Below are 57,671 nucleotides of genomic sequence, written 5' to 3'. Positions count from 1 at the left end.
GGTGAGCGCCGCTGGATATTTGAAAGCTCACAGCCGGTGCTGAGCCTGCGTGGCACCAGTGATCCGGTGATTCAGGATGACCGTGTGTATGTCGGCTTTGGTAACGGGTCGGTCAAGGCGCTGCTGGCTCGTAACGGAGTCTTGCGTTGGGAGCAGGCGGTTGCCGAGCCGGAAGGGCGCACCGAACTGGAGCGGATGATCGATGTCGATGCGTCGCCGCTGGTGGTTGATGGTGTGGTCTATGTGGTGAGTTACCAGGGCAACGTAATCGCACTCGAAGCCGATCGCGGGCAGTTGATCTGGCAGCGTAAAGCGTCCAGTTATGAGAGCCTGTCCATGGGGTTTGGCTATCTCTACATGGCCGATGAAAAGGGGTTGCTGTCGGCGCTGGACAAAAACAGCAACGCGATCATCTGGCAACAAAAAGAGTTGGAGCACCGCGAACTGGGCACCCCCGTTGTGGTCAGTAGCTATGTCGCGGTTGCCGACTATCAGGGGTACGTGCATTTTGTTTCCCAGACCGATGGCAGCTTTGTGGCGCGAACCCGCATCGACAGTGATGGCGTTCGTGGTCGTATGGTGGCTTTGGGCGGTACGCTCTACGCCTATGGAAACAGCGGCAAGCTGGTGGCGATTAAAATACAGTAGTGGCCCCAGATTGCTGATAGTGAACGGCTGCCCGCCTGTGCGGGTGGCCGTTTGTGCTCTATAGATTCGTTAACGCCGAGAGGCGCGATGGCGTGTACACTGGGTACAGGCATCAGGACAGGATAGATTTATGGTACCGGTTATTGCCCTCGTTGGGCGCCCTAATGTGGGTAAATCAACGCTTTTCAACAGCCTGACGCGTACACGTGACGCATTGGTCGCTGATTTTTCAGGGCTTACTCGTGATCGCAAGTATGGCGAAGGGCGATTGGGCGAGCGCCCCTTTATTGTTATTGATACCGGCGGTATTAGTGGTGATGAGGCCGGCATCGATACGGTAATGGCGGAGCAGTCGCTGCTGGCAATTGAAGAGGCCGATATCGTGCTGTTTATGGTCGATGGGCGCGACGGTCGCACGGCCGCCGAAGATATGATCGCCCAGCACCTGCGAACCCGCGAGAAAAAGAGCTTCGTGGTGGTCAACAAGATCGACTCCGTTGACCCGGACGGTGCCGCCAGTGACTTCTTTGCGCTGGGGATGGGGCAACCCTACCTGATCGCCGCCGCCCACGGGCGAGGGGTTCGGCAGATGATTGACAGTCTGCTGCAGGATTACCCTTTGCCGGAGGAGGTAGAGGCGGAGGAGGAGCAAGAGGGCGGTATCAAAATTGGTGTGGTCGGGCGCCCCAATGTGGGCAAATCAACTCTTGTTAATCGCCTGCTGGGGGAGGATCGGGTAGTGGTCTTCGACCATGCGGGTACGACTCGCGACAGCATCTATATTCCGTACACCCGCCATGACAAGCCCTACACCCTGATCGACACCGCCGGTGTGCGTAAGCGTGGCCGTATCAATGAGGTGGTGGAGAAGTTCTCGGTCATCAAAACCCTGCAGGCGATCCAGAATGCCAACGTCGTGGTGCTGGTGCTGGATGCCCACGAGGGGTTGGTGGATCAGGACCTTCACCTGTTGGGTTTTATCATCGAAACCGGGCGCGCGCTGGTGATTGCGTTTAATAAATGGGATGGCATGAGCCAGGATGAAAAACGCGAAATCAAGGAGGCCCTTGAGCGCCGCCTGGTATTCGCGGATTTTGCCCGTATCCATTTTATCTCTGCGTTGCACGGAACCGGCGTAGGGCACCTGTATGAGTCTATTGAGGAAGCCTACGAATGCGCCACCCAGCGCTGGACCCCGAGTCATCTCACGCGGGTGATGGAGGATGCGGTTGATGATCACCAGCCGCCGCTAGTACGAGGCCGCCGTATCAAGTTGCGCTACGCCCATTTGGGGGGCACCAACCCACCGGTGATAGTGATCCACGGTAACCAGACCGAGGCGGTCCCCAACTCCTATCGGCGTTATCTGGAAAACACCTTTCGTCGCGTGCTGAAGTTGGTGGGTACGCCGGTGCGCTTTGAGTTCCGTACCGGGGACAACCCCTTTGCCGGCAAGAAAAATAAACTAAATCAGCGCCAGATTGCCAAGAAGAAGCGCTTGATGGAACACATCAAGAAGTCGGATAAGAAACGCAAAAAGAAGTAGGTTGATCCTTACGCGCTGTCGTTGCGGGTTTCGAGCACTTCGCTGATCACGGTGCCGTCACTGAGGCGGTTCTGGATGCGCTCTCCCACCCCGACTTGCGCGCTGTGATGAATCACCCGTTGTCCATCCTCGGACAGGGTGATCGAATACCCACGGGCCAGGGTGGCCAGCGGTGATAAGGCTTCCAGCTGACCGACAGCGCCCCCCAGTGCAGTCTGTTGCTGTTGCAGTTGTTGTTCGATGGCGCGCTGCAAGCGTTTTCTCAGACCCAGGTATTGGTCCCGATGGTGCCCGATACGCGCGCTCGGTTGCTGTTGGCGAAGGCGCAGTTGCAAGTGCTGGTATCGCTGGCGCAGATGTTGGAAGCGCAGCTCCATCGCCCGCCGTAATCGCAGCTCCATCTCGTCGAGCCGTTGGCTCTGCTCCTGCAATTTCTGCCCTGGGTGGCGCAAGCGCTTGGCGGTGAGGGTTAGCTCGCGTTGACAGCTGGCCAGCTTTCGGCGCACCGATTCGGTCAATAGTTGCTGATACCCGGCGCTTAACGATAGTAGCTCGCCGCGGTCAGGGCTGATCAGTTCGGCTGCCGCCGAGGGGGTGGCGGCGCGTTGGTCGGCCACCAGGTCGCTGATGGTGAAATCGACTTCGTGACCCACGGCGCTAACCACCGGCACTGTGCAGTCGAAAATGGCTCGCGCCACGATCTCTTCGTTAAACGGCCAAAGGTCCTCCAATGAGCCCCCTCCGCGTCCCAGGATGATCAGGTCGAAGGGCTGCTGTTGGGCGATCTTCAGGGCTCGGACTATCTGCGCTGCGGCCTCGCTGCCCTGCACGGCGACGGGCAATACGCTAACCGCTATGGCGGGAAACCGTCGGCCCAGCACACTAAGGATATCCCGTATCGCCGCGCCGGAGGCTGAGGTGATGACCGCAATATGGCCGGGCAGCGAGGGTAGCGGTTGTTTGAATTGCGGGTCGAACAGACCTTCGCTCGCCAACTGGCGCTTGAGTTGCTCGAACGCCAGCTGCAAGGCCCCTGCCCCTGCCTGCTCCATGTGGTCGGCAATCAGCTGAAAATCGCCGCGCCCCTCGTAGAGGCTTACTTTTCCGCGAACAGCCAGCTGCATCCCCTCCTGGGGGGTAAACCGCAGCATCTGGTTGCGGTTGCGGAACATGGCACAGCGGATCTGGGCCTGGCTGTCCTTGAGGGTAAAGTACCAGTGGCCCGAACTGGGTCGCGACAGGTTGGATATCTCCCCTTCTACCCAGACCGTACCGAAGCTGACCTCCAGCAAACGGCGGACATTACGGTTTAGATCGCTGACGCTGAGGCGAGTAGGGGGGGTGGGAGTTGTTATCTGCATAGGCAGCATCTTACCGGAGCGGGTGTAGCTTGCCTATGCTGGCGCTGAAGCAACGCCTTTTTGCAGTGGCTATGTAGAAATACCTATGTTGTGGGAGCAAGGGGCAGCGGCTATAATGGGAAAATTTTATTTCGCCCACCCTCCCACCACGGTTTCGGTATTAGTTATGCTGCGAATTGCTCAAGAAGCGCTCACCTTTGATGATGTTTTGTTGTTACCCGGTTACTCGGAAGTTTTGCCCAAGGAGGTTTCGCTTCAGACGAAACTGACGCGGGAGATCACCCTCAATATCCCCGTCCTCTCATCGGCGATGGATACCGTCACCGAATCTCGTCTCGCCATCGCAATGGCACAGGAGGGTGGTATCGGGGTAATCCATAAAAACATGACCATAGAGGAGCAGGCGCGTGAAGTGCGTGCTGTAAAGAAATACGAAAGTGGAGTGGTAAAGGATCCGGTTACGATCGAATCCGGTGCCACTGTGCGTGAGTTGGTCGAGCTGAGCCGGCTGCACAACTTCTCCGGCATGCCGGTGATGGAGCGCGGCGCGCTGGTCGGTATCGTCACCAGCCGTGATGTGCGTTTCGTCGAGGATATGCGTAAAACGGTTGCCAGCATCATGACTCCTAAAGAGAAACTGGTCACGGTCAAAGAGGGTGCGGATCAGGAAACGGTGCGTGCCTTGCTGCACAAGCACCGGATTGAAAAAGTGCTGGTGGTGAATGACAAGTTCCAGTTAACGGGCATGATGACGGTAAAGGACATTAAAAAAGCTCAGGAATACCCCAACGCCTGTAAAGATGACCAGGGTCGTTTACGGGTTGCTGCGGCGGTAGGTACCGGCGCGGACACGGGGGATCGGGTTAAGGCACTGGCGGAAGCCGGCGTTGACGTGATCGTCGTGGATACTGCCCACGGCCATTCTCGCGGTGTTATTGAGCGGGTACGCTGGGTGAAGACGAACTATCCCCAGGTGCAGGTGATCGGTGGCAATATCGCTACCGCAGACGCTGCACTGGCATTGGCCGACGCGGGTGCCGACGCGGTTAAGGTGGGTATTGGTCCGGGTTCTATCTGTACCACTCGAATCGTAACCGGTATCGGGGTGCCACAGATCAGTGCGGTTGCTAACGTTGCCGAGGTGATGCGCGAAAAGGGCATACCCGTTATCGCCGATGGCGGTATCCGCTTTTCTGGAGATATCGCCAAAGCGGTAGCCGCCGGCGCCAGTGTCGTGATGATGGGCAGCATGTTGGCAGGCACCGAAGAGGCGCCTGGCGAGGTGGAACTTTATCAGGGGCGTAGTTACAAATCCTACCGTGGTATGGGCTCTATGGGGGCGATGTCTCAAAGTACAGGGTCCAGTGATCGATATTTCCAGGATGCCAAGGAGGGAGTAGAAAAATTGGTTCCCGAGGGGATTGAGGGCCGGGTTCCCTATAAGGGGCCGATGGCAGCGATCGTGCATCAGATGGTCGGAGGCTTGCGGGCCGCAATGGGCTACACCGGCTGTGCAACCGTTGAGCAGATGCGAACGATTCCCCAGTTTGTTCGGGTGACTTCTGCTGGTATGAGTGAGAGTCATGTTCACGACGTGACCATTACCAAAGAAGCTCCAAATTATCGTGTAGGCTAACTACAGGATCCGTATATAGGCGGGCGGAGCCAGTCTCCGCCTTATTCAGGTTTACCGGCAAGAGACCCACGATGTCACTCGATATTCACGCTCAACGAATTCTTATCCTTGATTTTGGTTCCCAGTATTCTCAGCTAATTGCACGTCGAGTGCGCGAGATAGGGGTCTATTGTGAGCTGCGCGCGTTTGATATGGACGCTGGCGAGATCCGAGACTTTAATCCTCGCGCTATAATTCTTGCCGGTGGCCCAGAGTCGGTAACCGGCAGTGATACACCGCGTTGTCCGGATATCGTGTTTGAGTTGGGGGTTCCGGTACTGGGGATCTGCTACGGCATGCAGACCATGGCCGAGCAGTTGGGCGGTAAGGTCCAGACATCCAGCCTGCGTGAGTTCGGTTACGCCCAGGTCAACGTAGAGGCTGCGTCCAGTTTGCTCAAGGGTATCGAGGATCACGTCAGTGACGAAGGTGTATTGTCATTGGATGTATGGATGAGTCATGGTGATAAGGTGTCGAAAGTTCCCACCGGTTTTGAGGTGATGGCCTCTACTGAGAGCTGTCCGGTTGCGGGTATGGCGGATGAGCAGCGTCACTTTTACGGTGTTCAGTTTCACCCCGAAGTCACCCATACCAAACAGGGTGCTCGCATCCTGACGCGTTTTATCTGCGATATTGCCGGTTGCGAAGCCCTGTGGAACCCCTCCAATATTGTCGATGATGCGATCGAGCGAGTACGCGCCCAGGTCGGCACTAATAAGGTATTGCTGGGTCTGTCGGGAGGTGTCGATTCGTCGGTAGTCGCGGCATTGCTGCATAGGGCTATTGGTGACCAGCTAACCTGTGTATTCGTTGATAACGGCCTCCTGCGCTTGCACGAAGGTGATCAGGTCATGGCTATGTTTGCGGAAAACATGGGTGTAAAGGTGATTCGCGTAGACGCCCAGGATCTGTTTTTGGGTAAGTTGAACGGCATTAACGACCCGGAACAAAAACGCAAGATTATTGGCAATACCTTTATAGAAGTGTTCGATGAAGAGGCTATTAAGCTAAAGGATGTTCACTTTTTAGCACAAGGAACCATCTACCCTGATGTGATTGAGTCTGCTGGTGCAAAAACGGGCAAAGCTCATGTTATTAAGTCCCACCACAACGTGGGAGGTCTCCCGGATGATATGAAGATGGATCTGGTGGAACCGCTGCGGGAGCTGTTTAAGGATGAGGTCCGTAAGATTGGCCTCGAGCTCGGGCTACCCTACGATATGGTCTACCGCCATCCGTTCCCGGGTCCAGGCCTGGGCGTGCGCATTTTGGGTGAGGTCAAAAAGGAGTACGCGGACTTGCTACGTAGCGCCGATGCGATCTTTATTGAAGAGCTGCGCAATGCTGATTGGTACCACAAGGTGAGTCAGGCATTCGTGGTATTTTTGCCGGTTAAATCTGTTGGTGTGGTCGGTGACGGCCGCCGTTACGAATACGTCGTTTCCCTGCGCGCGGTAGAGACTATCGACTTTATGACGGCGCGCTGGGCGCACCTTCCTTACGAGCTGCTTGAGAAAGTCTCCAACCGGATCATCAACGAGATCTCCGGTATCTCCCGTGTTGCCTACGACGTATCCAGCAAGCCACCAGCTACTATTGAATGGGAGTGATTTTACGGGGTGAGCTGGGTGGTTTCCAGTGAAAAGGGGGGGGATACTTCCTATCTTCGCGATAACTTTGAATTAGAGTATAACGTTACCGATAAGTTGTGTGTTGCTGTTGGTGACTCTCGTTCCGCGATTGATGAAAACTTCGTGCTGAACACCATGCTGGTCGGTCAGACCGGTAAAAAATATGGCAACTGAGCGGTACTTAGCGGTGGGTACTTCTGGTGAGATCCAGCATCTGCCGGGTATGCAACACAGCAAAATCATCGCCGCCACCAACAGCGGCGAAGAAACCCTATTGTTTCATGTGGCCGACCCGTTAGAAGCACTGCCTGGGCTTAAAAGCAGCCTTTAATCGTTAATGACGTAGGTAATAGAAAACCTGCTAGTCGGAGGCTTTTTATGCTTGGGTATTTAACGGATCCAGACTTCGACTCGCTGATTACGCAAGGCATATTGTGGGTCGGTGTTGGTTGCTACCGGGTTGATCTGGCCGTAACCTGTCAATGCGGATGAGACGATGCCATGGCTGGCTAGCGCTCTTTTAACCATCATTACCCGCGATTCAGACATCAGTCTTGCTCTGAATTCATTGCGCTGCTGATCGGAAAAACCGATCAAAATCAGTTTACGATGACGGTGCTCAGGCAACGCTATCAGTTCACGTAGTCGAATCAGGTCGTCCAGCGCTTTATTATCCAGCTCATTGGTGCCGGGTCGGAAGCGAAAATTGGTCGTTATTCGTTTTGATTTTTGAGCGATGAAGGTATAGCCAGACGGCAGGTCTGCGCTGACACTCATGGCCAGCTCTTGCAGATTCTGCGAAATGAAACCAACTTCCGCAACGATAGTCTGTCCGGCGTCACTTTTAGAAAATTCCATAAAATCAGCGGCAAACGCATTGTCTGTTTTTACCTGATATAGGAAAAGACGACGCGCCAATGGATAATCCTCTGTCGCAATGGTCGCATGTTCCGGTGACATGGGGGCACTGTTACCGTCGGTAATCTGTACTGCTTTGGCATCATGAATAGAGGCTAATGAGGTAAACCCAATAGCGCCTGGCGTGCCCGTAACAGTGCGGGATAGATGATCATTGGATTCATAACGTTTAGCCGTTGTCACCAGATCATAACCACGTTTCAGGACCAGGGTATTAAAGGTGTCAAAGGTGCCGGATTTATTGTCTCGGGCATGAACATTCACTGGAAGGTCAGGGCCGCCGAGCTGGTTCCAGTTTGAGATGCTTCCGGAAAAAAGCTGTCCTACCTGATGAATGGTCAGCGATTCAATTTGCAGGTCAGGGTTGATGATAACGGCAATACCATCAATGGCGAGAACAAGCTCGTGACGGTGACCTGTGACATCAATGGTTGGAAATAGGTCATTTTCTGATGTTTTCGCCGGTCTCGACGCCGCCGCAATATCGGACCGGCCTGACTCTATTTGTTTAAATCCTGTACCGGAGCCGTGGGCTGCAATAAAGACACTGGCTTTTTGGCCGCTTGAACTGCTTGCGGAAACGATTTTTTCGTTTTCAATAGTCGAATTGGTAACAGTTATCCCACGAAAACCATAATGTTTAAACCAGGCGCTGACCAATGCTGGCGCGAGACTGACCCCAATGGTGTTTGAGCCGTGAATTTCGAATAGAAACCCGCGATCATTGGTTGTCATTGAGTGCTGTTGAAAGACGTTGGCGTGCAGAGGCAAAGAGATACTGAAAAAAAGTAGTATTGAGAAACGCTTCATTATGAATCCATTGTGGAGAAACTTCATTTCGGGATGGTATTATTTTTTTATGACAGTCTTGTTACGCTCGTCATGTTGGTGCTCGGATATGAGGGTTCCAATAACCTGCGATACACCCCTGGGGTTTGCAGAATCAGGGCATATAGGAGCGGTTTTTATGGCAAGTTGCTGTTTCTTTTATATGAGCTTTTTCCTCGCTGCCACAACGCTCGGCAGGGTTGGATTATCTCCAAAATAGTCGACCAGAGATTAAGTCGTGGATTACCCAGAGAGTAGCGGCTCTACCATCATTCCTATTCACCCTCTTTGCCGTTCCAGCAGTGTTGAGAAAAATACCCGCGATGCCTGTCATAACGCTGTCACTATCTGCCCTTATGCTGTCGGAAACCTCAAGGAGAACTGCGATGAAATGGTTGCAAAAACTACGGCGCGTGTGCCGGCGACAACAAACCCAACCTTTGAACAGTGACCGCAATCGTTACGGCTACCCCGTCGCTCCCAGAGCACAGTGAGTCTGTGCCAGTGCTTCCGGTGTCTCGATCGGCGCATCGGCGGAGGGATGTCCGCTGAGAAGATTCAGCTGAATGGGGTTGGGTATCGGCAGTAGTTTGTACTGGAAGCGCAACGCCGACGGCCCTTCCTCCGAGGAGCAGCGGGTAGCGATCTACTGCGTCATCACCACGAAGCTGGTCAAGGAAACTGATCGTACCCGCAGTAGACAGGGCCGGTGCTGTCACCCTAGTCCAACGCTTCGACAGTGCACTGAACCTCAGCCTGCGTAAACATCCCGGATCAACAAGCATGAGCCAGACTTTGAGTATGACAAACCCAGCATTCTGGTATCGGGTGAACATGCCTTTCAGGTGCTCAAATACCCGTTCGGTTTTGGGGAAAGCTGTTATCGAGGTATGAAAAGCGCGGCCTCCAAGCGCGACCAGGGTATGATCAGCTCCATCCCCGCAAGCAAGATCGCTTTGCGAGTGTTACGGTGTTTCTTTTGAAACTCGTTCTCAGCGAAGGCAACTGGATGCGCCGTGGCTACCCGGACCGGTTGTGAAGGATATGGTTGCTGTATTGTCTTATGAGAGGGAGGCATCGCAGGTTATCTATCGATCCGCGTGGTGGGCGAATACAGCGATCATCTTAATTTATGATGAACTATTAGTTTCTATTGATCTGGCGCAATATCACCATGTGACAGGGTCCGCAACACTCGATGTTGGTGATCATGGCATCCACTTACTGTGGATTAGCGCCGGTAGGTGCAGGGTTCTCTGTATACGCTTATTACAGTTTAGAGGGATGTGTTTGAGGCCTGCCTCAATTTACTGGTATTCAGGGAGAAAACTATGAAATTCAATCAGAAACAACTATTAGCCTTACTCGTTGGTGCATCTGTTGCTGCTAGCGCCGGCACAGCTATGGCGAAGGCCAAGGGTACGCTGGAAAGCATGAGGACCAAGGCTCCTATTGTCTTGGACGCGGTCGAGGAAGACGCCTGGAAAGATGCCAAGGCACTCAAGATTAAAGTTTCAGAGCTACCCTACGAGCCCAATAATGGCTACGAGGGGATCAAAGGCACTGAAGTCACCATGAAGTCTCTGCACGACAAGTATTACGTCTATTTCATGATCCAGTGGGATGACCCCACCCGGAGCCTGGAGCGCTTCCCCTGGGTCAAGCAGGAGGATGGCAGCTGGAAACAGTTGATGAATAAGGACAGCACAGGACACGACAATACCTATTACGAGGACAAGCTCGGCGTTTATTGGAATATCAACGCCGATGGATTCGAAAAGAAAGGTTGCGATGTTTCCTGTCACATTACTGAAGATGGCATGAATAACGGCTTCAAGGATAAATCTGCAGGCCGTAAATACACCAAAGAGGGCCAAACCATCGACATGTGGCACTGGAAGGGTGTAAGAACCAATCCGCTGGGGCTGTTCGATGACCAGTATGTTGATAGCGTGGCCGATCCATCCAAGAATAAAAACTGGGGCCGTCATGGTGACTCCAAAGATGGTGGTGGTTATAAAAACAACAAGGCTGAAGATGGCAAGATGCCAAAATATATGAACTCACCCTACAGCGATGAGTACAAGTATATGGTGGTGCCGTGGCAGCGGGCTGACTTTGTCGATACCTTCAAGCCTGGTGATGTGGTTCCCGGAATTAACCTTGATGCGTTTTACGGTGGTAACCGCTCTGATATCCAGGTGAAAGGCGCCTGGAAAGAGGGGAAGTGGACACTGGAAGTTAAACGAGCGCTGGTGACTCGAGGTAAGGGTAGCGATACGCAAGATGTCCAGTTCAAGGACAAAAAAAAGCCCTATTACTTCGGAGTTTCTGTGTTTGATAACTCACAGATCAACCATGTTTACCATGAAGGTTCTTACCGGATGATCTTTAAGTAAAGATTAGTGTAGTGAGTCCAAGGCGAGCCTTTCCTGTTGCAGGTGGGCTCGCCTTTTTTAATTTTACTTCCTGATAAGGAGGAGAGGGTTATGCTCTCCCGCTTGAACTACCTGCATGTTCTCACGTTTTTGTTCGCCTTCGCCCTTTTGAGTGGCTTTCTGCCTTTATCGGGAACGAGCGGTTGGTTGCCCGCCGCCGCTGTGATGGCTGCGGAAGATGATTACTGCCCGCCCGAATTATGCGAAGAGGAGGAGAGTGAGGAGGCGGTGGAAGAAGACTGCCCACCCGAGTTCTGCGACGAGGCGGTGGACGAAGACGGTGTTGAAGAAGAGGATTGTCCCCCCGAGCTGTGCGGTGCAGCCGAAGAGGATGAAGCATACGATGCCTATGTCGAGGAAGACGAATCCGAGGAGGTGCGACCACCGGTTGACCGCACGCTCTACTCCCGTTTAACGGGAGCGATGCGCGATGACATGTACCAGCATGTTGCCGATGACAAGGAGATCGATGCCGTAGAGCAGTGGATCAGCGATGGTCGAAAAAATGATGCGGTCTTTAACGACATCATTCGCCCCATCATGAAGGAAAATTGCTCCAAATGTCATAGCACCTCTTCAACCATGAGCAAGGGAATTCAGGAATTGCCCTTGACCACCTACGAAGAGATTGTGGCGTTTACCAAGCTGGCTCCGGCAGATTCTGTTTGCCTCGAGTGTCATGGGGATGAGCGCTTGGAAAACCACCCGGATGAGACCCTCTCTTCGCTCTATACCAGTGCACAGATAAAGGAGCATTCGGCCCACAACGAGGTTCCTTGTGTCAGGTGTCACTACGACCTGCATGCCGAGCAGGATCGCTATTGCGCGGATTCCGCGGCGTTTAATATTTTTCTTGGATCCTGGAGCCCAGGATCAACGCCTCAATGCGAACCTACCCAGCCACCTACCTGCGTTAAGTGTCACAACGATGCCGGCAACGAGGTGTCCGAAAGTGTTCACTTCAAGGAGGACGGCCATGAGGATCGTCTGTTCGATCAGGATGGCAATGCTTTAAAAGCCCCGGGGTGTATCGATTGTCACAATACCCATGATGTTGTTATCTCCAAGCAGAGCAAAACCAGCCTCAATGTTGTCGAGGGCTGCGGTAACTGTCATGCCGAACTGATGGATACCTATTTTGAATCCTACCATGGCAAGGCCGCCTTGCTGGGAAGTGAAGAGACGGCAAAGTGCTTTGACTGCCACGGATCTCACAAGATGGTGGCGCTCAGCGATGAGAGCTCTCCGGTTCATGCAGCCAATGTAGAGAAAACCTGTAATGAGTGCCATGACAAGGTGAATGAAAATTTCGCCAGTTTTATCCCTCATGCTGATTACCATGATCGTGACAACTACCCTGTTCTTTTCTATACGTTCTGGGCTATGAACGGGCTGTTGTTTGCCGTTTTCGCGGCGTTTGGTGTTCACACCGCGCTGTGGTTTTACCGCTCGATGGTTGAACGGAAAAACAGGGGTAGATCCCAGGATGCAGATGCCGCTGTGACCGAGCAGCATGTGAGACGCTTCGACGTAACCCATACCCTGTTGCACCTGATGGTTATCCTGAGTTTCCTGACGTTGGCGTTGACCGGGATGGCATTGAAGTTTGCCGATAACAGTATGTTCCAATGGATATCCTCAGTGATGGGTGGCCCGGTTGTACTCGGTGAGCTGCATCGTATTGGAGCTATCGTTACCGGGGCCTACTTTGGATTGCATCTGTTGCAGTTGCTGGTGATGTTTATCAAGCGGGAGATTACCATTAGCGGCCTGTTTAAAGAGGATTACACCATGATTCCTCTACTTAGGGATGCCAGGGATGTGAAAGCCAATATGTTGTACTTCCTCGGAAAAGGCCCTAAGCCATCTTTTGGGCGTTGGACCTACTGGGAGAAGTTCGATTACATGGCCGTGTTCTGGGGTGTTGGGGTCATCGGCTTGTCTGGCCTGATGCTGTGGTTCCCTGAGCTGGTGACTCGCTATGTGCCCGGTTGGTCGATCAACGTGGCCTACATTGTTCACGGTGAGGAGGCTCTGCTGGCGACGATCTTTATCTTTATTGCACACTTTTTCCATACGCATTTGAGGCCTGAGTCTATTCCCCTGGACCCGGTCGTCTTTACCCAAAGGATGCCGTTGTCAAAGTTCAAAGAGGAAAGGCCGCTGGAGTACCAAAACCTGGTTGACAATAACAAGCTGGAAAGCAGACTGTTGCCGCCACCCTCCAAGCTCTATATGGCTTTTGTTTATCTGTTTGGGTTTAGTTTTGTGGCGATAGGCCTGTTTCTGGTCATAGCGATTATCTATTCGCTACTTTTCTAAAGGAGTAAATCGAAAAAAACGGAGCCCTATGGGCTCCGTTTTTTTTACCCCTGTTTTAGTCGGGTTGGTTTGATCAGGGAGTCTGTAGGTGAGGGGGCTTTTGATCTTGGCATCCGCTATACCCGTTAACCGCGCCAAGCGCTTGCAACAAAGTGACTCCAGCGGGGCAGTATCCGGGTCGTAGTAGCAGGTTTTTAAGGAGGTATGGCTGAAAACCAGGGTATGCGTGTTAACCGTCTCATGGCTCTTGATGGCTTTAGACTTTGCGATCATATTTGCTACTATAGGCTGGAGCCGGAGGGGCCGATGGAACGCGCCGAGACAGCACATACCAATATAACCCATACCGATAACGCGGATACCGATATCCTGCGTACTCATATCGCCTGTATCGATTGCGATACCCTGTTTGATATGTCAGGCCTGCATGATGGCGAGCGGGCGAAATGCCCTGTTTGTGGCAATATTCTAGCCGACTATAAAGAGGATGCCCCCAGTCGCGTGATTGCGTTCTCAATCGCTGCGTTGATGTTTTTGGCGATGTCTTGCGCCTACCCCTTTCTCTCCTTCAAGTCATCAGGGTTGGAGAGTGTGACCACCCTGCCGGGAACAATTTTCGCACTCCATAACTACGGCATGTGGGAAGTCGCCTTGTTGGTTGCGGCTTTTATCATTGTGATCCCCTTTTTGTCTCTGATATTGATACTGATGTTGTGCGTGCCGCTGTCGCTGAAAAGGTCGGTCCCCTGGATGGTGCCGTCAGCCCGGATCGTTTTTGCGCTTCAGCATTGGTGTATGGTCGATGTCTTCCTGATCGGGGTGATCGTCAGTTTGGTGAAAATAGCGGCGATGGCAACCGTGGTGCTGGGCGTCTCCTTTTTTGCTTACGCAGGATTTGCTATCTGTTTTACCCTCGCGATGGCCAGTCTGGACCGGTTGCATTTGTGGATCGCCATTGAACGCTTGCTGGAGGCAGAAGCCTGATGTCGCGGCCCACAGCGCTATCCAAAAACCTGTCGAGCTGCCATGCCTGCTTTAAGTTGGCGTCGAAAGAGCTGCATCAATGCCCCCGTTGCGGTTCCGCCTTGCACCAGCGTACACCGGACAGTTTGCAGCGAACCCTTGCGTTGCTGTTAACGGCCACGGTGCTGTATATACCCGCCAATATATTCCCTATTATGATTACCGATCAACTTGGCAGTTCGGAGCCCAGTACCATACTGGGTGGCGTAGTTTTGCTGATCGAACTGGGCTCGGTCCCGATTGCGGCGGTGATCTTCATCGCCAGCGTAATGGTGCCGGTGGGGAAGTTACTGTCTATGTATTACCTGTGCTGGTGCGCCTATAGCGGTGATGGCCTGCAGGCTCGTAAGCGCAGTGTGATGTACCGCATCACTGAGTTTGTCGGCAAGTGGTCGATGGTGGATGTTTTTGTGGTGGCTATTTTGGTGGCGTTGGTGAGCCTTGGAGGATTGATTGCGATTCGCCCGGGAGTAGCGGCCCTCGCTTTTGCCGGGGTAGTCATTGTGACTATGGTGGCAGCGGAGAGCTTTGACCCACGTTTGTTGTGGGACCAAACCGATACAACGGATGATTAAATATGAAGCCTGAAGTCAGTAAAAAAAGGGGACTCTCTAAAATCTGGATCGTGCCTATTCTTGCCGCGGTATTGGGCGCAGGGATGGTGGTGCACAGCCTCGTTAATGAGGGGCCGACCGTTGATATCAGTTTCGCCACTGCAGCAGATCTAACCGCAGGGAAGACCAAGGTTAAGTTGTTGAATGTCGATATTGGCCAGGTTGAAGCGATCGATCTGAATAAAGACGTTAGCGGCGTAGTGGTTCATGCGAAACTGGATAAAGACTACGAACACCTGTTGCGAGAGGATAGCCTGTTCTGGGTGGAGCGCGTTCGAGTTGGCGCCGGGGGCATTAGCGGACTGGGGACGATTCTCTCGGGAGCCTACATTAAACTGGCACCGGGCACCGGCAAAGAGGGGGTAAAAAGTTATACAGGGCTGGAATCGCCTCCCCAGACTCGCGCAGGAGCTCCCGGGCTGCGTTTGAAGCTGGTGTCGGCTGAGGTCTCTTCGGTTTCTGCCGGTGATCAGGTGTTGTTCCAGGGTTACCCGGTCGGCCGGGTAGAAACCATGCGGCTGGACGAAATAACGGGAAAAATTCATTACGATCTGTTTATTGATGCGCCCTACCATCAGTTTATAAATAGCTCGGTTCGCTTCTGGAATACCAGCGGTATCTCCCTCAATGCATCTGCGGAAGGGTTTAGCCTCAGGGCCGGGTCGCTGGAAACGATGCTCTCCGGCGGGGTCGCCTTTGGCGTGCCCGATAGCCTTTCTCCGGGTGAGACGGTTGCAGAAAATACAACCTTCACCTTATATGAGAGTTTTGAAGCGGCACAAGAACTGACCTACGAGCACGGTCTTTATTATGTTGTGCTATTTAAGCAGGATGTGGGTGGGCTGACCCCGGGTGCGTCGGTCACCTACCGTGGGGTTAATGCCGGGCGGGTGGTTCGGATCATGCTAAAAGAGCTGTCCGAATCGGATCGGTCTGGAACCGGGGAGGCGATACCGGTCCTTATCTATCTGGAGCCAGGCCGCTTGGATATGGCCGATACGATAGAATCCGTTGAGGAGCTGAAGGCGGGGATTAAACGATCTGTACCCCAGGGGCTGCGCGCCAGCGTGCGAACCGGCAATATGCTGACCGGGAGCCAGTCAATTGCGCTGGATTTTTATCCCACCGAAAAACCGCAGCAGTTGGGGACGTTTGTTAACTATAAAGTGATACCGAGCTTGGCGGGTGGGCTCGATAGCATCATGGTATCGGTTTCCTCGTTTATGGATAAACTGAATAAGTTACCCCTCAATACCACGGTGAACTCTGCCAACGGCGCCATTGGCCAGTTGGAAAACTCGTTGGCCTCGATGGACCGGATATTGAAGGATCGGTCAACGCGGCAGATCCCACAAAAGCTGGAGGAGACCCTTTCGGCGCTGCGCATTACCCTCGAAGGACTGTCGCCGGAATCACCGATCTACAGGGAGCTGGAAGGTACGCTGGTTACCCTGCGCGCTACACTGGAGGGGTTGTCTCCTGACTCACAACTCTACAAAGAGCTGGAAGGTAGCGTTTATGAGCTTAACCGAACCCTGAAAAACATGGATTCCCTGACCCATTCGTTAAAGGGGACGGCAACGATGCTACCTGCGCCTAGCAAGCATGATTTGATACCGGAGGCACGAGCCCAATGAGAGTACTAGTCGTTTTTCTTGTTTCAATCCTGCTCGGAGGCTGCTTATCGACCCCTACCTCCTCCAGCCATTACTTGCTGCGATCCGATGCTCAGCTGAGCGATAGCGCTATGGCAACGGGCACCGGAGTTATTTTGGTGTCGGTTGATGTGGCCACTTACATCGACCAGGATGGTTTGGTGTTGGAATCGGAAGAGGGGGAGATCCAGACTGCAGATTATCATTTATGGGCCGAACCACTGCGCCACAGCCTGATGCAGTTTATGGCGAACGAGGTGTCGGCCAGTTCTGGCAAGCCGGTCGGCAATGGCTTGCAGGCGGCGAGCGTTGGTACTCAGCGTTTGTTGATTGAGATCGACCAGCTCCACGGCACCAAGAATGGGGATGCGGTGCTGGTGGCGTACTGGCAGCTAACCCAGGGCAGTGGTGAAGATAAGCAGCGCAGCAATTACAGCTGGTCTGGTAGTCGTCCCCTAAGCGAGGATGGTTATGCGGCACTGGTGGCCGCAGAGAAACAGCTCCTGATCGATCTTGCACGGGAGATAGGCGCCACGCTATAACCGAGTAACAGACCGGTCAACTTGGGGTAGCCGGTCTGCCAGCAGGCTTAGAGTTTGGGGCGAGCCCGATCGATAATTGCAGCGCAGTCGATCCCCACTGGGAGATCGCCGTAGAGCCATCCATTGCCCTGCCCTAAGCGTGACTGGCAAAAGGCGTCTGCGACAGTGTCGCTGCCGCTGCGTAGTAACACACTGGCCTGAATCGCTAGTGCCAGCTGCCCTGCGATATGACGGGCACGGTATTCAAATTCGGCGGGGTTGGCGAAGAGGGTATCAAGGGGGGTGATAAAGCGGTCGAACTGATCGTGCAGACCCCTGCCCAGCATGATTTCGTCACGTACCACCTCCAGGGCCTCGGGTTCCCTATGCAGCGTGCGAAGCATATCCAGTGCCTGCACGTTACCGCTACCCTCCCAGATGGCATTGACCGGGGCTTCGCGGTAGAGGCGAGGCATGATCGTGGTCTCCATCACCCCGCTGCCACCAATACACTCCATGGCCTCGTAGGCGTGCCCCGGAGTACGTTTGCAAATCCAGTACTTTCCAATGGCAGTTCCGAGTCGAACCAGGAGCGCGTCGCGTTCATCGTTGCTATCGAGCGCCCGCGCCATGCGCATCGCCATCATCATGGCGGCTTCACTTTCTATGGCCAAATCCGCTAACACGTTCTGCATCAAGGGCTGCTGGTCGAGTACCTTGCCAAACGCGGCACGGTGATGGCAATGGTGGAGTGCCTGCACGCTCGCTTGGCGCATACCTGCGGCCGAGCCCACCATGCAATCGAAGCGGGTGAGGGCGACCATCTCCAGAATGTTGGCTACCCCTCGACCCTCCTCGCCGATCAACCAGCCTTCGGCGCCCCGCAGCTCCGCCTCAGAGGAGGCGTTGGAGGCGTTACCGCACTTCTCTTTAAGGCGCAGAATCTGCATTGGGTTCTTGTGCCCGTCCTCCAACCAACGTGGCACCAAAAAGCAGCTCAGCCCCCTATCCGTGTAGGCCAGCATCAGGAAGGCATCACTCATGGGGGCCGAAACGAAATACTTATGCCCCACCAGTTGAAAGCGTTGGCCAATTTCATCGTCGGCGATGGGGTAGGCACGGGTTGAGTTGGCGCGGACATCGGACCCTCCCTGTTTTTCGGTCATCGCCATGCCGATGGTCGCTCCCCGTTTTTGGGCGATCGGCAGGTTGCGAGGGTCGTAGCGGCCCGAGTGCATCAACGGCAGCCAGCGGCTAGCAACTCCTGGATGTTTGAGCAGCGTTGGTACGGCGGCAAAGGTCATCGTCAGCGGGCAGCCGTGCCCGGCTTCCACCTGGGACTGCAGGTAGTTGAGCGCTGCACGGGCGACATGGGCCCCCGGTTTTGGCGTGGTCCAGGGCTGGGAAGGGATGCCCTCGCCGATGGCACGTTCCATGAGTTGGTGGTAGCTGGGGTGGAAGTCCACCTGATCGATGCGGTGTCCGTAGCGGTCGTGGGTATTAAATTCCGGCTTATGCCGGTTCGCCAGGTGGCCCCATTCGATCATCTCTTCGCTGCCGGTCTGTTCGCCATAGCACAGCAGTTGATGGTGGGCCCAGTGGGCTCCCTCTCGGGCAACGGCCTCCTTCAGCGCGGTATCTTGCTGGTACAGGTTGTAATTGTGCAGGGGAGGGGGCGTGTTGCTGACTTCGTGGGTTTCAGCAAGGTAATTAGAACGGGTCATGGGGCTCTCCGGTAAGTGCGGGTAATGGATTGCTACCCAGTGCACGCAAGGCAAATTGCTGCATCTCAAGGACGCTTTGATCGTGGGTTTGATTTGGGGTTGCGGGGCTGAGGGGCCCCAGCAGGGATTCGGCCAGTGCTCCTACCAGTGCAGCGGCCACCAGATCCGGGTTGGTACAGTCAAAGCGATGCTGTTCAAGACCTTTGCGCACTAAGCGGGCAAAGACCTGGGCGTAGGCCTGGCGATAACTCAGGCGTTCCTGTTCGACCAACGGGTCGGCGGGCTCGGCGATCAGTGCCCAGGCCAGGCGAGGGTTTCTGAGCGCCCTGTGGGCGAAGGTGGCGATAGCGCTGGCAAGGTTATCGGCGGCATCGGTATGGCGGCAGGCCGCCTGTGCTACTTGGTCGACCTCTTTTTGGGATGCGAGAGCAAAGAGCGCCGCACAAAGCTCGGCTTTATTGCTGAAGTAGCGGTAGAGGGTTCCGGTTGCCACTCCGCACTCGACGGCAACGGCACTGATACTGAGGCCGGCGAAGCCCTCTCGGGAGACGATATTGAGGGCGCTGTGTAACAAGCGATGTTTTAGATCCCGCTTGTGGGCTTCGGTTGCGGGGGTTGCTCGATAAGCCATGATATGAACCTTGATTCACTTTAATAAGAAGTGAACCATGATTCATTTGTTAAGGCAAGCCGTAAGTAGAGCAGGCGAGGGTGAAGACGCCGGGCTCAGGGCTCGCCGATGGTCGCTGCCGTGGCGCGAGTCAGATGTTGCAGATCCGAGGCCGTCATTTCGATCTCCAGTCCGCGCCGCCCAGCACTGACATGGATGCGATCAAGGGCAAAGGCGCTCTGGTCTATACAGGTTCTCAGGGGCCTGCGTTGTCCCAGGGGGCTGATCCCACCGGCGACATAGCCGCTACTTCGTTCTGCCTTGGCGACCTCGGCCATAACCGCGCGCTTTGCGCCCATCACCTTGGCGAGGGCTTTCAGGTTCAGTTGACAGGATACCGGTATCACGGCGACGACGAGCTCTCCACTGAGCTCGGCAATCAGGGTCTTGAATACCCGATCTTTGCAGATCCCCAGGGCTTTGGCGGCTTCATCGCCATACTGGGTGTTGGCAGGATCGTGCTCGTAGTGATGAAGGGAAAATGAGATGCCGGCGCGCTCTGCGGCCTTTACTGCGGGTGTCATGGTCGCTATGTCCTGAGGGTGGGTATCTTATTGAGGTCAAAGGTTACGGTAACCCAGGGTGTCTGAACAGGCCAGGCTCCTTAGATGTCAACGTCATAAGAACTTTTCTGTACTATAGTTTTCGGGGTTTTAAGAATGTGACTAAAATAGGTATATGGCACCCTTGAGGAGTGGCGGAATGACCCGAACAGAACGGCTGGGAGTAGTGTTGTTACCTGCGATATTGCTGGCACTGGTGCTATTTCCGGTGTCCGTGGCGGGATTTCGGGCGGGTGTTTGGGAGTTTGGCACCGCCTTCTTGCTGTTGCAGGCCAATGTTATTCTTACCCTGATCACTTTACTGCTGGGTATCGTATTGGCGCTCGCCGCTCGCCGCCAACGGGAGCGTTCGCTGGTATCCCGGGGGAGTTGGGTGGTATTGATCAGCGTGGTTGTGTTGGCCCTCTACGCCGTACAAGTGTACAAAGCCCGAAGCCATCCTTTTATCCATGATCTCTCCACCGATACCCGCAACCCGCCTCAATTTGAGGCTGTGGTGTCCCTGCGAACCCCTCAGGACCACGTAACCGACTACGAAGGCGATTCCATCGCGGCGCTGCAACAGACAGCTTATCCGGACCTGCAGCCATTGATCACCCCTGTGGACCCTGAGCAGGCCTATATTCGACTCAAGGCGATGATAAAAGCCAGGGGATGGGAGCTGGTGGCGGATGAGCCGCAACGGGGGCGCCTGGAGGCGGTAGTGACCAGCTTGTTGTTTGGATTCAAGGATGATCTGGTGATCCGGATTCGGCCTTACGGGGAGGGCGCACGCGTCGACATGCGGTCGGCATCGCGTATCGGTCGCAGTGACCTGGGAGCCAACGCGGCACGTTTGCGCGCCCTGCGTCAGGGGTTTGAGGAGTAACCCTATCCCATAAAGTAAAACAGGCAGTCGCTGAGTGCGATTTCGAGGCGGGTGGTGACCATAAACAGCCGCATCGGTTGCCGGCTATAGAGTAGGCCGTTGCGTGCTTCGAAGTAGTGCTCGACCGGTAGCGCACCCGCAGGCCCCATCACCCTTAACTTGCTCAACCCCTGTGGACCCAGAGCGGCGATAGGCTCTTGTGCCGAAGTGGTACCGTAGTTAAGTGCTTCGGCATCGGACCTCATGACGAGGTCGGCATCGGCATCGGCGTCGGGAGCGGTGCTGTAGCGCAACCGGGTTCCCTCGGCTAACTCAAGTCGCAGGGGGTTGTGGTAGCAGGTGACGGAGTCGGCAGCACCGCTGTGGAGCACCGAATCGCTACAAAGAAAGCGGTAGAGTCCCTCCCGCGCCACCAGATCCGATGCGGGATCCTGGCTGCCACCGCACTCGATGGTGACCGTAGGCTGTAGATCGTCGCTCAGCTCCATTAAGGCCCCCAGACGCAGGTCGGTAACGATCAGGTCATTGGTAAAGAGCGAGGCTAGCGCGCGATGGCGCTCGTCGCCGTTGATCGAAACGCCGAACGCGGGGCCGGAACCCGACGTGTTGTGGATATCCAGTAGAGCCTCCGGTTGGTGGCGGCTGATCACTTGCAGAATCTGCTGTGCCAGCTGGCCACGGCTGTCATCGAAGGGAGGGCGAAAACAGCGGTTGAGGTCGCGGTGTTCGGGTAGCATGCGGTGGCTGAACACAGGGGCTGTCAAAGCCGCTTGTACGGATGCGATGATAAATAATGCGTTGGTGTGGGGTTTCAGGCCGCGGCGCAGAAAGTGCCAAATTGCACTGGCGCCTGAGGGTTCGTTGCCATGGAGCAGGGTGCACAGGGCGCGGGTGCGATCCCGCTCCTCACCCTCCAGCCAGATGGCCCCAGGGCCGGGAAGCTGGCGGATAAACTCGAGGGGGCTATCGCCAAGCCTGAGCCCCGAGTCTGCGGGTATCCAGTGCAGGGTGTCTTTAGCCCTCATCCGCGAGCCTCCATTGGCATACCGGAAGCCCACTCTGCTGGCGCTGGTAATAGGTTTCCACTAACGCAGAAAGGGCGGCGGCAGGCTTGTAGCGGGCACTCAGTCGCTGATAACTGGTAAGTTGCCATAGCGCACCGTTGGTCTGTGCCTGGCTGGTACGCCTTACGAGTTCCATCTGTTGCTCAATCTCCTCTTCGTCCACTTCAATTCTGCGCAGGCCCTCGCGCGCGGTGGGCAGCAGGGTCTCGATCAGGTCGGGCAGGTTGGTCTCTTTGAGTGTGCTGCGCTTCAGGTCGGGCCACACCAGTCGGGTAGCGATCCCCTCTCTCGCGGCACGATAGAAGTTCTGTTCGCAGGTGCTAAAGGGCATCGATTCGGTGATTCTGGGCATCTGTGGCCGTATCCCTTCAATCAGCCCGATGGCAAAGGCCGCCAGTGCTGCCATATCCTGGGAGGTTGGCCCGGCCGGAAGTGCACGCAGTTCGATGCGCAGGTGGCCGCCATCGGCGGGATCGTACAGCGGTCGATTCCAGCTCCAGATACTTCCCTGGTGAAGCCGCAACTCCGCCAGGGAGGGGCCACTGTGATGATCGGGCGCAGCGGGAGATTCATCCTGCACGATGGGTAGCAGGGGAGGGAACAGGGACACCCCCTCTTCAAATAACTCGATAATTCCATGCTGGACCCAGCGGTGGCCAAAATAGACGCGGGAGGGCTGGCTGCGGTGCAAGGGGGTTTGTGTTCGAGGGTCGATCGATTGTTTAAACAGGGCGACGCGCGTTTCGTGCCATAGCCTGTGTCCGAGAAACAGGGGGGAGTTTGCCCCCAGCGCAACCAGTAAAGGGCTGACCAACTGGGCGGCATTATAGGTATCGGTAAAGTTGGCAGGGCTGACCCGGTAATGGTACTGGAAGGAGGTGTTGGCACCCTCAAGCGTGATCTCCTGCCAGCGCATCTGCAGGCTGTTTGGGCCGCTAATATTGATGCTGAAGTCCTCGCCGCGCTGTTTGCGCAAACTATCGGCCAACACTCGGTAGCGGGGGCTGTCGGTAATGGCGGCCTCACCCATATGACACATTCTCAGGGTCGGTAGAATGCCGATCGGCACTATGCGTGCCTCCAGTTGGCCCGCAATGGAATTGATCCTGCCAAGGGCTTCATCCATTTGTTGGCGGAGGTCCCGGAAGGGAGTGGAGCTGTTATGGATCGGAGGAAAGTTGTACTCGATATTGAATCGATTGAGTTCGAGGGAGAGGTTGGCGTCCGCACATTGGAGCGCAAGTTGCCGGTTGATCGGCATGGGCTGGCCGTCGGCGTCGATGATATAGAGTTCTAACTCCGCACCGAAGCTGGCGGGACCCTCACCAGCATGGGGGGGCTTGAGAAAAAGATCCAGCTGCTCCAGCCCCTCTCGCAAGCGCTGGCGAAAGCGTTCGAAATCGGCGCTTGAAAACTCGGTACGGTCTATCTCGGCACCCATCAATCGACTCCCCCCTTTCCCTCAGAGTAGTCGATAATGGAGAGGCCTTACTCGCTGGCTTGCACTGGTGAGGGTGCCTGTTGCAGATACGCCGTGAACCCGTGCTGGCGCAAGATGCAGGTCGCCAGTTCGCTGCGTTGGTCGCTCTGGTAGGGGAGTAGATAGGTAGTGGCGCGATCGAGTTGGGGCAAGACGCTGCGCAGGCGGCTGATGGGAATATTGAGCACGTGGGAGCGGGTATCGTTGCGCAGCTCCTCGCGAAAGCGTACATCAAGCAGAACGCAGGGCCCTTCGGCCTGTTTGAGGCGGCGACTGAACTGGGCCTCTGGCAGGGTTGGTAACAGCGAGTCGGAAAACACCTCCAGGAACTGCTCCCGATTGAGTCGGCCCATCACGCCATCGCTGGTCATTGATACTGTAGCGTTGCGCAGGGTTTCCCCGAGAAGCGCCTCCTCTCCAAAGTGAGAGCCTTCATGCATGGCGATGCTTTGACCCTTAAAAGGCCCGTTGGGATCGGTATTGAGAACAGCTTCCCCGCTGATGAGGATATAGAAGTAGTCCGCACGGCTACCTTGTTGTACCAGTCGGTCACCCTTTTTGACCGGCAACCGTTCGAGCAGGGCCATCAGGCGGTGCAGGGCAATTGGCTTCAGGTTGCGTGCCAGGGGTGAATCCAGCAGCTGCAGGGTCCAGTCCTCCTGATAGTCGTCATCGATCAGGGTGTCAGAGAGATAGTCGACCCCCTCTTCGATATTGACCACCGAATAGTTCTCCCCGAGGTTGGAGGACTTGGAGCGCAGCTTATCAATCAAATCGCGCTCAAAGCGCACTACGACGCAGTCTTCCAAGGCGCGGATACTGGCTCCGATGCCGACCAGTTCCTCCAGGGGTTGGTGGGCCAGCTCATCGCAATCACGCAGGGGCTTGCGGTCGGCAAAGGAGTGCCGCAACTCCACCTGTCCCTTAAGCAGATAGCTAACGCAGGGGGAGAGGTTATCGCGTTTTTTGAAAATGATGTTCCCCGTACGAGCCGCTATCTGTTCGGCGGCGGACTGCAACTGTTTGTGGGCAGAGGCGTTCAGTCGTTGTAAGGGGTGCAGGTGTTGAATCTGCTCGAGGCTGATTGGCTGCTTGGCCATGATATACACTCGGTGATTTTTATAATCAGGTAGTGAAAACGGTTGAACCAGTATAGGCCCTTTATTCAACGGGGCAGTGAACTGATTCCCAGTCCCGCGCGATGACCCTGATTATCGAGTGTGTCTGTGGCAGCGGTCACAGCCAAAGGCTCAGCATCCAAGGATTAACGGGCGCCTGCGGCCTCTGCGCTGATACCGATCTGGCTCACGCCCTCATTGGCGGCCAGCTTGCGAAGCTCCTGGATAAGCGGCTTATTGGGTGTGGAGCGAGTTAATAGTTTTTGACACAGCGCTTGCTGAAAGCCAAGTTCCTGCAAGTAGAGAGGGTGTTCCCGCAAGAGGGTGTTGGCATCGGGGTGGTTGGCGTCGATCTCCCCGCTAAATTCGAGAAACTCGGCAACCGTTGCCAGCGACAGGGTGCTTCCACTGAGGCAGTCATCGAGGTTCGATTTCATGGCGCAGGAGAGGGCGGCATTGAGCAGTACGCAGCAATCCAGGCCGGGTCGCACACCGTAGCTGTCGAAACGGGTGGGGTCGGGGGTGTTATCCTCCAGCAGGTCGAGCTGCTTTTCAAAGTTTTTTGCGCTTTGTAGCCCCGCCGCGCAGTCCCACAGCAGGTTGAGGTTTTGGCGCAATACGGCCGGGTCACCACTGTCACAGAGCTCGGAGAAGAGGCGGTAATTGGGCAAGCTGCGTTCTCCTAATGCGGCGAGGAAAGCGATCTGTTGCCAGTGGCTGAGTTGGTCCAGAGGCGTGCGTGGGGCGTTTGGCATAGGATGTACCCTGATGGTCGGGGCGGGGATTATACCAGTTCGGCGCGAATTGAGAGGCCTTCGAGTCGGGCTTTTACCTCTTTGCGAATCGAATGTCCGCCTGGCAGCCCCTGAATGCGAGCTACCTGCTCCAGTTGGTCATTGGTGGTGATATCGACCCGAATTTCGCTGGATTCCTTGAGGTCGTCAAGTAGCTCCTGGTATAGGCGGCACAGTGCATCCTTGCGCAACAGCTGGCGGTCTATCTTACCCACGTTCGTTAACGGCATCACCTCCAGCAGGTAGATACAGGGTATCGGTGGCAGGTGGGCGTCGGCTTGCGCGTGGTAGGCCTCACTGAGGGTATCCAGTGGTAGATCGACGTCTTGTTGGGCGGTCACATAGGCCACCACCTGATGCTTTCCTGCGGCATCATTACGTCCCACGATAGCGGCCCGCTCGACACCTGGAAACTGTTGTAACAAACGCTCAATGGGTTGGGGATCGCGGGAGTGTCCGGGTTGGCTGATCTGGTCCAGACTGCGCCCGTGGAGCCAGAAATAGCCCTCGCCGTCGCAGCGTCCGAGGTCTCCGGTATCAAACCAGCCATGGTCGCCTATCCAGACGTTGCGATTTTTTTCCCGCTGGATGTAGCCGGGGAATACGTGGGGGCCGCGAATCAGAATATGGCCGATCTCATCCACGGTGCAGTCACGAAGGTAGCGCTGGTTCTCATCCAGGATGACGGTTTTCATGCCCGAATAGGGCATTCGGATGCCGATAGACCCCGCTTGAGCGTTGCCGTCGGGTGGGTTGACGCAACTGACGCAGGTGCCCTCGGTGAGCCCGTACCCTTCGATCAGGGGGATGCCACAATGTTGCTGGAACTGATCGATTAGTTTTATCGGTAGCGGTGAGGCCCCGCACAGGGCAAAGCGGACGCTATCAAGTGTATGCTGGCCGGTAGGAACACTGATGGCGCGCTTGTAGAAAGCGGGAACACCGCTAATGATTTCAACCTTGTAGTGTTCGATCAGTGCCCACAAACGTTTAATAACCTGCTCGCCACGGTATCCCTCCATGCCCGGTATCAACACCCTGGCGCCCGCCATAAACGGGGCTAGGCCGGGGATGATGATGGCGTTGACATGGCTCAGGGTCAGTCCGTTGAGCACTACCTGTGATTGCTGAAAGCGCAGCATTGTGTTGATCATGAGCGCCATAGAGGCCTCATTGCGGTGGGTGTGGGGCGTTATTTTGGGTGTTCCGGTCATGCCACCGGTGTAGAAGTAGGAGGCGATATCCTGCGGGTGGATCTGACGATGGCTTTCCAGCATGTCCGTTGGGCAGCGTGCGATGGCCTTGTCGAAGTCGTACACCCCCTGCATTCGTGGCAGCTTGCGGCGAATCGATACCATTGCACGGCGTGGCAGCGGTAACAGGTTGACCGGATCCACGATCAGGATCGCACGCAGGGAGTAAACCCGCTTCTTGATCTCCAGTGCTTTCTGCCAAAGGTCGCTGTCAGGGTAGGGGGCCAGAGTGATCAGCACTTTACTCTGGACGGCGTTCATAATGGCCACCACCTGATCGATGGCAATATGAGGGTTTATCGGATTTACAATGCCGGCGGCCTCGCCTCCCCAGATTGAAAAATGGCTGTGAGGGAGGTTGGGTAGCAGCGTGGAAACCACATCCCGGCTTTCGATACCGAGGCGGTGGAGAGCATTGGCGGTCTGGGTGACGCGATGAAACAGCTCTTTATAGCTGATATCGGTCGATTTTTCGTCACAGCTGCCCGTCATCAGGTAACTGATGGCAGTCCTCTCTCCGTAGAGGCGTGCGGCATCCTGCAATAGCTGATAAGTGCTGTTCGGCAGTCCCCGGTCTTCGATGGGAACCTGCTCAACCGCGACTACATCAGCGAGGCTTTTTACAGGTCGAACGGACAACATTGGGTCCCCTGATTGCGCTCTAATTTTTATTGGTTATGAGGGCGAGGAACTGGCAAGTATATTATGGGTTTGCGGCGCTGTCATCGCTTGCTTGCGATGGAGTGCCCTCGTCGGGTGCTGCCATATCCTGGCCCTGACGCTCTATCTGCTCTTTGAGCTTAAGTTGTTCGCGGATCTGGTTAGCATTATTGGCTTCGATCAGAAACTCATAATAGAGGCGAAGATTCTCCAAAGAGCTAATTTGCCGCGCCAGCAGCCCTTTTCGCGATAATGAGCAGAGCTTATTAAAGTAATGTCGCTGCAGGTTTGGGTTCAGCTGTTGAAGGGGCTGCAGAGTGTGGATGTAGCCATAGCTGCCCTCCAGTTTGCGTACGTAGTCGCGCAGGTGGAAGTGATACTGCCGCCGCTTGCGGACCAGGTGGGTGTAGTGGTTACCCCCCGGCATCAGCGGGTTGATGCCGTCAAAGTATCCGATGGTCAGGGCAAATAGCAGCGCACCGTTGATGCCGCCTACCCAGGCCGGAAGATATCCCAGTACGGCCAGAATGAGTAGGGCACTGACTACCATCAGGGCGCTGTGCCAGATCGAACGGTAGTGGCGCGCATCTGCAAGGTCGTTTTCCGAGGGCATTTGAGTCATGCCGAGCAGGTCGTAGTCGAGCTGTTCCAGTCGAGCGCAGGCTTGTTCGAACTCCTCTTCGATGCGCTGGTGGGCGGGAGTGTTCAGCTCCTCGCGTACGGTACGCTTGGGGATCACAGCATCCTGGTGGTCGCCAGCGGTTGAGTCGGCGTCTTTGTGCGCTGTATCAGGGGTGGGGTCGCTCATGCTTGCATTATTTCCACGGGTGGGTAAGTTTAGGGTGCGCTCCACTGGCATCATATCGCCCACTGGGAGTTGCGGCCAATAATAGATCGGTGTATCAGGGAGTGAGTGTGGGACGCAGGCTGTTAAGAGTAATGATTCTGGTTTGGGCGGGTCTATGTGCCGGTTCGGTGTTGGCGGCGCCGGATACCGAGTATGCCCTCTATAGTGCCAGCTCGGCGCTTGATGGAAAGCCCGTTACTCTTAAACTCAATACCTTCAGTGGCGACAGCTGGTTTTTCGATGGGCGGCAGTGGCAGCCGATGGCAGAATCGGGGAACAAGAATTTTTATGATATGCCCAGCTACCAGCTCAAGCTGACGGACTCGGCTCAAGGGCTGGTTATTTTCCGCTTTAGTGTCGTCAACGGCTCCACCTGGGTCTATACCAGTGGTGGTTGGGAGTTTATCGACGAGCCGGAGCGATAGCTGCGAGCTAGGGGGTGTGACGCCCATGCCGGCAGGCAATCTCCTCAAGCAGTGGTTCCAGCCCGTTGAGCTTGATCTCGTACAGAGAGTGCAAAAGGTGCCCTATTTGTCCGCCGGGAAACCCCTGCTGCTTGAACCAGACCAGGTAGGGTTCTGGAAGGTCTTTTAGCAGCCAGCCCTGATATTTGCCAAACGGCATGCGCTCGGTGACCAGTTTAATGAGCTGCGAGGGATCGGGAGAGGGTGTCTCCACTGGGTGCTCCTAAAGTCTGTAACGGTGGGAGTGCGAGTGTGGCCGGGTACCGCCTACTCGGGGAACAAACCGCAATATAGTCCATCTCTTAAGCAAGATAGTCAATCCTCGCCTCTGGCTTGAGTGGCATAATCGATGATGCCCAGTGAAAAAACAACAACAATACGGGGTCAATATTATGGATGATCGGGTCCGCGAGATCGCTATCTGTTTGCCTGCTGGTCTGGCCGCTGGCTCAGGGGCACCTGTTTCCTTTGCGAACGGGGAGTTTAGCCTATGAGCGCAACACCTCTGCTGCAAGTGGAGAACGTATCTCTGGCCTTTGGTGGCGTTAAGGCGCTGACCGATGTCGGCTTTTCGGTCAATAAGGGTGAGGTGTTCTCTATTATTGGACCCAACGGGGCCGGTAAGACATCGATGCTCAATTGTGTCTCCGGACGTTATTCGCCCAACCATGGACGTATTCTATTTCGCGGCGACGACGTTACCCGGCTCAAGCCCAATGCGCGGGCAGAATTGGGGATAGGTCGTACCTTCCAGAATCTCGCCCTGTTTGGTCATATGAGCGTGCTCGATAACATCATGGTTGGGCGGCATCATATGCTGAAGAACAATTTCTTCACAGGCCCACTGTACTGGTTCTCTCCAGCCAAGCGCGAAGAGTTGGAGCACCGCCGTGCGGTGGAGGACATTATCGACTTTCTGGAGATTACCCACATCCGCAAAGCCATTGCGGGGACGCTCTCCTATGGTTTACGCAAGCGCGTCGAGTTGGCGCGTGCCATTGCACTTAAACCGGACCTGATTCTTTTGGATGAGCCTATGGCGGGTATGAACCTAGAGGAGAAGGAGGATATGGCGCGCTACATCATGGATCTCAACGCGGAGTTCGGTATGACCGTGACCATGATTGAGCATGACATGGGGGTAGTAATGGATATTTCCGACCGTGTCATGGTGCTGGATTTTGGCAAAAAAGTGGCCGAGGGCACTCCCGATGAGGTGATGGCCAATGAGCATGTGCAAAAAGCCTATCTGGGTGAGGACGACCCCCTGCCCGACGATGGCGAGGAGGTTGCGTAATGGCTCAATTACATACCGACTACGCCGATGTAGATCGCTTTGACACCTTCCCAAAACTGCTGGCGCATAACGCGGCGCTGTTTGGCAGCGAAGTGGCGATGCGGGAGAAGGAGTTCGGCATCTGGAACGAGTACAGCTGGAAGGACTATAACGATCGGGTCAAGTGGATGGCTCTGGGGCTCAAAGCTCTCGGCGTCAATGAGGGGGATGTGATCGGCTTGCTGGGTGAAAACCGCCCGGAGTGGATCTGGGGAGAGATCAGCACCCATGCCCTCAAGTGTTACTCACTGGGGATCTACCAGGACTCCATGCACGAAGAGGTTGCCTACCTCATTAATTACGCCCAGGCGCGTGTCATTATTGCCGAAGACGAAGAGCAATGTGACAAGTTGCTGGAGCTGGGGGAACAGATTCCGTCGGTAGAGTGGATTGTCTATTGCGACGCCCGGGGCATGCGTAAGTACGAGGATTCCCGCTTGCTGGATATTGCGCGTCTTTACGAAATGGGGCGCCAGCAAGAGGAGGAGGACGCCGAGGCTTATACCTTGCTGGTGGAAGCAACCCAGGGCGAGGATCTCGCTATTCTCTGTACAACTTCCGGTACCACCTCGCGCCCTAAGCTGGCGATGCTGCATTCTGGCGCCTTTTTGAATCACTGCGCCGCCTATCTGCGCGCCGACGGCAAGTCACCGGGGGATAACTATGTATCGGTATTGCCGCTGCCCTGGATCATGGAGCAGGTGTATGCGATAGGGCAGAGTCTGGTTAGCCGCCAAATCGTAAATTTTGTCGAGGAGCAGGAGACCCTGATGGCGGACCTGCGCGAAATTGGGCCCCATTTCGTGCTCTTGGCTCCCAGGGTTTGGGAGAACATTGTCGCCGATGTGCGTTCTCGAATGCTCGATTCGACGCCCCTTAAACAGGCACTTTTTGAGTGGGGCATGAAGCGTGCTAACCGGGCTCTCGCCAAAGGGAACCGCTCCCGGCTGGCGGAATGGGTGCTACTGCGCGCCCTGCGCGATCGTCTCGGCTTTACGCATTTGCGCAGCGCCGCAACCGGCGGGGCCGCTATGGGGCCCGATACGTTACGTTTTTTCCAAGCCATCGGGGTACCCCTGCGGCAGCTCTATGGCCAGACCGAACTCTGTGGTGCCTATACCATCCATCGTAGCGACGATATCGATTACGACAGCGTCGGTGTGGCCTTCGATAACGCCGAAATAAAGGTGATCAACCCCGACGATAAAGGGGTCGGTGAAATTGTAGCGCGCACCAGTGGAATGTTTAGCGGTTACTACAAGAACATGGATGCGTACCACGATGACGTTAAAGAGGGCTGGATGCATACCGGCGATGCCGGTTACTTCAAGCAGGAAAATAAACATCTGGTGGTGATCGACCGGCTCAAGGATCTTGCGCAGACCGAGCAGGGATACCGCTATTCGCCCCAATTTATCGAAAATAAACTCAAATTTTCGCCCTTTATTGCCGAGGCTGTTGTGTTGGGGAGCGGACGCTCCTATCTGTCAGCGATTATTTGTATTCGTTTTAGCGTGGTGTCCAAGTGGGCGGAACAGAAGGGGCTCGCCTTCACCAATTATACTAATTTGTCCGCTCACGAATTGGTCTATGAGCAGCTGCGTAGCGAAGTTGAAAGCGTCAACGAAACCTTGCCAGAAGCACAGCGAATCCACCGTTTTCTGCTTCTTTATAAAGAGCTCGATGCCGACGATGGAGAGCTGACGCGTACCCGTAAGGTTCGCCGTGGCGTAGTCGCGGAAAAATATCAGGAGATAATCGACTCTATCTACTCAGGCGACGATCGGGTAGAGGTCGACACGGTGATCACCTTCCAGGATGGCACCCGTTCCCGAATCCAGACCTCTTTGAAAGTGGAACGACTCATTTCAGAAAACAGGACAGATACTCATCATCGCAACCAGGCCGATAGTGCAGGGAGGAGAGCGTCATGAACTGGGAGCTACTTCTACAGTTGATACTGAATGGACTTATTGTTGGCATGCTCTACGGCGTGGTGGCGATGTGTTTTGTACTGATCTATAAATCGACTCAGATCGTAAACTTTGCCCAGGGCGAGTTCCTGTTGATCGGTGCCTGGGTGTGTTGGGCATTTTTAGTGCATATGCAGCTGCCATTCTTTGTCGGTTTCTTACTAACGCTGCTCTTTATGATGGCCTTTGGCGTGCTGCTTCAGGTGATCGTATTGCGTCCCCTGATTGGTGAACCGATTATCTCTGTCATCATGGTTACCATCGGGTTGTCGATCTTTTTTCAGGCTTTGATGAAGTGGATTTTTGGGGTCTCGGCCGAGAGTTACCCGCGGGTGTTTGATACCGAGGTGATCACTATCGCGGGTTTGAATATTGAATTTGCTTACGTCATGAGCCTTGTGATTTCGGTGGTGATTATGGCGTCGTTTTACTGGTTCTTTAAATACTCAAGGATGGGGCTGGCGATGCGTGCGACCGCTTTTGATCAGCAGGTTGCCCAGAGCCTTGGGATTTCAGTCAAGCGTGTCTTCGCCATGAGCTGGGCAATATCGGCCGTGGTGTCGGCGACCGCAGGCGTGGTCATTGGAATGGTAAACGGTGTCTCGGACGCCTTGTCGGTAATCGGGATCAAGGTGTTTCCGGCGGTTATTCTTGGAGGGCTCGACTCCATCGTTGGAGGCGTAGTGGGCGGCCTGATCATCGGGGTGTTGGAGAACGTAGCGGAATTCGTGGATAGCCAGTATCTACACGTGGGTAACCTCTACTCGATTGCCCCGTTTTATGTGCTGATTATTATACTGTGCATTAAACCCTATGGTCTGTTCGGGACCAAAGATATCGAGCGGATCTAGGGAGGCCAACTATGTCGACTGTATCGATGAGACCCTGCGGCGACTTTCGTACCAGCTACGCCCAGGACCGCACCATATTTGAAACGCGCTTCACGCTTTTTTTGGTGATCGGAACGATTGTCTTGCTGTGCCTGGCACCCTTTGTCCTGGACGCCTATTTTCTTACCCTGGGCATCCAGGTGGCCTATCTGGGCATCGCGGCGTTGGGTTTGAATATCCTGGTTGGATTTACCGGGCAGATATCCCTGGGACACGGCGCATTCTTTGGTTTTGGCGCCTTCGCGTCGGCCTGGTTGCATAACAGCTTTGGTATTCCCGTATTTTTCTGCATCCCCCTGGCCGGTTATATGACCATGGTGGTGGGCATGATTTTTGGATCACCTGCCGCACGAATCAAGGGCTTGTACCTGGCGGTAGCGACACTGGCGGCACAGTTTATTCTGGAAGATTTCTTTGCACGTGCCGACTGGTTTACGGGTGGTTCCTACGGAGCGGCAGCGCCTCCGGTGGCGATTTTTGGTTATGAATTGACCGGTGACCAGAGTTTTTGGTATGTCGCCCTGTTCGCGCTGGTCACCATGTATCTGTGGGGCACTAACCTCATGCGTACCCGCGATGGCCGCGCGTTTATCGCCGTGAGGGATCATTACCTGTCCGCAGAAATCATGGGTATCAACCTGACCAAGTATCGATTGCTGTCGTTCGGCGTATCCTCTTTTTATGCCGGGATTGGGGGGGCACTTTACGGTCACTACCTGGGTTTTGTTTCGGCCGAAGGTTTTACGATTCTGATGTCGATCCAGTTTCTGGCCATGATCATTATCGGCGGTCTGGGATCGGTCAAGGGGGCTCTGATGGGGACCATCTTTATGGTGATGCTGCCGGAGGTGCTCGAAGGTATTGTGGGTCTGTTGTCGGCAACCGGTTGGGGCAGCAGTACCGCGTTCACCGATGGCCTTGCCTATATGAAGGAGATGAGCATTGGGCTGGTGATTATTCTATTTTTGATCTTTGAGCCCGAAGGCCTGGCCCATCGCTGGCATCAGATAAAGGCGTATTGGAAATTTTATCCGTTCTCCTATTGATCGGTGCATCAACGGGAAACGAGGCTGTAAATCCCAACCTACCGGTGTTAGCTGTCTCCGGATTCTACAACAACAAGAAAAGGTATCCTGCAATGAACAAGAGAGTATTGATCGGCACGCTGGTTGCCGGCGCCATGGTTTCCACCAGCCTCCACGCTGAAGAGTCGGTATTTGTTGGCCACCTGGCTGACCTTTCCGGACCGACGGCGTTTGTAGGAAAAAATTACGCCAATGGTATCCGTGATGCCATGGGTTATATCGATAGTCATGGGGGTATTGATGGTACGCGTCTTGAGTTTGAAACCATCGACTATGCCTACAAGGTTCCTCAGGCAATTGCGTCCTATAAAAAGTGGGTATCGCGCAAGAATATGGTTGCAATGCAAGGCTGGGGAACCGCCGACACCGAAGCGTTGATCAGCTTCGTTGCCAAAGACAAAGTCCCTGTCTACTCAGCCTCCTATTCTGGTCATCTCACCGACCCAACAGGAAAGAACCCCAAAACCAAGAAGCCCGCGCCCTACAATTTCTTCTACGGAGCCTCCTATTCGGATGGATGTCGGGCGTTGGTGCAATGGGCGGCAGATGATTGGAAAACCAGGGGGGGAAGCGGAAAACCGAAGTTTACTCATGTTGGCGATAATCATCCTTACCCTAACGCTCCCAAGGAAGCTTGCGGCGAATACGCAGCCGAGCTCGGTTTTGAGGTGATGCCCCCTATCGTGGTTTCGATGAAGCCCGGTGACTTTAAAGCCCAATGCCTGTCACTGAAGGATTCGAAATCCAATTATGCCTATATTGCTAACCTGGGTGGTTCAGTGGTGTCGCTGGTTAAATCATGCGGAACCGTAGGGACCGATGTTCAGTTCATGTCCAATATTTGGGGCGGCGATAAACCGATCTTTGAAGCCGCAGGCGCGGGCGTTAAGGATTACATCTTTCCGGCAATGACACCCTTCTGGGAAGATACAGCTCCCGGTATGAAGATGGTGCGGGAGATCTCAAAAATGTCTGACCCTTCCGGTACAGAGTTTCGCACCCACCACTATATTCGCGGTGTTTGTTCTGCCTACTACATGAAAGAAGCGATGGAGTGGGCCAAAGCCAATGGTGGTATTACCGGTGAAAATATCAAGCAGGGCATGTATGCGCGCCAAAACTGGGTGCCTAGGGGACTGGAGGGCGTATGCTTGCCGGCCACCTGGACTGCCCAGGATCACCGAGGCATTAATACCGTCAATATTTACAAGGGCAATTATAACGGTGGTGATGTAATGGTAGAGCGTGTGTCTCAAGTAACCTTACCTCGCCGGGATGATTGGCTGGGCTACTGAGTCTCGACGGGCGCCGGTATCTGCCCGGCGCCTTTAGAAGAACGGATGACCCAAAACCGGGGAGTAGATAATGCAGCAAGTAGTTGAAAAACCGGCCAGCGCGCCACCGATGTTGTCGGTCAATAATATCGAAGTGGTTTACGACGATGTCATCCTGGTGTTGCGCGGCGTTAGCATCGAAGTTCCTCAGGGACAGATCGTCACCTTGCTGGGCCCAAACGGAGCCGGAAAATCCACTACGTTGAAGGCGATTTCGGGTCTTTTGAAGACCGAAGACGGAGAGGTTACCCGGGGTGAAATCAACTTTATGGGAGAGCGCATCGATCGCCGGGATGCAGAAGATATCGTGCGTTCGGGTATTTTTCAGGTGATGGAGGGGCGCAGAATTATCGAGGATATGACCTGCATCGAGAATCTGCGCTTGGGGGCATTTACCCGGAGAGATAAAAATATCCAGCAGGATATCGATATGGTGTTTGAGTATTTTCCCCGCTTGAAGGAGCGAACTGGCTTGGCCGGTTATCTATCCGGAGGGGAACAGCAGATGTTGGCAATTGGACGTTCGCTGATGGCGCGTCCCAAAATGATTTTGCTTGATGAGCCCTCTATGGGTTTATCCCCTCTGTTGGTAAAAGAGGTGTTTGGGATCATCGAAAAAATCAATCGGGAGCAGGGTATTACCATGTTACTGGTTGAGCAAAATGCCAACTATGCGCTGCGAGCAGCGGACTACGGTTACATTATGGAGTCCGGAAAAGTTGTATTGGATGGCTCCAGTGAGGAGCTCCTGCAAAATGAAGATGTGAAACAGTTCTACCTTGGAGGTGGCAATGAAGAGCGCCGTAGCTTCAAGGATCTTAAATCCTATAAGCGCAGAAAGCGCTGGCTGTAGGAGGCTCTAATGACTGATTTTTTTGATGAGCTCGAAACTCAGGATGCCGAGCTCAGGGAGCAGACTTTGCTCAAGCGTCTGCCTGAACACCTGCGCTGGGCTCAAGAAAGCACGGTGTGGTATTCGCAGCAGTTGGCGGGTATCAATCCCCACGAGATCAATAGCAGGTCAGCGCTGGCTACACTTCCGGTGCTGCGAAAATCGGAGCTGACCGAGCTTCAGCGCAAGCACCCACCCTTTGCGGGTATGGTGGCAACGGGTACCGCAAAGCTGAATCGAATCTACCAATCTCCCGGCCCGATATACGATCCTGAAGGGCAGCGCAACGATTGGTGGAAAGTTGGACGTGCATTTTATGCCGCTGGATTTCGGCCAGGTGACCGAGTCCAGAACTGCCTTTCGTACCACCTGACGCCCGGTGGAGCGATTCTGGATTCCGGTGCCCGAGCCTGCGGTTGCACGGTCATTCCCGCCGGTGCAGGGCAAACCGAAGCGCAGGTGCAGGTAATGCACGACCTAAGGGTGACCGGCTATTGCGGTACGGCGGCATTTTTAAAAATTATTCTGGATCGGGCAGATGAGTTGGGCGTCGATGTCAGTAGCTTGCGCAAGGCTTTGTTTGCGGGTGCGGCGCTGACCAAGTCCCTCAAAGATTACTTCGATGGGCGCGGTATTGCGTACTACGACGCCTATGCATCGGCGGACCTTGGGTTGATCGCTTATCAATCCTCTGCGCGTAATGGATTAATCGTCGCCGAGGAGATTTTGCTCGAGATAGTGCGCCCGGGAACCGGTGACCCTGTACCGGATGGCGAGGTTGGGGAGGTTGTTGTTACCAGCTTTAATCGAGATTATCCCTTGATCCGCTTTGCCACTGGAGATCTGTCGGTGATATTACCCGGCGCCAGCTCCTGCGGTCGCACCAATATGCGCATCGGGGGGTGGATGGGGCGCGCGGACCAGACCACGAAAGTGAAGGGGATGTTTGTGAGTCCCCAACAGGTAAGTGCCGTCGTGGAGCGATACCCCGAAATTGTTAAAGCGCGTTTGTGCGTGGAGTCGTGCAATGACAATGATGTGATGACGCTACACTGCGAAACCGAGGGTATAGACGAAGAGGCTGTTGTGCAATCGATTCGTGACCTGTGTAAACTCTCCGGCAACGTGTTGGTGGTTTCACCGGGCTCATTGCCGAACGACGGTATAGTGATCGAAGATCTCAGGCCTGTCGGCTGAGTCGGGACTGATCAGCCTTGAAGGGATATCGCGCCTATAGCCATAGCTTTCGGGTTTTGGTTTTTTGGCGGGAGCCGCAGCGAGTAGACGGCTCCTATTCGGTTAAAAGGGGCGCACCACCACCAGTATTACAATGCCGACCAGCATCAATACGGGTACCTCATTAAACCAGCGGTAGAATACGTGACTGCGAGTGTTGTTATCTGCTGCGAAAGTTTTGACCATACGCCCCGTAAAAAAGTGGTAGATCACCAGCAGGGCGACCAGCGTCAGCTTGGCATGGAACCAGGCAGAGGCTTCATAGTATTCGCGGTTGTAGGCAACCAGCCAAAAACCCAATACCAGGGTTACCACCATCGAGGGGGTAGAGATGCCTCGGTAAAGTTTTCGCTCCATAATCTTAAAACGCTCGCGGCTAGTGAGGTCTTCGCTCATGGCGTGGTACACGAATAGCCGCGGCAGGTAGAACAGCGCTGCGAACCAGCAAATAACGGCGATGATGTGGAAGGCTTTTACCCAAAGCATGGAATGTCCCTATTCGTGAAGTTGTTAAGGGTGAAGACGGTAATGTTGCTGGATAAAATCCAGCGTCACAATACCGATGGCTCGATTATTTTGTATATCCTGCACATAAAGTGCTTCGGTGCCCACCTCGCGCAACAGTTGCAAAGCTTCCTGCACCGTTGCCTGATCCGATATCGCAAAAATATCCTTACGCTGGGCGGGAATCGACAGCAGATCAAGCTCGTCCGGGCGGTCGGGTTGCGCCAGTTGCCCTCTCAGCTCCTCGGCTCGCAGTATCCATTGCGGGTCATCCTGCTCAAGGATAACAATCCACTTATCCGTTGCCTTGAGCTGTTGCAGGGCGAGCTCCCTGGAGCAGTGACGAGGGAGGTGAAGCAGGCCTCCATCCATGATGCTGGCGACACCCTCCCGGTGCAGGCCCTGCTCCAGAATGCTCCTGGGGTCGGAAACCACTTTTCCCAGTAGCTCAGAAAAGATGGAAGCCTGGCCAAACAGGTAGCGACTGGTAAGGGATGCGATAACCACTGCCAGCATTGCGGGAAGAATAATGCTGGGGTTCTGCGTGAGTTCCATTACCGCCATCAAGGCGGCCAGAGGGGCTTGTAGCACAGCTGCCATCATGGCACCCATACCCAGCATGGCATAGAACCCGCTGCCGGAGCTGGGCTGGGTATAGGCAACCTGGGATAGCAGGCCGATGGCTCCGCCGAGGCAGGCGCCCAAAAACAGGCTGGGCCCGATAATTCCGGCGGGTACCCCAAGTCCGCAGGCTGCCGCTGATACCACCAGTTTCGCCAGCACCAAATACAACAGGAACTCGAGTCCGACCGTATTAAAAAGTATGTCGGTAATGGTGTCGTAACCGATCCCCATCACCTGTGGGTAGTAGATCGCCACCAATCCGGTCAGCAGGCCGGCCAAAGGCAGGCGAAACCAATACGGCTGGGGAGCGCGCCGGTGGATGTTTTTACTCAGCCAGATGAACGCCGCCGCCAGGCAGCCGATGGCAAATCCGCAGATAATGACCAGGGGGAACTCGAGCAGCGAGTGCATCTCGATGGAGGGAATAATGAAGGCTTGATCGGAGCCGTATACCAGTGCCGTCATGAAGGCGGCTATAACCGAGGCCAGAATTACCGGAATAAACCCACTGATGGTGTACTCCATCATCACCACTTCCATGGCAAAGATAACGCCGGCAATCGGAGTGTTAAATGCCGCTGATATCGCTGCGGCACTTCCACATCCGACCAAAGTGCGAACACTGTTATTGGGTAGCCTTAACCATTGTCCCAGCGCGCTGCTGCCGGCTGCGCCCAGATGCACCGCGGGACCCTCACGCCCCGACGAATGGCCGCTGGCGAGGGCGATGATGGCGCCGAAAAACTGCACCAGCATATTTTTAAGGGGGAGGTGGCCCTGATGCAGGCCCATACGTTCAATGACATGGGCGATGCCGACGCGCCGATGGCGAGGTTTGATGAGCGCAAGCAGGAGCACCAGTGCCAGTGCGCCGCCAATGGGCAGGATAAACCGCCAGTGGGCAGCGAGGCCCTCAAAGTTTTCGTCGTTGCCCTCGGGCAGTCCGTTTTCAAGCAACAGACTCAGCAACTGTCGAAACAGAATGATCACAGCGCCAGTGATGATTCCGCTTAATAGGCCCAGCAAGGCGAGCTGGGGGACCGCCTCCGCATTGGCCAGTCGCAAGCGGAAGCGATTCATTATTTTGGGGGGTGATGGGCGACGCATTGTGTTTTTTTAACGATGCAACTATTGCTCGTGAGCGTGTTATTATGCGTGTTTGTTCATAAAACATAAATCATTATGATCTTAATGGTGGATGCTGGTTTTTCTGGCGGGAGTTAGGTGGGGTGTCGATGATCAAGGTTGGTGTTGTTGGCGGTACCGGATATACCGGAGTGGAGTTGTTACGGCTGCTGGTTATGCACCCGCAGGTCGAGCTGGAAGTGGTGACCTCGCGCGCGGAGCAGGGCATGCCGGTGGCTTCCCTCTATCCTAACCTGCGAGGCCACACGGAGCTTTGTTTTGTTGAGCCCTCGTTTGATGCGCTGAGTCGGTGCGACCTGGTGTTTTTTGCGACGCCCAATGGTATCGCCATGAAGCAGGTACCCGAGCTACTGGCCGCGGGTGTAAAGGTTGTTGATCTTGCCGCCGACTTTCGCCTCAAGGATCCCGAGCTCTGGGCTCAGTGGTACGGGATGGAACACTCATGTCGCCATTTGCTCGGGGAGGCGGTCTACGGTTTACCTGAGGTTAACCGCCAGGAGATAGCAGGCGCGCGCCTGGTTGCCAATCCCGGCTGCTATCCAACGGCGGTGCAGCTTGGCTTTCTGCCGTTGCTGGAAGCTGGAGTGATCGATCCAATGAGCCTGGTCGCGGACACCAAATCCGGCGTCAGCGGTGCCGGTCGCCAGGCCAAGGTGGACGCGCTCCTGTGTGAAACCAGCGAAAGTTTCAAGGCCTACGGAGTGTCAGGGCATCGACATCTACCCGAAATTGAGCAGGGATTAACAGCAATCAACAAAATCGCCGGGCATAATTCGACGCCGGAGCTGACCTTTGTTCCCCACCTTACTCCGATGATTCGCGGTATTCATGCCACCCTTTATGCAGATCTCCATGGGGATGTAGCCGACTTGCAAAATTTGTTTGAACAGCGTTACCGGGATGAGCCGTTTGTTGATGTGATGCCCGCGGGCTCACTACCTGAAACACGAAGCGTCCGCGGGGCTAATCTATGTCGTATCGCACTGTATCGTCCCCAAGGGAGGAAGCGTGTCGTGGTGTTGTCTGTTATTGATAATCTGGTGAAAGGTGCGGCAGGGCAGGCGGTACAGAATATGAACATCATGTTTGGTTTGGATGAGCATACCGGGCTTGATATGGTTGCCTTGATGCCTTAGGGAGGAGGACGATAATGGCGCAGGTTACAGGAACCAAACAGGAACATCTTATTGTTGTTTCTGACCAGCCGGGCAAGCGGTTGCTGAAGAAGCTCGTTTATTGGCTGCTGTTTACCCTTTTCTCTGTGGGTAGCTTCCTTGTTGGAGAGTATCTGGGGATGGAATCTCAGCAGTCTGCACTGGTTGAGCGCGACCTGTTGCGTGCGGAGTTGGCACTAAAACGGGGAGAGATCGAGGCCTTGACGCAGGAGGTGACAGCGCTGCGGGTAGGGGCTGACGTCGACCGTCAATCTACCGATGCGGTGCGTTTGAATATCAAACAGCTGGAAGAGGAAAAATTCCAGTTGCAACAGGATTTGTCATTTTACAAAAATATTATGGCCCCGAAGTCGGCTGATAAGGGGTTGAGAGTGCAGAAGTATGAACTGCACCGAACCGATCAACCAGGCCGGTTTCGATTTAAGTTGATGTTGACGCAGGTATCTGATTCCAACCGCTTGTTGTCGGGGCTTGCGACGGTGTCGCTGGTCGGGCGCCAAGAGGGTATTGAAAAGTCCTTAGCGTTAAAAGACCTCTCGGAAGAGGTCAAAGATCAGAATATCAGGTTGGGTTTTCGCTATTTCCAGAATATTCCCGGGCCGGGAGAGCGTTACGCCGAGATGGTGATTCCGGAAGGCTTTGAACCCGATTATTTGTTGGTGGTTGCTCAATCTCGCGGGCCCAAGCCCAAGCGTGTTGAGCAAAAAATTCCATGGCAGTTTGAGGAGGCAGTAACCGATGCGTCGGAAAGTAAAACCCAAAGCGATTAATATCGAAAAATATGGGGATCGCACGACCCTGATTGCGAACGGTACCATCGTTACTGGTGATGTTCAGTTTGAGGGCGCGTTGCAGGTTGAAGGGCGTGTGATCGGTAATGTTACAGCCACCGAGGGCTTGGTGCGGATTGCCGATAATGGCTACGTCGAGGGTGAGATCAGGTCGCCGCACATTATTATTAATGGCAAGGTGACAGGCGACGTACACTCTACCGAGCATTTGGAGTTGGCCGCCCAGGCTGAGGTGAACGGAAACGTTTACTATAAGCTGATTGAAATGGTGATGGGCGCACAGGTGAACGGTAGTCTGGAGTATTCACCAGAGCCTCAGGTAAAGGCTTTGCCGGATCCCGCCGTCCATGAGGAGGAGCCCTTTAGCGAAGGGGTTTAGGTTGCCGCTTGAGTAATATCTCTCGAGCAATAGTTGACTAATATTGTTGGTTAATTGGATAATGTCACAGATGCAGTTCCAGTCGGTGAAAAATAGATGACAGCACAGACGTTCATTCCCTCTCCTCTCAACTTGACTCCGAAGGCGGTGGAGAAAGCGATCTCCCTTATTGAGGAGGAGGGCAATCGCGAGCTAAAGTTGCGGGTCTTTGTTACCGGCGGTGGGTGCTCGGGCTTCCAGTATGGATTTTCCTTTGATGATGAGATGTCAGAGGACGATACCGTGATAGAAAATGACGGAGTGACCCTGTTGGTTGACGCGCTGAGCTATCAGTATGTCGTGGGAGCAACGGTGGATTATCTTGAAGGGCTCGAAGGCTCTCGCTTTGTGGTCAACAACCCTAACGCCAGCACCACCTGTGGCTGCGGCTCCTCCTTTTCGATCTGACCCGAAACTCGTGCTGAAATAGTAGAGTGTCCCGTTCGTAGGCGCCCCCTCAATCTGCAGGACCTTTATGGGGGGTAGAGCGCCCCAAGAACACGCGGGCCGCGGGCGCGCGTGACTGCCGGCAGGTTGCCGGACTGGCCGTCCAGGTGTTGGCGGGCTAGCCAGGCGAAGGTGGCGCCCTCGACCCAGCGGGGATCGATCCCCAGTGCAGTTGTGGTGTCGACCAGCCGCTGCGGCATTATGGCCTGAATTCTTCCCAGCAGGGCGCCGTTATAGGCCCCGCCTCCGCACAGGTAGCAGTCCGCTTCTGGCAACCCCCAGCGACTAATCCCATCGCAGATGCTGCGGGCGCTTAGCTCCAGTAGAGTTGTTTGCACATCTTGTGGGGCGAGGCTCGGGTGTTGGGCAAGGTGCTGCTCTAACCAAAGCCTGTTGAAATACTCTCGACCGGTACTTTTCGGTGGCTGGCGTTGGAAATAATCATCGCCCAACAGCCTGTCCAGCAGTGGTTGATTGACCTTGCCGCCTGCTGCCCAGCAGCCGTTATGGTCGTACGCCGTTCCCTGATGCTGCTCGCACCAGCTATCCATCAGCAGGTTGCCGGGGCCGGTATCAAACCCCGTAACCGTCCCCCCTGGCGGAAGGCAGCTGATATTGGCCATGCCGCCAATATTGATAATGATGCGATTCTTGCGGCTTGCGAACACCTGTTGGTGAAAGGCGGGTACCAGGGGAGCGCCTTCCCCTCCTGCGGCCAGGTCGCGGCTGCGGAAATCGGCGACGACTGCGATGCCTGTGAGTTCAGCCAGTAGACTGGGGTTGCCTATCTGAAGGCTGTAGCCCAGATGCGGCAAGTGGCGAATCGTCTGGCCGTGACAGCCTATGGCTGCGACGGCGGAGGCCGCTAGTTTGGCGTTGGCGAGTAGTGTGTTAGTCGCAGCGGCATAGAGATGGGTCAGCTTCGCTTCGATGCGGGCGACGCGTTCTATTTCATTGTCGCCGGGTTGGCATAGGGCTAGCAACTGGTTGCGTAAGTCTGGGGGGAAGTCCAGGCTGGTGGCCGCGACTAGCTGTGGGGTACCCCGAGAGAAATCGACCAGCACTGCATCGACGCCGTCGAGGCTAGTGCCCGACATCAAGCCGATGGTGAGCACCTGGGTTGTCATGGGTTCAATCGTTCAGTGCGAGAATGGCAGTGGGCTGCTCGAGTTGGCTGATCAGCAGCTGGGTCTGGCTCTCGAACTCGATGCGCTCCTTTTTGGCGATGGGTTTGGCGCTGGGAAGTTTCACGGTCATGGGGTTAACGTGAACCCCGTTTTCACGGAACTCGTAGTGCAAGTGTGGACCGGTTGCCAGGCCCGTGGAGCCCACATAGCCGATAATTTGCCCCTGTTTGACGTATTTACCGCTGCGAACGTTGCGACCATATTTGCTTAGGTGGGCATAGAGCGTGCTGTAGCGTTGACCATGCTGGATGATCACTGCCTTGCCGAAGCCGCCTTTTCTGGCGGCGTGGATAACCTTACCATCACCGGCGGCGCGTATTGGGGTTCCGGTCGATGCCGCATAGTCGACGCCTCTGTGGGCGCGAATCTTGTTGAGTACAGGGTGCTTGCGCTTGAGGTTGAAGCGTGAGCTGATGCGGGCAAAATCCACAGGAGAGCGCAGGAACGCCTTACGCATGCTGCGGCCATCGGGTGAATAGTAATCGGTGTGTCCCTTGCTGTCGGTATAACGTACCGCGGTGTATACGCGTCCCTGATTGATGAACTGGGCCGCTACGATGCCTCCGTCGGAGATCTTTTCACCTTCGAGGTAATTCTCCTCGTAGATAACGCGGAAGCTATCGCCCTTGCGGATGTCGAGAGCGAAGTCGATATCCCAGCCAAAGATATTGGCGAGCTTCATTGTCAGGGTTTCACTCATGCCCGCTTCCTGGGCAGCTAGAAACAGCGAATGGTTGATCTCTGCTTCGGCGAAGGTTTGGCGAGCATGGGGGGTATAGATAATCTCTTCCGCGGAGAACCCGTTGTCGGTGCGGGTAAACAGCACAGACTCAAGCCGGTTGCGCACGTAGCGAATTTTGTCGAGTTCACCGCTCGAGTCCCTAAGGAACTCTATCTGTTGGCCCGGGCTTACCCGGTTCAGTAGCTTGCCTTCGTCACTACTGGTGACCAGGGCGTGCAGCAGTGACGGGCTGAGTCCCTGCTGGCGAAAAATGGTGGAGAGGGTGCTGCCCGATTTAATCTTGACGCTGTTCCAGTGCTGCTGTGGCTCGCGAGGCTTGTCAATGGTGGCTGCTGCAGGCGCAAGTGGTTGAGGCGTTGCCTGGGGCTGGCGCATCGCCAGTGGCGGAATCGTCGCGGGTGCGGTATCGATATTGTCGGCGCCAGGGGCAAAATCCAGTGTTAGGGGGATCGCTTCCCGTTCGGCTTTAACTTCGCTGGAGGGGAGGAGGAACAGGGCGGTACTAACCACCGTTGCCAGCACAGAGGCAAGCAGCAGGTGCTTTCTTGGAAATGAGGGGTCGGTACGACTCATTTTAGAATCAATGTGATCCATGAATAACTTCCAGTACTTTCTCGAATAATCTGGCAAGTGACTAAAGTATAACCAAAAAAACGAACATTCAAGGGGGAGGGCTGACTTTCTTTTGAAATTAGGCAGTGGATCAACTTTCAAACTGGGTAGGTCAGAGCCAAACGCGATAAGAGGATAACATTCTAAGTGCTGGCCTGTTAACTGCAATCGTTCTAAAAGGAGAGTTTCCCGGCTGCTGCGGGGACGGCGGTGGGCTGTAATTTCATGCGGGTTTCTGTAATATCAGCGCTCCCGATAGGCCTCGTTTGATTGGCGTGGTAAGGGGGAGCGTTTGTTGTTTGTAACTTATTGATTAAATGGGGTTTTTGATGTCGAAAGGGCAAAACGCACTACTCACTGATCTGCAGGCAAGGGGTCTGGTCGCGCAGATGACGGCAGAAGAGGAGCTGTCTGCTCATCTTGATAGCGGTACCTGCACCCTCTATTGTGGTTTTGACCCCACCGCCGACAGCTTGCATATCGGCAGTTTAGTGCCCTTGTTGGCGCTCAAGCGCTTTCAGCTCGCCGGCCATAAGCCGTTGGCTTTGGTGGGTGGTGCGACCGGCTTGATTGGTGACCCCAGCTTTAAAGCGCAGGAACGCTCGCTCAATACCCGCGATGTAGTCGAGAGCTGGGTAGAGAAGATCCGCTCCCAGGTCAGCCAGTTTATCGACTTCGATTGTGGAAACAGCGCAGCCGAGGTGGTGAACAACCTCGACTGGATCGGCGGCATGGACGTGTTGACCTTTTTGCGCGATGTCGGCAAGTACTTCTCCGTTAATAGCATGATTAAAAAGGAGTCGGTGCGCCAGCGCATTGATCGGGATGAGTCCGGCATCTCCTACACAGAATTTACCTATATGCTGCTGCAAAGCTACGACTTTGCTGAACTCAACCGTCGCCATGGTTGCACCCTTCAGATTGGTGGCAGCGATCAGTGGGGCAATATTACCGGCGGGACCGAGCTCACTCGGCGTATGAATGGTGAGCAGGCATTTGGCCTGACCCTGCCTCTGGTGACCAAGTCCGACGGAACCAAGTTTGGCAAAACTGAAAGCGGTACCATCTGGCTGGACTCGCGCAAGACCTCCCAGTACGCCTTTTATCAGTTCTGGATCAATACCGCAGATGCCGATGTCTACAAGTTCCTGCGCTACTTTACGTTTCTCGATATCGCCGAGATCGAGGCGATAGAGCAGCGTGATGCCGAAACTCAAGGGGCTAAGTCTGCGCAGAAGATTCTGGCGACTGAGGTGACCCGTCTGGTGCACGGCGAGGAGGGGCTGCAAGCCGCGCTGCGTATTACCGAGGCGCTGTTTAGCGGTGGTATGGATGGCCTTTCCGAGCAGGACCTGCAGCAGTTGGCGCTCGATGGCCTGCCATGCGACACCCTGGATCCGCAAACTTTCGATGGTAAGCCTCTGACCCAGCTATTGGCCGATGTAGGGATGGCTCCTTCGGGCAAGCAGGTAAAGGACGCTCTCGGTCGTAATGCGGTGCTGATCAATGGCAAGGCGTGCTCAATGGAGCACAATATGCAGCTTTCCCAGCTGTTTGCCGCCGATCAGGCCCTCTGCGGCCACTACTTTATTGTCAAGTTGGGCAAGAAAAAGTATCACCTGCTCCAACTCCCCTAGGGGCGGTAGAACGCGGTGTGTGCTGTCCCGTTCGGGTTGGTTCCGCCGCGGTAATCTTTCCTCGTTTATTCTTTCCCATCACTGTTTTTTTACCTGCCCTTCCTGCCCAGTGGCGCCTGTTCAGTTTTATCTATGGGGTCAGGCTGACCGTTATGGTCACTGAGTTGGCCTGCAGGGTCACTGCGCCTGGTCACTTCGCAAGCTAACCTGTTACTACAGCATCAATAATAAGAGAACTGTGGACAGAGTGATGGCAGACCAGAAGTCGCAGCAAGCGCGCAGGGTATTGATTACCGGCGCTACAGGTTTTATCGGTACCCAATTGGTTCAGCAGATTGTCGAACAGCATCCGCAGTGGCATCTGGTAGCGACGGATGTTCGCCCCTCGGCCGAGGTGGAGGAGTTGGCGAATAGGTTTTCACTGCACGATGTTCGCGATCAGGAGGCGTTGGTTTCCCTGCTGCGAGAGGAGCAGGTTGATACATTGGTGCATCTGGCCTCTATTGTGGTTCCCCCTCCGGGGATGAGCCGTGAAACCCTGTATGAAATTGACGTTGTAGGTACCCGAAAGGTACTGGATGCTGCGCAGCAAGCCGGGGTCGAGCAGTTTGTGGTGACAACGAGTGGCGCGGCTTACGGCTACCATGCCGACAACCCCGAATGGTTAAGCGAGAGTGACCCGCTGCGAGGAAATGAGAGTTTTGCGTATTCTGCGCATAAACGCATGGTTGAGGAGATGCTGGCCGATTATCGTCAGCAGCATCCGAGCTTAAAGCAGCTCGTATTGCGACCTGGCACCGTACTGGGGGCAACCGCCAACAACCAGATCACCAACCTGTTTGAGCAAAAGCGAATCATTGGTGTGGCCGGGTGCCGCAGTCCATTTGTTTTTATTTGGGACCAGGATTTGGTGAAAATTATTGTGCAGGGGATCCAGCAGCGTAGCGCAGGTATCTATAATGTGGCGGGCGATGGCGCGCTGTCGATGGCGCAACTGGCGATCAGGTTGGGTAAGCCCTATTTGCCGCTGCCGTCGTGGTTGATTCGCGGTGCGCTCTCGGTGCTTAAACCCCTTGGTCTCAACCAGTATGGGCCGGAGCAGGTCAAATTTATCAGTTATCGGCCCGTGCTCGATAACCAGCGCCTTAAAGCGGAGTTTGGTTACACCCCCCGGTACACGAGTGAGCAGGCTTTTGATGCCTATCTTGAATGTCGAGAAAAGCGGCAGGAGGTTTCCTGAATGAGATATGTAGTACTTTGTCTGTTGGCGACGTTTGCGGTTACCGCTCAGGCGGTTAGTTTTAAGGTGCATGATGCCCAGGGACAACCGCTATCAACGGTGATGGTGAGCGCCTACCCCAGCGAAACCTTCGCGCTGGATAAATCGGATAACGGCTATGCCCCCCATGGGATAGTTAACCGAGGTATGTTTGAGTTTACCCGTTTTACCAGTGACGATGGCTCCCTGACATGGGCAGATCTACCCTATACCCAGCCGGTTAGGTACCGCTTGCGCAAACAGGGCTACCGTGACCTGGTCGTTGCTGCCAGCACTGAACAGAGCTTTACCCTGATGATGGAACCAGAAACGGATCCCGTTAAATTGGCCGCCAGTCGAGCGGCTAATACCTGGCTGGCGGCACTCGATCTGGAGGGGGATGAAGAGCTGAAAAAACACTTTGTGTTGCAGTGTGGTTTTTGTCATCAGCAAGGCACTAAATATATACGCTGGCAGAGAAGTGCTGATGAGTGGACTGACACCTTTGAACGCATGATCGGTTACGGTTCTCGCCTGCACGATGACGCGCAGGATCGATTACCCAAGCTGCTGGAGGAGGGGTATCGCAAGTTGCGTGACAATCCCGGGTTGATCCCTGCTGAGAAGCCCTGGCAAGTTGAGCTGGCGGATGCACGGATAAGCGAGCTTCCAATAGGGGATAGTTTTTCACAAATGCATGATCTGTTGGCGGCGTCCAACGGGTTGGTTTATGTGGGCGATAATATTCAGGATCGGCTCTATGAAATTGACCCGGTTAGCGGTGAATATCGCGTGTATCGGCTGCCGAAAATGGATTATGAATTGGGTGGGATTCTTGCGGGAAAGCTCAAACAGTTCCCCAAGCATGAAAGCTATATGGGTATTCATTCGTTCGCCGAATCTCCCAAAGATGGCCATATCTTCATTACCCCGTCGGTGCAGCAGGCGCTGCTGGAATTTGATCCGGTGAGTAAGGAGTTTACTGTCCACGAGATGGAGGAGGGGTACTACCCCCATACCGTGCGGGTAGATCAACAGGATCGGGTCTGGTTTACCTTGGCTATATCCAATCAAGTGGCGATGTTCGATCGTCAGCGTGGCGAGTTTACCTATTATGATCTGCCAACCCGCAGTCTCAAGGAAAGCCTGACGGTCAGTGGCAGCAGCCTGATTTTGCAGCTCGCGCGCTGGGGGGTACCGCTGCATACACTCCCGATCGATAAGGAATCGATGGGCTTGCCGTTACCCTATGGTATTGATATTGCGCCTGATGGTACGGTCTGGTTCGCACGCTTGCATACCGACGCCATCGGTAAGATCGATCCGGATAGCGGAGAGGTGACCATGATATCGACACCGTTCAAAGGGCCGCGCAGGCTACGGGCGGATTCTCGTGGGCACCTTTGGATCGCCGCGTTTCCCGAGGGGCAGATTGTGGAGTTTGATCCGCAGACATCGGTCTTCACCCGATACGATATGCCGACCGAGCCTCTGGGGAGTGATACCCCCTATTCGTTGAATGTTGACCGTGAGCGGGACCTGGTATGGGTAAACGGTAACGCCTCCGATACGTTGCTGAGCTTTGACATCAAGAAGAGGGCGTGGCGTGTGTACCCAATGCCGCGCAGGGTCACCTTTACCCGGGATGTCGAGATCGCGGCCGACGGCTCGGTATTTACGACCAACTCCAACTTTCCCAGCTGGCATATCGAAGATGGTCAGCCGACCCTGATTCATCTCACCCCGGGCAGCTAACTTTCGGCAGGACCTGGAGTTCCCCCTTGTGGTCTCAGCAGCCAATAGGATAGCGGCCGCACACGCAGGGGGGCGTGACTTTTTTGGGGCTGCCTAAATTTTTCGGGTGCAGTGACCCTCTGTTCTCAAGGTGTGTTCATGCTTATTGTGCCACGATTTCTTCTCTCCTGCTTTCTGGCCTTTATCGGTGGCCATGTAATGAACTACAGCGTGATCTTCTACGCCCAGGAGGTACTGCAGTCCGACCTGTTAGCGGGGGTGGGTTTCTTTTTGAGTTTTGGCGGAGCACCACTGCTGTTGGGGTGGTACGCAGGAGCTCTCTGTGATCGCACGTCGCCCTCTGTTTTGATTGCCCTGTCCCAGGTGCTCTTCGTTATCGGGGCCGCGCTTATGTTGTTATTGCAGATGGTAGCGTTTCCGCGGACGATTGTTATCGCTATTTTCTTGCTGGCGTCCACGTTATCCGGGGTTGCATGGTGCTTTATTGCACCGGCTCGGCTGGCGTTGTTGGGGCGGTTAGTGCCACGCAGTCGTCTGCACGGGGTATCGGTACTGTTTAACGTGCTGGTTATGCTGGGTTTTGGTATGGCTCCGATCCTGATTGCGTTGCTGCATGGAGCCTTCGGTTGGTATGGACCCCTGGGGTTGGTTCTGTTGCTGTTTTTTCTGGCTACCCTGTTGCTGTCAGGCGTGCGGGTAGGTGTTCCGGAGATACCTGAAGCCTCGGTGTGGAACGATGTGCGGGGCGGGTTTCGCTATATCCTCCGCAATCCACTGATGTTGCAGTTGCTGCTATTAACTTTGATCGTTTACTCGGTGATGGGGCCTGTACAGGTGATCATCCCTCGCTTTGCAATAGAGGTGCTAGGGTTAACCCCCATGCAGCGAGGCGGCTTGCTGGCGGTTATGGCGTTAGCGCTGTTTATTGGAGGTGTGGTGTGCATGCTCTTTGGTCGACGATTTGCCCAAGGTAAGGCGGTGATTGGGACTTTGCTGGTCTCAACCTTATTGATGCTTGCCCTGAGCCGCAGTGAAAACCTGTGGCAGGCGTCATTTTGGCTGTTGTTGGCGGGGCTGTTTGCAGGAGTGTCGGTCAGCTTGATCGTAGCGGCCCTGCAGCTGAATGCCGAAGACCGCTATCGAGGGCGTGTTATGAGTATGTACACAATCAGTACCCAGGTGCTGCCTGCCAGCTCGGGGTTGCTGTGTGGTGTCGTGCTGGAGTTTATGGCGCCTGCGCAGGGGCTCTCGTTGGCGGCACTCACCCTGTTGTTATTGGGAGTTGCTGCCTGGTGGCGTATGGGGGTTTTGCGCCGTTATAGCTAGTGATTTACCGCACTTGCTCGTAGGGCGCTTCGATACTGGCCTGGGGTTTTCCCTGTCCATTTCTTGAAGGCTCGATAGAAGGTGCTGGGCTCTGTAAATCCGAGCATAAAGGCGATCTCGCCACTACTGATGTCGGCGCGACCAAGGTACTCGAGGGCGAGTTGGTGGCGAGTGTTGCTGAGTAACTTCTGGTAGCTGGTCTGCTCTTCGTCGAGCTTTCGTTGCAGGGTACGAGCGCTCATATTAAGGGCTTGAGCTATGCGCTGCTTGTCCGGTTCTTGCCCCATCAGTTGTTGGCTAATCAGGGTAACGACCTGGCGGCTGAGGGAGCTGCTCTGCAGTTGCGCAATCAATTTGTCGGCTTGCTTGCGTAACAGGGTGCAGAGGGTACTGTTGGCTTGCCGGATCGGTTTGTGGCGCATCGCAGGTGATAGTAGCAGGGCATTTTTCTCAGCGTCAAAACGAACCGGGTAGCCGAGTTCCGATGCGTACTGTGCTGCGCAGACAGGTGGAGGGTTGCGAAAACAGATAGCCTCGACTGCAAAGCCATCAACCAACCACTGCCCCATTTTGACCCAGCTGCTCAAAACGGCGGCGACCCGATGGTGGGTGCATTCGTGGTCAGGGTTGACCGGGTCGTAATGAATGATCCAGCGGTTTGGGTCGCTATTAGCCTGCTCAACGATACCGCCTTCGCCAACCAGGTTTTGATAGTGCTGCACGTGGCCAAAGGCTTCACCCAGGGTGGCGCTGTTCATTGCAATGTATCCCAGCACATTAAAGCTTCCGGGTTCGGTACGCAGCCCCATAAAGAGTCCAACCGGAGTGTCGGGGCATTGCTGAATGATCTGCATCCACAAATTTTCCTGCAGCAGAAAAGGGATGCGGTCGTCGGGGTTGTCGAGTTGGCTGGTGCCGATGCCTGCTGCCTGCTGTAACTGCTCGCGGTCGAGTCCGAGTTCGACCGCGGTATCCAGTAGTGTATTGGTCAGGCTAACGCTGACCTCTGCTTCGGGGTTTGGCTTCATAGGAATGATGCTAGCAAATCGATCGCCCGCTGTGCCAGCACCATGGGAAAGGGTTGCATTTACTGTACGGATGACCAATACTGTTTATTCGTACAGTATATGGAGGTGCCCCATGCAATTTAACAATAAATCCGGGCTGGAAGTTTGGCGAGCCAGTGAGTGGCAGCAATTTATTCCTGATGCGGTATCCAGTGGTCATGGGGTGCTGGATGACGAGCTGCCGGGCGGGGGCTGGCCGCAGGGGGCGGTGACTGATCTGTTGTATGAGCGGGATGGTATCGGTGAATTGCGCATACTATTGCCGGCGCTGGCGCGCCTGAGTCGGCAACAGGAGCGCTGGGTGCTGTGGGTCGCTCCACCGGCTATTCCTTACGCGCCGGCCTTGCAGGCGGCGGGTGTTGACCTTTCACGGGTATTGGTAGTGCGGGCCGACTCGCTCAAGGATCGACTTTGGGCGATAGAGCAAGCACTGGCAGGCGGCGAATGCAGTGCGGTATTGGGCTGGCCGGGTGATATTGCAGCGGGTGAGTTGCGCCGCCTGCAGTTAGCTGCCCGCAAGGGCAACAGTCTCTGTTTTTTATTGCGAGATAGTATCTATGCGCAGCAGTCGGCTGTAGCGGCCCTGCGAGTAAAGTTAAGTGCAGACCTGCAAGGGGTGGGCGTAGAGATCCTTAAGCGACGCGGCGGCTGGCCGGTATCGCGCTTTGTCGTCGGCCTGGATTCACCTGCGCCGGAGAGTGGACTGCCCGCTGAAACCGCCGCCGAGGTTATTCGGGGCCCTTGGGCCGAAACCAGCCCGGTTCGGGTTCAGTAGTGTTTACCTGAATCTGGATTGTGGTGGGGGAGGGTATAGGTAGGTCGTGTGGGTTGGTTGTACCTTCATTTTTATCGGCTCGAGCTGGATCTGGCGCGTGCCGAATTTTCGCCAGACGCACCCCTGGCCCTGATCAATAGCGCGGGCGGACAACTGCTTAGCGTGAATGAGGCGGCGAGTGCGCAGGGTGTGCGTTGTGGAATGAGCGTTGCGGATGCCATGTTACTCGCTCCCCGGTTGCGGTTGTGTGATAGCGTTCCGCTCCGTGCTCACCGGGCTTTAGAGGCGATTGCAGCATCGCTACTGCAGCGGGTTGCAGATATAGCATTGGATCCTCCATCCGGATTGTCTCTCGATGTGGGAGGGATGTTGCGCCTTTATGGGGATATCGACGCGCTTTGGAGTGCCTTGAAGCCGCTGCTGGTACCCTATTCTTTTCAATACTCTGGGGGGTGTTCTCCGCTACAGGCCAGGCTGCTGGCTCGTGCGGGCAGGGGAGGCTGCTATCTGGACAAGTCACGCCTTTGCGATCAACTGGATGCCCTGCCCGTTGATCAGGCGGATCTGCCTGGTAAAAGTGCTCAAACGCTACAGCGGGTAGGTGTGCGATCACTTGGGCAGTTGCGGCGGCTGCCCCGTGGGGCGGTAGGGAGGCGTTTTGGGCGTCCGCTGTTGCAGTATCTGGAGCGGCTGCAGGGGAGGGTCCCCGAATCCTGGCCCCGCTTTGTCCTTCCGGACCGGTTTGACCGCAGTATTGAATTCTATTCCGAGGTTGAGTTTTCCAGCGGTTTGCTGTTTCCGATCCAGCGGTTGGTGGGGGAGTTAGCCAGCTACCTGCACGAGCGGCAGCGTCAAACCGATCTGTTGTGCTTTGAGTTGCTTCACCGCCAGCAGGTGTGTTGCCACCTCCATGTGCACTGCGCGCAACCGGATGACCGTGAGGCTTTGTTGATGCGTTTGAGCCGCATGAAGCTCGAATCAATTCAATTGAGAGCCCCGGTAATGGGGGTGCGGCTCAGGGTTGATCACTTACACGCCAGGGGTGCTAATCAGGGAGAGCTATTTTCCGCCACAGCTGGTGGTGCACAGGAAGCTGCGCAGTTGGTCAGCCTGTTACGTGCCCGGCTGGGAGATGGAGCTGTGCACGGTATCGCTTGTCGTGAAGATTACCGTCCGGAGCGGGCTTGGGAGAGCGTGCAACCTGGAAGGGGGGGTGCCAGTCAGTGCTTTTCGCCTCGTCCAGCCTGGTTGTTGGTCCGGTCACGGTCTGTCGATGTGCGAGAGTATCAGGTTTTTGCGGGGGCCGAGCGCATCGTCAGCGGGTGGTGGGACGGAGAGATGGTTCGCAGGGACTATTATATTGCCCGGGGAGTTGGAGGGCAGCTCTGTTGGCTGTATTGCGATGCGGGAAAACAGTGGTATCTGCAGGGTTATTTTGCGTGAGTCTGGCCAAGGATAAGCCGTTGCGGCGAGGCTATGCCGAGTTGCATGTGCGCTCTAATTACAGCTTTCTTACGGCGGCGTCGCATCCCCATGAGCTCGTACAGCGAGCGGCCCAGTTAGGGTACCGGGCATTGGCCCTTACGGATGAGTGCTCGGTGGCGGGGGTTGTGCAGGCGCATTTGGCAGCGAAGCAAGAGACGATTCAGCTGATCGTAGGTAGCGAGTTTCGTTCCGTAGAGGGGTTGGTATTTGTGCTGTTGGCGCGTGACCGAACCGGCTACGCGCAACTCTGCCGGCTGATTACCTGTGCGCGAAGGCGTAGCCCCAAAGGGGAATATACTCTTTATCGTGAAGATCTTTTGGGGGCGCTGGATCGCTGTCTACTGCTATGGATACCCGAAGAGCGTAATCAATGGGGGGCACAAATAAAATGGTTACGTGAACACCTTTCGATCCCCTGGTGGGTGGGTGTGGAGCGGTTGTTGATGAGCGGGGACCGGCAGCGTTACCGCGACCTGCTCGAATGGATTGAGCGCGAAAACTTGCCCGCGTTGTGCACTAACCGGGTGCTGATGCACGAACCAGGGCGCTTGCCGTTGTTGGAGTTGGTCTGGGCGATCCGGCATCAGCGCACGCTGGTTGCCCAGGGGTATGGCGGGGCGCCGAATGCTGAACAGCACCTGCGATCCCTGACCAAGTTAAACTCCCTGTACCGGCAGGACCTGTTGAGGGAAACGCTGCGGGTTGCCGAGCAGTGCAGGTTTTCGCTGGATGAGTTGCATTACCGGTATCCAGCCGATCTTTTGCCGAAGGGGTTTTCGGTTCAGGGCTGGCTGCGAGCGCTGGTGCGTGAAGGAGAGGTGCGCCGTTTCATTACGGGTACACCGAAGAATATTCAGCGGCAGATAGAAGCGGAGCTGGCCTTAATTGAGGAGCTTGAATACGGGCACTACTTCTTAACGATCCATGACATTGTGCGTTATGCGCGAGAGCAAGGCATTTTGTGCCAGGGACGGGGGTCGGCCGCTAATTCGGTGGTGTGTTATTGCCTGGGGATTACTGACGTTGATCCGCGACGGGTGAATATGTTGTTGGAGCGCTTTATCTCTCGAGAGCGTAATGAGCCTCCGGATATTGATGTCGATTTTGAGCATGAACGTCGCGAGGAGGTGATTCAATATATCTACCGGCGTTATGGTCGTGAACGGGCCGCACTGGCCGCTGCGGTGGTTCGTTACCGCGCCCGCAGTGCGGTCCGGGATACGGCTAGCGCGTTGGGTTTTAGTCGCAGGGAGATCGATACGTTGTTGGCTCGTATGGATTGGCGCGATGCCGATTATCCGTGGCAGCAGCAGCTAGCGGAACAGTTACCGGCCGGGAGCGGCATTAAATCGACCTTGTTGCCTCGACTGTGTGCCGAACTGGTGGGGTTTCCACGCCACCTGTCCCAGCATGTGGGAGGCTTTGTCATCGCCTCCGGTGAGCTTTCGGAGTTGGTACCGCAGGAGAATGCTGCAATGCCGGGGAGGACGGTTATTCAGTGGGATAAAGATGACCTGGAGGCGTTGGGGCTGATGAAAGTCGATGTGCTGGCGCTGGGTATGCTGAGCGCAATTCGTAAAGCCTTGGTGGATGTGTCACGGCTGCGGGGGAGGCCGGTTACTATGGCCGACATTCCTGCCGAAGACCCGAAGGTGTATGCAATGCTGCAGCGGGCGGACACCGTTGGCGTGTTTCAGGTGGAGTCCAGGGCTCAAGGCAGCATGTTGCCGCGCTTGAAACCCGCCTGTTACTACGACCTGGTTATCCAGGTTGCGATCGTGCGGCCGGGACCCATACAGGGCGATATGGTGCACCCCTACCTGCGACGACGGAACGGCATCGAGGCGATTGAATATCCCAGTGAAGCCGTACGCGGTGTTTTGGAGCGCACCCTTGGCGTCCCTATTTTTCAGGAGCAGGTGATTCAGCTGGCGATGGTGGCGGCCGGGTTCACAGGGGGGGAGGCGGATCAGCTACGTCGAGCGATGGCTCGGTGGAAACGGGGTGGGGAGCTACAGCCTTTTCGCACTCGCTTACTAGAGGGGATGTTGCAGCGAGGCTATTGTTCCGGCTTTGCCGAGCGCATTTACCGACAGATCTGCGGTTTTGGTGAGTACGGTTTTCCTGAGTCTCATGCTGCCAGTTTTGCATTGCTTGTCTACGTGTCCGCGTGGTTAAAGTGTCATGAACCTGCGGCTTTCGCCTGTGCCCTGCTTAATAGCCAGCCTATGGGGTTCTATTCAGCCTCGCAAATTGTGCAGGATCTCAGGCGGCATGGGGTAACTGTGTTGCCGCCGGATATCAATGCCAGTCAGTGGGGGCACACATTGGATACAGAGGATCGAGAGGTAGGCAAACAACCCGCGCTGCGTCTTGGTCTGTGTCTTATCAAGGGGCTGAAGCGGAGGGAGGTAGAGAGTTTCGTCGAGCGCCGTCCCGGGGAGGGGTTTTGTTCCTTGGCCGCGCTGCGCACGGTGGCCCTGCTGGGTGAGGATACGCTGGGTCTTTTGGCTAGCGGTGGTGCACTAGCGTCATTAGGAGGGCTACGCTATCAGGTGCGCTGGGAGTTGTTGGGGCAGTGTCCTGATGACGGATTGGGGCTTAAGGTGAGGGAGCCAGCCTACCCTATGCCCTGTGCCGATGAAGGGGACGAGCTGGTGGAGGATTATCAGGCGCTTGGGTTGAGCCTTGGGCCTCACCCCTTGGCGCTGTTGCGCGGTAGTCAAGCGCTTAAAAGTTGTATCTCCACGGCAGTATTGCCGGAGCAGCGTCATGGGCAGCTGGTTGAGGTGGCGGGGTTGGTGGTCGGTCGGCAACGCCCGGGTACCGCAGCGGGTGTTACCTTCGTGACGCTGGAAGATGAGGCGGGTAATTGTAATGTGGTGGTATGGCGCGCTACGGCTCAGCACCAGCGTAGCGCGCTGCTTAACTCCCGACTGCTAAAAGTTAAGGGAGTGATAGAGCGTGAAGGCGGTGTGATTCATCTGATTGCGGGCAGGCTGGATGATATGAGTTATCTGTTGGGTGAGTTACAGCCGCTGTCGAGGGATTACCATTAGTGTTGACGGCTAACGTAGGTAGATATACCTATTCTTCAAAATAGTCTCGAAAAGGCGCTTGACGATGGTGTCGATCGCTATATAATGCGCCTCCTTCTCGACGACAAGGCACCGCTCAGGCGGGGGATATCTGGAGTTGAGAAGAACTTTTAAGGGTGTGTTGACAGCGATATTGAACGCTGTAGAATGCGCGCCTCGTTGCTCGGGAAGCTTTGTTGAAAAGCGTTTTCAG

General features: G+C 55.2%; 49 protein-coding genes (1 of these 49 running past the window's edge). 32 read left to right on the top strand and 17 right to left on the bottom strand.

Translation table 11 applies throughout. The annotated features are described in order from the left end of the window. Together bamB and der are read left to right on the top strand one after the other, a co-directional pair. A protein-coding gene (gene bamB, locus ACP3PW_RS00245; RefSeq protein ID WP_426414647.1) for an outer membrane protein assembly factor BamB crosses the window boundary here: on the top strand, nucleotides 1-648 show its 3' portion. It extends 510 nt beyond the left edge of the window; 648 of the gene's 1,158 nt are visible here — the last part of the coding sequence; its start codon lies off the left edge, out of view; the stop codon is at nucleotides 646-648. A gap of 130 nt (nucleotides 649-778) precedes the next feature. Continuing rightward, a complete protein-coding gene (der, locus tag ACP3PW_RS00240) occupies nucleotides 779-2,194 on the top strand; it encodes a ribosome biogenesis GTPase Der (RefSeq protein WP_426414646.1) in 1,416 nt (471 codons plus the stop codon). An 8-nt stretch (nucleotides 2,195-2,202) separates the two neighbouring features. Here the strand turns inward: der and xseA are convergent, their stop codons facing one another. Beyond that, on the bottom strand, nucleotides 2,203-3,555 hold the full coding sequence (gene xseA, locus ACP3PW_RS00235; RefSeq protein ID WP_426414645.1) for an exodeoxyribonuclease VII large subunit: 1,353 nt from the start codon (nucleotides 3,553-3,555) through the stop codon (nucleotides 2,203-2,205). Nucleotides 3,556-3,721: 166 nt separating this feature from the next. On the opposite strand from xseA, the gene guaB reads away from it, so the two are divergent. The 4 genes from guaB to ACP3PW_RS00215 all read left to right on the top strand — a co-directional run bounded on the left by guaB (nucleotide 3,722) and on the right by ACP3PW_RS00215 (nucleotide 7,192). Then, the gene (gene guaB / locus ACP3PW_RS00230; protein ID WP_426415890.1) at nucleotides 3,722-5,191 is read left to right on the top strand and encodes an IMP dehydrogenase; all 1,470 of its coding nucleotides are present in this window, start codon (nucleotides 3,722-3,724) and stop codon (nucleotides 5,189-5,191) included. 71 nt (nucleotides 5,192-5,262) lie between these two features. Then, complete coding sequence (gene guaA, locus ACP3PW_RS00225; protein ID WP_426414644.1) at nucleotides 5,263-6,840, top strand: glutamine-hydrolyzing GMP synthase; 1,578 nt, start codon at nucleotides 5,263-5,265, stop codon at nucleotides 6,838-6,840. Nucleotides 6,841-6,849: 9 nt separating this feature from the next. Then, the gene (locus ACP3PW_RS00220) at nucleotides 6,850-7,035 is read left to right on the top strand and encodes an FAD-binding protein (protein WP_426414643.1); all 186 of its coding nucleotides are present in this window, start codon (nucleotides 6,850-6,852) and stop codon (nucleotides 7,033-7,035) included. After that, nucleotides 7,025-7,192 (top strand): hypothetical protein, encoded by a 168-nt coding sequence (locus ACP3PW_RS00215; RefSeq protein WP_426414642.1) that lies wholly within the window; start codon nucleotides 7,025-7,027, stop codon nucleotides 7,190-7,192. The genes ACP3PW_RS00220 and ACP3PW_RS00215 overlap by 11 nt, the downstream gene beginning before the upstream one ends. A gap of 59 nt (nucleotides 7,193-7,251) precedes the next feature. On the opposite strand, the gene ACP3PW_RS00210 is transcribed toward ACP3PW_RS00215, so the two are convergent. Further along, complete coding sequence (locus ACP3PW_RS00210; RefSeq protein WP_426414641.1) at nucleotides 7,252-8,589, bottom strand: substrate-binding domain-containing protein; 1,338 nt, start codon at nucleotides 8,587-8,589, stop codon at nucleotides 7,252-7,254. Between the two features lie 1,349 nt (nucleotides 8,590-9,938). Between ACP3PW_RS00210 and ACP3PW_RS00205 the strand changes: the two genes are divergently transcribed. From ACP3PW_RS00205 to ACP3PW_RS00180, 6 genes are all read left to right on the top strand, one after another. Further along, nucleotides 9,939-11,006, top strand: coding sequence for an ethylbenzene dehydrogenase-related protein (locus ACP3PW_RS00205; RefSeq protein ID WP_426414640.1), 1,068 nt, complete (start codon nucleotides 9,939-9,941; stop codon nucleotides 11,004-11,006). 90 nt (nucleotides 11,007-11,096) lie between these two features. Beyond that, nucleotides 11,097-13,367, top strand: coding sequence for a hypothetical protein (locus ACP3PW_RS00200; RefSeq protein WP_426414639.1), 2,271 nt, complete (start codon nucleotides 11,097-11,099; stop codon nucleotides 13,365-13,367). 204 nt (nucleotides 13,368-13,571) lie between these two features. Continuing rightward, entirely contained in the window at nucleotides 13,572-14,351 is a 780-nt protein-coding gene (locus tag ACP3PW_RS00195; RefSeq protein WP_426414638.1) for a paraquat-inducible protein A, read from the top strand. Continuing rightward, nucleotides 14,351-14,965, top strand: coding sequence for a paraquat-inducible protein A (locus ACP3PW_RS00190; RefSeq protein WP_426414637.1), 615 nt, complete (start codon nucleotides 14,351-14,353; stop codon nucleotides 14,963-14,965). Before ACP3PW_RS00195 ends, ACP3PW_RS00190 begins: the two co-directional genes overlap by 1 nt. A 2-nt stretch (nucleotides 14,966-14,967) precedes the next feature. Further along, complete coding sequence (locus tag ACP3PW_RS00185; protein WP_426414636.1) at nucleotides 14,968-16,641, top strand: intermembrane transport protein PqiB; 1,674 nt, start codon at nucleotides 14,968-14,970, stop codon at nucleotides 16,639-16,641. Next, on the top strand, nucleotides 16,638-17,201 hold the full coding sequence (locus ACP3PW_RS00180; RefSeq protein WP_426414635.1) for a PqiC family protein: 564 nt from the start codon (nucleotides 16,638-16,640) through the stop codon (nucleotides 17,199-17,201). The genes ACP3PW_RS00185 and ACP3PW_RS00180 overlap by 4 nt, the downstream gene beginning before the upstream one ends. Nucleotides 17,202-17,248: 47 nt before the next feature. On the opposite strand, the gene ACP3PW_RS00175 is transcribed toward ACP3PW_RS00180, so the two are convergent. The 3 genes from ACP3PW_RS00175 to ybaK form a co-directional block, all read right to left on the bottom strand. Continuing rightward, nucleotides 17,249-18,904 (bottom strand): acyl-CoA dehydrogenase family protein, encoded by a 1,656-nt coding sequence (locus tag ACP3PW_RS00175; protein WP_426414634.1) that lies wholly within the window; start codon nucleotides 18,902-18,904, stop codon nucleotides 17,249-17,251. Next, nucleotides 18,891-19,535, bottom strand: a complete 645-nt coding sequence (locus tag ACP3PW_RS00170) for a TetR/AcrR family transcriptional regulator (RefSeq protein WP_426414633.1) — start codon at nucleotides 19,533-19,535, stop codon at nucleotides 18,891-18,893. The genes ACP3PW_RS00175 and ACP3PW_RS00170 overlap by 14 nt, the downstream gene beginning before the upstream one ends. Nucleotides 19,536-19,630: 95 nt before the next feature. After that, complete coding sequence (gene ybaK, locus ACP3PW_RS00165; protein WP_426414632.1) at nucleotides 19,631-20,098, bottom strand: Cys-tRNA(Pro) deacylase; 468 nt, start codon at nucleotides 20,096-20,098, stop codon at nucleotides 19,631-19,633. Nucleotides 20,099-20,276: 178 nt separating this feature from the next. Between ybaK and ACP3PW_RS00160 the strand changes: the two genes are divergently transcribed. Next, on the top strand, nucleotides 20,277-21,005 hold the full coding sequence (locus tag ACP3PW_RS00160; protein WP_426414631.1) for a DUF1499 domain-containing protein: 729 nt from the start codon (nucleotides 20,277-20,279) through the stop codon (nucleotides 21,003-21,005). 2 nt (nucleotides 21,006-21,007) lie between these two features. On the opposite strand, the gene ACP3PW_RS00155 is transcribed toward ACP3PW_RS00160, so the two are convergent. The 6 genes from ACP3PW_RS00155 to ACP3PW_RS00130 all read right to left on the bottom strand — a co-directional run bounded on the left by ACP3PW_RS00155 (nucleotide 21,008) and on the right by ACP3PW_RS00130 (nucleotide 28,182). After that, nucleotides 21,008-22,030 carry a hypothetical protein gene (locus ACP3PW_RS00155; protein ID WP_426414630.1) on the bottom strand — a complete coding sequence of 341 codons (1,023 nt, stop codon included), beginning with the start codon at nucleotides 22,028-22,030 and terminating at the stop codon, nucleotides 21,008-21,010. Continuing rightward, the gene (locus ACP3PW_RS00150) at nucleotides 22,020-23,510 is read right to left on the bottom strand and encodes a hypothetical protein (protein WP_426414629.1); all 1,491 of its coding nucleotides are present in this window, start codon (nucleotides 23,508-23,510) and stop codon (nucleotides 22,020-22,022) included. Before ACP3PW_RS00150 ends, ACP3PW_RS00155 begins: the two co-directional genes overlap by 11 nt. A gap of 47 nt (nucleotides 23,511-23,557) precedes the next feature. Further along, on the bottom strand, nucleotides 23,558-24,649 hold the full coding sequence (locus ACP3PW_RS00145) for a cyclic nucleotide-binding domain-containing protein (RefSeq protein ID WP_426414628.1): 1,092 nt from the start codon (nucleotides 24,647-24,649) through the stop codon (nucleotides 23,558-23,560). 164 nt (nucleotides 24,650-24,813) lie between these two features. Then, nucleotides 24,814-25,422, bottom strand: a complete 609-nt coding sequence (locus ACP3PW_RS00140) for a YjaG family protein (protein WP_426414627.1) — start codon at nucleotides 25,420-25,422, stop codon at nucleotides 24,814-24,816. A 29-nt stretch (nucleotides 25,423-25,451) separates the two neighbouring features. After that, nucleotides 25,452-27,356 carry an acyl-CoA synthetase gene (locus ACP3PW_RS00135; protein ID WP_426414626.1) on the bottom strand — a complete coding sequence of 635 codons (1,905 nt, stop codon included), beginning with the start codon at nucleotides 27,354-27,356 and terminating at the stop codon, nucleotides 25,452-25,454. A 61-nt stretch (nucleotides 27,357-27,417) separates the two neighbouring features. Then, a complete protein-coding gene (locus tag ACP3PW_RS00130; RefSeq protein WP_426414625.1) occupies nucleotides 27,418-28,182 on the bottom strand; it encodes a hypothetical protein in 765 nt (254 codons plus the stop codon). Nucleotides 28,183-28,289: 107 nt separating this feature from the next. Here ACP3PW_RS00130 and ACP3PW_RS00125 point away from each other — a divergent pair, with 107 nt between their 5' ends. Next, a complete protein-coding gene (locus tag ACP3PW_RS00125; protein WP_426414624.1) occupies nucleotides 28,290-28,646 on the top strand; it encodes a hypothetical protein in 357 nt (118 codons plus the stop codon). 7 nt (nucleotides 28,647-28,653) lie between these two features. Here the strand turns inward: ACP3PW_RS00125 and ACP3PW_RS00120 are convergent, their stop codons facing one another. Further along, entirely contained in the window at nucleotides 28,654-28,899 is a 246-nt protein-coding gene (locus tag ACP3PW_RS00120; RefSeq protein ID WP_426414623.1) for a DUF3820 family protein, read from the bottom strand. 276 nt (nucleotides 28,900-29,175) lie between these two features. Between ACP3PW_RS00120 and ACP3PW_RS00115 the strand changes: the two genes are divergently transcribed. The 7 genes from ACP3PW_RS00115 to ACP3PW_RS00085 all read left to right on the top strand — a co-directional run bounded on the left by ACP3PW_RS00115 (nucleotide 29,176) and on the right by ACP3PW_RS00085 (nucleotide 37,392). Continuing rightward, nucleotides 29,176-29,982: an ABC transporter ATP-binding protein gene (locus tag ACP3PW_RS00115; protein WP_426414622.1), complete on the top strand. Its 807-nt coding sequence runs from the start codon at nucleotides 29,176-29,178 to the stop codon at nucleotides 29,980-29,982. Then, a complete protein-coding gene (locus ACP3PW_RS00110; RefSeq protein WP_426414621.1) occupies nucleotides 29,982-31,955 on the top strand; it encodes a long-chain fatty acid--CoA ligase in 1,974 nt (657 codons plus the stop codon). The genes ACP3PW_RS00115 and ACP3PW_RS00110 overlap by 1 nt, the downstream gene beginning before the upstream one ends. Then, nucleotides 31,952-32,845 (top strand): branched-chain amino acid ABC transporter permease, encoded by an 894-nt coding sequence (locus ACP3PW_RS00105; RefSeq protein ID WP_426414620.1) that lies wholly within the window; start codon nucleotides 31,952-31,954, stop codon nucleotides 32,843-32,845. The genes ACP3PW_RS00110 and ACP3PW_RS00105 overlap by 4 nt, the downstream gene beginning before the upstream one ends. Before the next feature lie 11 nt (nucleotides 32,846-32,856). After that, nucleotides 32,857-33,930: a branched-chain amino acid ABC transporter permease gene (locus ACP3PW_RS00100; RefSeq protein WP_426414619.1), complete on the top strand. Its 1,074-nt coding sequence runs from the start codon at nucleotides 32,857-32,859 to the stop codon at nucleotides 33,928-33,930. A 92-nt stretch (nucleotides 33,931-34,022) separates the two neighbouring features. Next, the gene (locus tag ACP3PW_RS00095) at nucleotides 34,023-35,264 is read left to right on the top strand and encodes an ABC transporter substrate-binding protein (protein ID WP_426414618.1); all 1,242 of its coding nucleotides are present in this window, start codon (nucleotides 34,023-34,025) and stop codon (nucleotides 35,262-35,264) included. Between the two features lie 70 nt (nucleotides 35,265-35,334). Continuing rightward, nucleotides 35,335-36,156, top strand: a complete 822-nt coding sequence (locus tag ACP3PW_RS00090) for an ABC transporter ATP-binding protein (protein WP_426414617.1) — start codon at nucleotides 35,335-35,337, stop codon at nucleotides 36,154-36,156. Nucleotides 36,157-36,165: 9 nt separating this feature from the next. Continuing rightward, nucleotides 36,166-37,392 (top strand): phenylacetate--CoA ligase family protein, encoded by a 1,227-nt coding sequence (locus ACP3PW_RS00085; protein ID WP_426414616.1) that lies wholly within the window; start codon nucleotides 36,166-36,168, stop codon nucleotides 37,390-37,392. Between the two features lie 102 nt (nucleotides 37,393-37,494). On the opposite strand, the gene hemJ is transcribed toward ACP3PW_RS00085, so the two are convergent. Continuing rightward, complete coding sequence (gene hemJ / locus ACP3PW_RS00080) at nucleotides 37,495-37,917, bottom strand: protoporphyrinogen oxidase HemJ (RefSeq protein ID WP_426414615.1); 423 nt, start codon at nucleotides 37,915-37,917, stop codon at nucleotides 37,495-37,497. 24 nt (nucleotides 37,918-37,941) lie between these two features. After that, on the bottom strand, nucleotides 37,942-39,666 hold the full coding sequence (locus ACP3PW_RS00075; protein ID WP_426414614.1) for a chloride channel protein: 1,725 nt from the start codon (nucleotides 39,664-39,666) through the stop codon (nucleotides 37,942-37,944). A 128-nt stretch (nucleotides 39,667-39,794) separates the two neighbouring features. Here ACP3PW_RS00075 and argC point away from each other — a divergent pair, with 128 nt between their 5' ends. From argC to erpA, 4 genes are all read left to right on the top strand, one after another. Next, nucleotides 39,795-40,841: an N-acetyl-gamma-glutamyl-phosphate reductase gene (argC, locus tag ACP3PW_RS00070; protein WP_426415889.1), complete on the top strand. Its 1,047-nt coding sequence runs from the start codon at nucleotides 39,795-39,797 to the stop codon at nucleotides 40,839-40,841. A 14-nt stretch (nucleotides 40,842-40,855) separates the two neighbouring features. Further along, nucleotides 40,856-41,650 carry a DUF6776 family protein gene (locus ACP3PW_RS00065; RefSeq protein WP_426414613.1) on the top strand — a complete coding sequence of 265 codons (795 nt, stop codon included), beginning with the start codon at nucleotides 40,856-40,858 and terminating at the stop codon, nucleotides 41,648-41,650. Continuing rightward, nucleotides 41,619-42,050: a bactofilin family protein gene (locus ACP3PW_RS00060; RefSeq protein ID WP_426414612.1), complete on the top strand. Its 432-nt coding sequence runs from the start codon at nucleotides 41,619-41,621 to the stop codon at nucleotides 42,048-42,050. The genes ACP3PW_RS00065 and ACP3PW_RS00060 overlap by 32 nt, the downstream gene beginning before the upstream one ends. 96 nt (nucleotides 42,051-42,146) lie before the next feature. Then, nucleotides 42,147-42,497: an iron-sulfur cluster insertion protein ErpA gene (erpA, locus tag ACP3PW_RS00055; protein ID WP_426414611.1), complete on the top strand. Its 351-nt coding sequence runs from the start codon at nucleotides 42,147-42,149 to the stop codon at nucleotides 42,495-42,497. A 65-nt stretch (nucleotides 42,498-42,562) separates the two neighbouring features. Here the strand turns inward: erpA and ACP3PW_RS00050 are convergent, their stop codons facing one another. Then, a complete protein-coding gene (locus tag ACP3PW_RS00050) occupies nucleotides 42,563-43,663 on the bottom strand; it encodes an anhydro-N-acetylmuramic acid kinase (protein WP_426414610.1) in 1,101 nt (366 codons plus the stop codon). Nucleotides 43,664-43,667: 4 nt separating this feature from the next. After that, nucleotides 43,668-45,059 (bottom strand): OapA family protein, encoded by a 1,392-nt coding sequence (locus ACP3PW_RS00045; protein WP_426414609.1) that lies wholly within the window; start codon nucleotides 45,057-45,059, stop codon nucleotides 43,668-43,670. 347 nt (nucleotides 45,060-45,406) lie between these two features. Between ACP3PW_RS00045 and tyrS the strand changes: the two genes are divergently transcribed. The 4 genes from tyrS (at nucleotide 45,407) to ACP3PW_RS00025 (ending at nucleotide 51,053) form a co-directional block, all read left to right on the top strand. Next, nucleotides 45,407-46,714, top strand: a complete 1,308-nt coding sequence (gene tyrS, locus ACP3PW_RS00040; RefSeq protein ID WP_426414608.1) for a tyrosine--tRNA ligase — start codon at nucleotides 45,407-45,409, stop codon at nucleotides 46,712-46,714. A 250-nt stretch (nucleotides 46,715-46,964) separates the two neighbouring features. Beyond that, nucleotides 46,965-47,954: an SDR family oxidoreductase gene (locus ACP3PW_RS00035; RefSeq protein WP_426414607.1), complete on the top strand. Its 990-nt coding sequence runs from the start codon at nucleotides 46,965-46,967 to the stop codon at nucleotides 47,952-47,954. Next, nucleotides 47,955-49,727 (top strand): hypothetical protein, encoded by a 1,773-nt coding sequence (locus ACP3PW_RS00030; RefSeq protein WP_426414606.1) that lies wholly within the window; start codon nucleotides 47,955-47,957, stop codon nucleotides 49,725-49,727. It begins immediately after the preceding gene. 138 nt (nucleotides 49,728-49,865) lie between these two features. After that, on the top strand, nucleotides 49,866-51,053 hold the full coding sequence (locus ACP3PW_RS00025; protein ID WP_426414605.1) for an MFS transporter: 1,188 nt from the start codon (nucleotides 49,866-49,868) through the stop codon (nucleotides 51,051-51,053). Here the strand turns inward: ACP3PW_RS00025 and ACP3PW_RS00020 are convergent. Continuing rightward, complete coding sequence (locus tag ACP3PW_RS00020; RefSeq protein ID WP_426414604.1) at nucleotides 51,050-52,081, bottom strand: AraC family transcriptional regulator; 1,032 nt, start codon at nucleotides 52,079-52,081, stop codon at nucleotides 51,050-51,052. The two genes, ACP3PW_RS00025 and ACP3PW_RS00020, sit on opposite strands and share 4 nt — an antisense overlap. 112 nt (nucleotides 52,082-52,193) lie before the next feature. Between ACP3PW_RS00020 and imuA the strand changes: the two genes are divergently transcribed. The 3 genes from imuA to ACP3PW_RS00005 are packed head-to-tail and all read left to right on the top strand — an operon-like array spanning nucleotide 52,194 to nucleotide 57,439. Continuing rightward, a complete protein-coding gene (gene imuA / locus ACP3PW_RS00015) occupies nucleotides 52,194-52,895 on the top strand; it encodes a translesion DNA synthesis-associated protein ImuA (RefSeq protein WP_426414603.1) in 702 nt (233 codons plus the stop codon). A 48-nt stretch (nucleotides 52,896-52,943) separates the two neighbouring features. Then, the gene (locus ACP3PW_RS00010) at nucleotides 52,944-54,338 is read left to right on the top strand and encodes a Y-family DNA polymerase (RefSeq protein ID WP_426414602.1); all 1,395 of its coding nucleotides are present in this window, start codon (nucleotides 52,944-52,946) and stop codon (nucleotides 54,336-54,338) included. Beyond that, complete coding sequence (locus ACP3PW_RS00005) at nucleotides 54,335-57,439, top strand: error-prone DNA polymerase (RefSeq protein WP_426414601.1); 3,105 nt, start codon at nucleotides 54,335-54,337, stop codon at nucleotides 57,437-57,439. The genes ACP3PW_RS00010 and ACP3PW_RS00005 overlap by 4 nt, the downstream gene beginning before the upstream one ends. The last annotated feature ends 232 nt before the right edge of the window (nucleotides 57,440-57,671 follow it).

The sequence above is a fragment of the Aestuariirhabdus sp. LZHN29 genome, from assembly GCF_049985285.1.
Classification (GTDB): domain Bacteria; phylum Pseudomonadota; class Gammaproteobacteria; order Pseudomonadales; family Aestuariirhabdaceae; genus Aestuariirhabdus.
This window is presented reverse-complemented; position numbering and strand designations above follow the sequence as displayed.

Coding starts and splice junctions, on each gene's coding strand:
- der (WP_426414646.1), top strand. CDS start 779: ATGGTACCGGTTATTGCCCTCGTTGGGCGCCCTAATGTGGGTAAATCA.
- xseA (WP_426414645.1), bottom strand. CDS start 3,555: ATGCAGATAACAACTCCCACCCCCCCTACTCGCCTCAGCGTCAGCGAT.
- guaB (WP_426415890.1), top strand. CDS start 3,722: ATGCTGCGAATTGCTCAAGAAGCGCTCACCTTTGATGATGTTTTGTTG.
- guaA (WP_426414644.1), top strand. CDS start 5,263: ATGTCACTCGATATTCACGCTCAACGAATTCTTATCCTTGATTTTGGT.
- ACP3PW_RS00215 (WP_426414642.1), top strand. CDS start 7,025: ATGGCAACTGAGCGGTACTTAGCGGTGGGTACTTCTGGTGAGATCCAG.
- ACP3PW_RS00210 (WP_426414641.1), bottom strand. CDS start 8,589: ATGAAGCGTTTCTCAATACTACTTTTTTTCAGTATCTCTTTGCCTCTG.
- ACP3PW_RS00205 (WP_426414640.1), top strand. CDS start 9,939: ATGAAATTCAATCAGAAACAACTATTAGCCTTACTCGTTGGTGCATCT.
- ACP3PW_RS00200 (WP_426414639.1), top strand. CDS start 11,097: ATGCTCTCCCGCTTGAACTACCTGCATGTTCTCACGTTTTTGTTCGCC.
- ACP3PW_RS00195 (WP_426414638.1), top strand. CDS start 13,572: ATGGCTGAAAACCAGGGTATGCGTGTTAACCGTCTCATGGCTCTTGAT.
- ACP3PW_RS00190 (WP_426414637.1), top strand. CDS start 14,351: ATGTCGCGGCCCACAGCGCTATCCAAAAACCTGTCGAGCTGCCATGCC.
- ACP3PW_RS00185 (WP_426414636.1), top strand. CDS start 14,968: ATGAAGCCTGAAGTCAGTAAAAAAAGGGGACTCTCTAAAATCTGGATC.
- ACP3PW_RS00180 (WP_426414635.1), top strand. CDS start 16,638: ATGAGAGTACTAGTCGTTTTTCTTGTTTCAATCCTGCTCGGAGGCTGC.
- ACP3PW_RS00175 (WP_426414634.1), bottom strand. CDS start 18,904: ATGACCCGTTCTAATTACCTTGCTGAAACCCACGAAGTCAGCAACACG.
- ACP3PW_RS00170 (WP_426414633.1), bottom strand. CDS start 19,535: ATGGCTTATCGAGCAACCCCCGCAACCGAAGCCCACAAGCGGGATCTA.
- ybaK (WP_426414632.1), bottom strand. CDS start 20,098: ATGACACCCGCAGTAAAGGCCGCAGAGCGCGCCGGCATCTCATTTTCC.
- ACP3PW_RS00160 (WP_426414631.1), top strand. CDS start 20,277: ATGACCCGAACAGAACGGCTGGGAGTAGTGTTGTTACCTGCGATATTG.
- ACP3PW_RS00155 (WP_426414630.1), bottom strand. CDS start 22,030: ATGAGGGCTAAAGACACCCTGCACTGGATACCCGCAGACTCGGGGCTC.
- ACP3PW_RS00150 (WP_426414629.1), bottom strand. CDS start 23,510: ATGGGTGCCGAGATAGACCGTACCGAGTTTTCAAGCGCCGATTTCGAA.
- ACP3PW_RS00145 (WP_426414628.1), bottom strand. CDS start 24,649: ATGGCCAAGCAGCCAATCAGCCTCGAGCAGATTCAACACCTGCACCCC.
- ACP3PW_RS00140 (WP_426414627.1), bottom strand. CDS start 25,422: ATGCCAAACGCCCCACGCACGCCTCTGGACCAACTCAGCCACTGGCAA.
- ACP3PW_RS00135 (WP_426414626.1), bottom strand. CDS start 27,356: ATGTTGTCCGTTCGACCTGTAAAAAGCCTCGCTGATGTAGTCGCGGTT.
- ACP3PW_RS00130 (WP_426414625.1), bottom strand. CDS start 28,182: ATGAGCGACCCCACCCCTGATACAGCGCACAAAGACGCCGACTCAACC.
- ACP3PW_RS00115 (WP_426414622.1), top strand. CDS start 29,176: ATGAGCGCAACACCTCTGCTGCAAGTGGAGAACGTATCTCTGGCCTTT.
- ACP3PW_RS00110 (WP_426414621.1), top strand. CDS start 29,982: ATGGCTCAATTACATACCGACTACGCCGATGTAGATCGCTTTGACACC.
- ACP3PW_RS00105 (WP_426414620.1), top strand. CDS start 31,952: ATGAACTGGGAGCTACTTCTACAGTTGATACTGAATGGACTTATTGTT.
- ACP3PW_RS00100 (WP_426414619.1), top strand. CDS start 32,857: ATGTCGACTGTATCGATGAGACCCTGCGGCGACTTTCGTACCAGCTAC.
- ACP3PW_RS00095 (WP_426414618.1), top strand. CDS start 34,023: ATGAACAAGAGAGTATTGATCGGCACGCTGGTTGCCGGCGCCATGGTT.
- ACP3PW_RS00090 (WP_426414617.1), top strand. CDS start 35,335: ATGCAGCAAGTAGTTGAAAAACCGGCCAGCGCGCCACCGATGTTGTCG.
- ACP3PW_RS00085 (WP_426414616.1), top strand. CDS start 36,166: ATGACTGATTTTTTTGATGAGCTCGAAACTCAGGATGCCGAGCTCAGG.
- hemJ (WP_426414615.1), bottom strand. CDS start 37,917: ATGCTTTGGGTAAAAGCCTTCCACATCATCGCCGTTATTTGCTGGTTC.
- ACP3PW_RS00075 (WP_426414614.1), bottom strand. CDS start 39,666: ATGCGTCGCCCATCACCCCCCAAAATAATGAATCGCTTCCGCTTGCGA.
- argC (WP_426415889.1), top strand. CDS start 39,795: ATGATCAAGGTTGGTGTTGTTGGCGGTACCGGATATACCGGAGTGGAG.
- ACP3PW_RS00065 (WP_426414613.1), top strand. CDS start 40,856: ATGGCGCAGGTTACAGGAACCAAACAGGAACATCTTATTGTTGTTTCT.
- ACP3PW_RS00060 (WP_426414612.1), top strand. CDS start 41,619: ATGCGTCGGAAAGTAAAACCCAAAGCGATTAATATCGAAAAATATGGG.
- erpA (WP_426414611.1), top strand. CDS start 42,147: ATGACAGCACAGACGTTCATTCCCTCTCCTCTCAACTTGACTCCGAAG.
- ACP3PW_RS00050 (WP_426414610.1), bottom strand. CDS start 43,663: ATGACAACCCAGGTGCTCACCATCGGCTTGATGTCGGGCACTAGCCTC.
- ACP3PW_RS00045 (WP_426414609.1), bottom strand. CDS start 45,059: ATGGATCACATTGATTCTAAAATGAGTCGTACCGACCCCTCATTTCCA.
- tyrS (WP_426414608.1), top strand. CDS start 45,407: ATGTCGAAAGGGCAAAACGCACTACTCACTGATCTGCAGGCAAGGGGT.
- ACP3PW_RS00035 (WP_426414607.1), top strand. CDS start 46,965: ATGGCAGACCAGAAGTCGCAGCAAGCGCGCAGGGTATTGATTACCGGC.
- ACP3PW_RS00030 (WP_426414606.1), top strand. CDS start 47,955: ATGAGATATGTAGTACTTTGTCTGTTGGCGACGTTTGCGGTTACCGCT.
- ACP3PW_RS00025 (WP_426414605.1), top strand. CDS start 49,866: ATGCTTATTGTGCCACGATTTCTTCTCTCCTGCTTTCTGGCCTTTATC.
- ACP3PW_RS00020 (WP_426414604.1), bottom strand. CDS start 52,081: ATGAAGCCAAACCCCGAAGCAGAGGTCAGCGTTAGCCTGACCAATACA.
- imuA (WP_426414603.1), top strand. CDS start 52,194: ATGCAATTTAACAATAAATCCGGGCTGGAAGTTTGGCGAGCCAGTGAG.